General features: G+C 50.7%; 42 protein-coding genes, 1 tRNA gene, 1 CRISPR repeat array and 1 other annotated feature. Of the genes, 18 read left to right on the forward strand and 25 right to left on the reverse strand.

Features of this window, described 5'->3' with window-relative positions; genetic code table 11:
- On the reverse strand, window positions 1-1,179 hold a 1,179-nt coding region (gene carB / locus IQ268_RS24460; RefSeq protein ID WP_193884703.1), incomplete at its 3' end, for a carbamoyl-phosphate synthase large subunit.
- 531 nt (window positions 1,180-1,710) lie between these two features.
- On the opposite strand from carB, the gene IQ268_RS24465 reads away from it, so the two are divergent.
- Complete coding sequence (locus IQ268_RS24465; protein ID WP_193884705.1) at window positions 1,711-2,793, forward strand: Fe(3+) ABC transporter substrate-binding protein; 1,083 nt, start codon at window positions 1,711-1,713, stop codon at window positions 2,791-2,793.
- Between the two features lie 268 nt (window positions 2,794-3,061).
- On the forward strand, window positions 3,062-4,186 hold the full coding sequence (locus tag IQ268_RS24470) for an ABC transporter ATP-binding protein (RefSeq protein WP_193884707.1): 1,125 nt from the start codon (window positions 3,062-3,064) through the stop codon (window positions 4,184-4,186).
- Here IQ268_RS24470 and IQ268_RS24475 read toward each other — a convergent pair.
- The 4 genes from IQ268_RS24475 to rpaB all read right to left on the reverse strand — a co-directional run bounded on the left by IQ268_RS24475 (window position 4,183) and on the right by rpaB (window position 9,168).
- Entirely contained in the window at window positions 4,183-5,304 is a 1,122-nt protein-coding gene (locus IQ268_RS24475) for an AI-2E family transporter (RefSeq protein ID WP_339383537.1), read from the reverse strand. The two genes, IQ268_RS24470 and IQ268_RS24475, sit on opposite strands and share 4 nt — an antisense overlap.
- A 143-nt stretch (window positions 5,305-5,447) precedes the next feature.
- Window positions 5,448-6,794: a TldD/PmbA family protein gene (locus IQ268_RS24480; RefSeq protein WP_193884709.1), complete on the reverse strand. Its 1,347-nt coding sequence runs from the start codon at window positions 6,792-6,794 to the stop codon at window positions 5,448-5,450.
- On the reverse strand, window positions 6,791-8,230 hold the full coding sequence (locus tag IQ268_RS24485; RefSeq protein ID WP_193884718.1) for a TldD/PmbA family protein: 1,440 nt from the start codon (window positions 8,228-8,230) through the stop codon (window positions 6,791-6,793). Before IQ268_RS24485 ends, IQ268_RS24480 begins: the two co-directional genes overlap by 4 nt.
- Before the next feature lie 188 nt (window positions 8,231-8,418).
- Entirely contained in the window at window positions 8,419-9,168 is a 750-nt protein-coding gene (gene rpaB / locus IQ268_RS24490; protein ID WP_193884720.1) for a response regulator transcription factor RpaB, read from the reverse strand.
- A 345-nt stretch (window positions 9,169-9,513) separates the two neighbouring features.
- Here rpaB and IQ268_RS24495 point away from each other — a divergent pair, with 345 nt between their 5' ends.
- The 4 genes from IQ268_RS24495 (at window position 9,514) to IQ268_RS24510 (ending at window position 15,179) form a co-directional block, all read left to right on the forward strand.
- The gene (locus IQ268_RS24495; protein WP_193884722.1) at window positions 9,514-9,819 is read left to right on the forward strand and encodes a ribbon-helix-helix domain-containing protein; all 306 of its coding nucleotides are present in this window, start codon (window positions 9,514-9,516) and stop codon (window positions 9,817-9,819) included.
- Window positions 9,820-9,966: 147 nt separating this feature from the next.
- Window positions 9,967-10,905, forward strand: a complete 939-nt coding sequence (locus IQ268_RS24500; protein WP_193884724.1) for a hypothetical protein — start codon at window positions 9,967-9,969, stop codon at window positions 10,903-10,905.
- 95 nt (window positions 10,906-11,000) lie between these two features.
- Entirely contained in the window at window positions 11,001-12,782 is a 1,782-nt protein-coding gene (locus IQ268_RS24505; protein WP_193884726.1) for a site-specific DNA-methyltransferase, read from the forward strand.
- Between the two features lie 3 nt (window positions 12,783-12,785).
- Window positions 12,786-15,179 carry a DEAD/DEAH box helicase gene (locus tag IQ268_RS24510; protein WP_193884728.1) on the forward strand — a complete coding sequence of 798 codons (2,394 nt, stop codon included), beginning with the start codon at window positions 12,786-12,788 and terminating at the stop codon, window positions 15,177-15,179.
- A gap of 125 nt (window positions 15,180-15,304) precedes the next feature.
- Here the strand turns inward: IQ268_RS24510 and IQ268_RS24515 are convergent, their stop codons facing one another.
- Window positions 15,305-15,874 (reverse strand): ComF family protein, encoded by a 570-nt coding sequence (locus IQ268_RS24515; RefSeq protein ID WP_228035684.1) that lies wholly within the window; start codon window positions 15,872-15,874, stop codon window positions 15,305-15,307.
- A 428-nt stretch (window positions 15,875-16,302) separates the two neighbouring features.
- Between IQ268_RS24515 and infC the strand changes: the two genes are divergently transcribed.
- The 5 genes from infC to IQ268_RS24540 all read left to right on the forward strand — a co-directional run bounded on the left by infC (window position 16,303) and on the right by IQ268_RS24540 (window position 20,058).
- Window positions 16,303-16,830: a translation initiation factor IF-3 gene (gene infC, locus IQ268_RS24520; RefSeq protein ID WP_193884732.1), complete on the forward strand. Its 528-nt coding sequence runs from the start codon at window positions 16,303-16,305 to the stop codon at window positions 16,828-16,830.
- A 556-nt stretch (window positions 16,831-17,386) separates the two neighbouring features.
- A complete protein-coding gene (locus IQ268_RS24525; RefSeq protein ID WP_193884734.1) occupies window positions 17,387-17,809 on the forward strand; it encodes a hypothetical protein in 423 nt (140 codons plus the stop codon).
- Between the two features lie 108 nt (window positions 17,810-17,917).
- Window positions 17,918-18,436 carry a hypothetical protein gene (locus IQ268_RS24530; protein WP_193884736.1) on the forward strand — a complete coding sequence of 173 codons (519 nt, stop codon included), beginning with the start codon at window positions 17,918-17,920 and terminating at the stop codon, window positions 18,434-18,436.
- Between the two features lie 278 nt (window positions 18,437-18,714).
- Window positions 18,715-19,644, forward strand: coding sequence for a histone deacetylase (locus tag IQ268_RS24535; protein WP_193884738.1), 930 nt, complete (start codon window positions 18,715-18,717; stop codon window positions 19,642-19,644).
- Between the two features lie 102 nt (window positions 19,645-19,746).
- Window positions 19,747-20,058: a 4a-hydroxytetrahydrobiopterin dehydratase gene (locus tag IQ268_RS24540; RefSeq protein ID WP_370584698.1), complete on the forward strand. Its 312-nt coding sequence runs from the start codon at window positions 19,747-19,749 to the stop codon at window positions 20,056-20,058.
- Window positions 20,059-20,145: 87 nt separating this feature from the next.
- Here IQ268_RS24540 and rplL read toward each other — a convergent pair whose 3' ends face one another.
- The 8 genes from rplL to rplS form a co-directional block, all read right to left on the reverse strand.
- Window positions 20,146-20,538 carry a 50S ribosomal protein L7/L12 gene (gene rplL, locus IQ268_RS24545; protein ID WP_193884740.1) on the reverse strand — a complete coding sequence of 131 codons (393 nt, stop codon included), beginning with the start codon at window positions 20,536-20,538 and terminating at the stop codon, window positions 20,146-20,148.
- Window positions 20,539-20,622: 84 nt separating this feature from the next.
- Complete coding sequence (rplJ, locus tag IQ268_RS24550) at window positions 20,623-21,171, reverse strand: 50S ribosomal protein L10 (protein WP_193884742.1); 549 nt, start codon at window positions 21,169-21,171, stop codon at window positions 20,623-20,625.
- Window positions 21,172-21,227: 56 nt separating this feature from the next.
- Window positions 21,228-21,384: a sequence feature (ribosomal protein L10 leader region), on the reverse strand.
- 96 nt (window positions 21,385-21,480) lie between these two features.
- Window positions 21,481-22,197: a 50S ribosomal protein L1 gene (gene rplA / locus IQ268_RS24555; protein ID WP_193884744.1), complete on the reverse strand. Its 717-nt coding sequence runs from the start codon at window positions 22,195-22,197 to the stop codon at window positions 21,481-21,483.
- Window positions 22,198-22,379: 182 nt separating this feature from the next.
- Window positions 22,380-22,805, reverse strand: a complete 426-nt coding sequence (gene rplK / locus IQ268_RS24560; protein WP_193884746.1) for a 50S ribosomal protein L11 — start codon at window positions 22,803-22,805, stop codon at window positions 22,380-22,382.
- A 10-nt stretch (window positions 22,806-22,815) separates the two neighbouring features.
- Window positions 22,816-23,451 carry a transcription termination/antitermination protein NusG gene (gene nusG / locus IQ268_RS24565; protein ID WP_193884748.1) on the reverse strand — a complete coding sequence of 212 codons (636 nt, stop codon included), beginning with the start codon at window positions 23,449-23,451 and terminating at the stop codon, window positions 22,816-22,818.
- Window positions 23,451-23,714 carry a preprotein translocase subunit SecE gene (gene secE / locus IQ268_RS24570; protein ID WP_193884750.1) on the reverse strand — a complete coding sequence of 88 codons (264 nt, stop codon included), beginning with the start codon at window positions 23,712-23,714 and terminating at the stop codon, window positions 23,451-23,453. The genes nusG and secE overlap by 1 nt, the downstream gene beginning before the upstream one ends.
- Before the next feature lie 52 nt (window positions 23,715-23,766).
- A tRNA-Trp gene (locus tag IQ268_RS24575) sits at window positions 23,767-23,839 on the reverse strand.
- Window positions 23,840-23,941: 102 nt separating this feature from the next.
- Window positions 23,942-24,304 (reverse strand): 50S ribosomal protein L19, encoded by a 363-nt coding sequence (gene rplS / locus IQ268_RS24580; protein WP_193884752.1) that lies wholly within the window; start codon window positions 24,302-24,304, stop codon window positions 23,942-23,944.
- Window positions 24,305-24,626: 322 nt separating this feature from the next.
- On the opposite strand from rplS, the gene IQ268_RS24585 reads away from it, so the two are divergent.
- Together IQ268_RS24585 and map are read left to right on the forward strand one after the other, a co-directional pair.
- A complete protein-coding gene (locus tag IQ268_RS24585) occupies window positions 24,627-25,106 on the forward strand; it encodes a cupredoxin domain-containing protein (protein WP_193884754.1) in 480 nt (159 codons plus the stop codon).
- 111 nt (window positions 25,107-25,217) lie between these two features.
- A complete protein-coding gene (gene map, locus IQ268_RS24590) occupies window positions 25,218-26,045 on the forward strand; it encodes a type I methionyl aminopeptidase (protein ID WP_193884756.1) in 828 nt (275 codons plus the stop codon).
- Here the strand turns inward: map and purN are convergent.
- Window positions 26,042-26,725 (reverse strand): phosphoribosylglycinamide formyltransferase, encoded by a 684-nt coding sequence (gene purN / locus IQ268_RS24595; RefSeq protein WP_193884758.1) that lies wholly within the window; start codon window positions 26,723-26,725, stop codon window positions 26,042-26,044. The genes map and purN overlap by 4 nt on opposite strands.
- 115 nt (window positions 26,726-26,840) lie before the next feature.
- Between purN and IQ268_RS24600 the strand changes: the two genes are divergently transcribed.
- Both IQ268_RS24600 and IQ268_RS24605 read left to right on the forward strand, forming a co-directional pair.
- On the forward strand, window positions 26,841-27,770 hold the full coding sequence (locus tag IQ268_RS24600) for a carbohydrate ABC transporter permease (protein ID WP_193884760.1): 930 nt from the start codon (window positions 26,841-26,843) through the stop codon (window positions 27,768-27,770).
- A gap of 154 nt (window positions 27,771-27,924) precedes the next feature.
- Window positions 27,925-29,565 carry a glycosyltransferase family 39 protein gene (locus IQ268_RS24605; RefSeq protein WP_193884762.1) on the forward strand — a complete coding sequence of 547 codons (1,641 nt, stop codon included), beginning with the start codon at window positions 27,925-27,927 and terminating at the stop codon, window positions 29,563-29,565.
- Window positions 29,566-29,590: 25 nt separating this feature from the next.
- On the opposite strand, the gene IQ268_RS24610 is transcribed toward IQ268_RS24605, so the two are convergent.
- The gene (locus IQ268_RS24610; protein WP_193884764.1) at window positions 29,591-31,225 is read right to left on the reverse strand and encodes a DUF2079 domain-containing protein; all 1,635 of its coding nucleotides are present in this window, start codon (window positions 31,223-31,225) and stop codon (window positions 29,591-29,593) included.
- A gap of 160 nt (window positions 31,226-31,385) precedes the next feature.
- Window positions 31,386-33,038, reverse strand: a complete 1,653-nt coding sequence (locus IQ268_RS24615) for a sensor histidine kinase (protein WP_228035686.1) — start codon at window positions 33,036-33,038, stop codon at window positions 31,386-31,388.
- 699 nt (window positions 33,039-33,737) lie between these two features.
- Here IQ268_RS24615 and IQ268_RS24620 point away from each other — a divergent pair.
- Window positions 33,738-33,989 (forward strand): hypothetical protein, encoded by a 252-nt coding sequence (locus IQ268_RS24620; protein WP_193884768.1) that lies wholly within the window; start codon window positions 33,738-33,740, stop codon window positions 33,987-33,989.
- A 150-nt stretch (window positions 33,990-34,139) separates the two neighbouring features.
- Here IQ268_RS24620 and hypA read toward each other — a convergent pair whose 3' ends face one another.
- The 6 genes from hypA to IQ268_RS24650 all read right to left on the reverse strand — a co-directional run bounded on the left by hypA (window position 34,140) and on the right by IQ268_RS24650 (window position 44,178).
- Window positions 34,140-34,517, reverse strand: a complete 378-nt coding sequence (gene hypA, locus IQ268_RS24625; RefSeq protein WP_193884770.1) for a hydrogenase maturation nickel metallochaperone HypA — start codon at window positions 34,515-34,517, stop codon at window positions 34,140-34,142.
- Window positions 34,510-34,998, reverse strand: a complete 489-nt coding sequence (locus IQ268_RS24630; protein WP_193884772.1) for a hydrogenase maturation protease — start codon at window positions 34,996-34,998, stop codon at window positions 34,510-34,512. The genes hypA and IQ268_RS24630 overlap by 8 nt, the downstream gene beginning before the upstream one ends.
- 529 nt (window positions 34,999-35,527) lie before the next feature.
- On the reverse strand, window positions 35,528-36,790 hold the full coding sequence (locus IQ268_RS24635; protein ID WP_193884774.1) for an OFA family MFS transporter: 1,263 nt from the start codon (window positions 36,788-36,790) through the stop codon (window positions 35,528-35,530).
- A 359-nt stretch (window positions 36,791-37,149) separates the two neighbouring features.
- Window positions 37,150-38,871 (reverse strand): alkaline phosphatase family protein, encoded by a 1,722-nt coding sequence (locus IQ268_RS24640; protein WP_193884783.1) that lies wholly within the window; start codon window positions 38,869-38,871, stop codon window positions 37,150-37,152.
- A 376-nt stretch (window positions 38,872-39,247) separates the two neighbouring features.
- Window positions 39,248-39,961, reverse strand: coding sequence for a heterocyst differentiation pentapeptide repeat protein HetL (gene hetL, locus IQ268_RS24645; protein ID WP_193884801.1), 714 nt, complete (start codon window positions 39,959-39,961; stop codon window positions 39,248-39,250).
- Window positions 39,962-40,269: 308 nt separating this feature from the next.
- Complete coding sequence (locus IQ268_RS24650) at window positions 40,270-44,178, reverse strand: PAS domain S-box protein (protein WP_193884785.1); 3,909 nt, start codon at window positions 44,176-44,178, stop codon at window positions 40,270-40,272.
- 522 nt (window positions 44,179-44,700) lie between these two features.
- Between IQ268_RS24650 and IQ268_RS24655 the strand changes: the two genes are divergently transcribed.
- Together IQ268_RS24655 and IQ268_RS24660 are read left to right on the forward strand one after the other, a co-directional pair.
- Window positions 44,701-44,892: a hypothetical protein gene (locus tag IQ268_RS24655; RefSeq protein WP_193884787.1), complete on the forward strand. Its 192-nt coding sequence runs from the start codon at window positions 44,701-44,703 to the stop codon at window positions 44,890-44,892.
- Window positions 44,889-45,173, forward strand: coding sequence for a hypothetical protein (locus IQ268_RS24660; protein ID WP_193884789.1), 285 nt, complete (start codon window positions 44,889-44,891; stop codon window positions 45,171-45,173). Before IQ268_RS24655 ends, IQ268_RS24660 begins: the two co-directional genes overlap by 4 nt.
- Before the next feature lie 558 nt (window positions 45,174-45,731).
- On the opposite strand, the gene IQ268_RS24670 is transcribed toward IQ268_RS24660, so the two are convergent.
- A complete protein-coding gene (locus IQ268_RS24670; RefSeq protein WP_193884793.1) occupies window positions 45,732-46,019 on the reverse strand; it encodes a hypothetical protein in 288 nt (95 codons plus the stop codon).
- 193 nt (window positions 46,020-46,212) lie between these two features.
- Window positions 46,213-46,374, reverse strand: coding sequence for a hypothetical protein (locus IQ268_RS24675; protein ID WP_193884795.1), 162 nt, complete (start codon window positions 46,372-46,374; stop codon window positions 46,213-46,215).
- 43 nt (window positions 46,375-46,417) lie between these two features.
- Window positions 46,418-49,392: a CRISPR direct-repeat array (repeat unit 37 nt; unit sequence GTTTCAGTCCCGTTGCCGGGATTCATTGGGCTGCAAG).
- The last annotated feature ends 136 nt before the right edge of the window (window positions 49,393-49,528 follow it).

A 49,528-nucleotide genomic window follows, 5' to 3' on the forward strand; every position in this document is an offset into this window, starting at 1 on the left:
CTCCTGGAACGTGCGCCCGATCGCCATTGCTTCGCCTACCGATTTCATCTGCGTTGTAAGAACGGGCAACGCGCCCGGAAACTTCTCAAAGGCAAACCGGGGAATTTTAGTGACAACGTAGTCAATGGTGGGTTCAAAACTGGCAGGTGTCTTTTTAGTAATGTCGTTGGGAATTTCGTCCAGGGTGTACCCCACGGCTAGCTTGGCTGCCATTTTGGCGATCGGAAATCCGGTGGCTTTGGAGGCCAGAGCCGAACTGCGCGACACGCGCGGGTTCATCTCGATTACCACCAGTTGCCCCGTTACCGGATTCACCGCAAACTGGATGTTAGAGCCACCTGTCTCCACACCAATTTCTCGAATAATTTTGATCGAGGCATCGCGGAGCCGCTGGTATTCCTTATCCGTCAAGGTTTGAGCCGGAGCCACGGTAATCGAATCTCCGGTGTGAATACCCATAGGGTCGAGGTTTTCGATCGAGCAGATAATGACGACGTTGTCGGCCAGGTCGCGCATCACCTCCAGCTCATATTCTTTCCAGCCCAATAGGGATTGCTCAATCAAAATTTGCGACACCGGGCTGGCATCTAGACCCGATTGGGAAATTTCTTCAAACTCTTCCTGGTTGTAGGCAATGCCGCCGCCCGATCCGCCCATCGTAAAGGCCGGACGAATAATTAACGGATAGCTACCAATTTCCTCGGCGATCGTTTTGGCTTCAGACATCGTTTGCGCCAACCCAGAAGGGCAAACCTCTACGCCAATCTTTTGCATCGCTTCTTTGAACAGCTTGCGGTCTTCTGCCTTTTCGATCGCAGGCAGCTTGGCTCCAATTAGCTCAACGCCATATTTGTCCAGTACACCGTTCTTGGCAAGCGCCACGGCTATATTAAGCGCGGTTTGCCCACCCATCGTTGGCAACAGCGCATCAGGGCGCTCCTTCGCAATCACCTTCTCTACAATCTCCGGCGTTAGCGGCTCAATGTAGGTGCGATCGGCTGTTTCTGGATCGGTCATGATGGTGGCTGGGTTCGAGTTGACTAGCACTACCTCATAGCCTTCATCCCGCAGCGCTTTACAGGCTTGGGTGCCAGAATAGTCAAACTCGCAGGCTTGTCCAATGATGATTGGACCAGAGCCAACCAGCAGAATTTTGTGGAGATCATTGCGGCGTGGCATAGGGGTTCAGTGCGGTAGGCAAGGTTCGTAAATCGAGAACCATTTTAGAAGCTTTCATCCTGATCGTGATGTATCATTACTGCTCAGTTTTCCAAGGTTTGATGACGTAGCCCCAGGAAACGCAGTCTGTACAAGGGTTAGCCGCTATCTAACATCTTTAGATTTACTGGATTTGCGGCTGGAATGGGTTACCTCGTGCGCGGCTATTCCTGTAGTTGTCCTCTTTGTCTGCTATATTGCTCGATCGCTGAGGAGTTCCCAGGATAATCTTGCTGGTGCATTTGGAACTGCGGCTGCAACCCAACGATAGGCACCTGCTCACTTGTTGAGGAAATTTGCTATCAGCCAACGCCTATTGACAGGGGAAACCCAGTCCTATATTGTCAAATCTCAGGGTCGATCAATTAAGAATTATTTGCAATTAACTGGCGCTTGTCAAAACTGAGTCCAGTTGCCGCAAGCGGTTAGTTATGTTGCTTCAAAACACTTTCTGCTTCGCAACGACAATATTTAAGGAGACGGAGTAAGGCAATGAAATTTACACGACGAGGATTGGCTGCCACCATTGCAGGATTGGCAATGCTAGCAACAGCAGGATGTGCTAGCCCAACCTCTACCAGTCAAGCGGATGGCGAAACGTCTGATGAAACGGCCAGTGGGGATGCCGTTGTCAATGTGTACTCGTCTCGGCACTACGATACAGACGATTCGCTATATCAAGGCTTCACTGAAGAAACTGGGATTCAAGTCAACCTGATCGAGGGGAAAGAAGACGAGCTTTTAGAGCGAATTAAAAGCGAGGGAGCCAACAGCCCTGCGGATCTCTTAATCACCGTGGATGCGGGTCGGCTATGGCGAGCTGAACAAGAAGGGGTGTTTCAGCCTGTTTCCTCAGATGTGCTGAATAGCTCAATTCCAGAGAGTTTGCGCGATCCAGACGGGTTGTGGTTTGGCTTAACGAAACGGGCGCGGGTGCTCGTCTACAACAAAGAGCAGGTTGAGCCATCTGAACTGTCTACCTATGAAGCATTGGCTGAGCCTGAATGGAAAGGACGGGTCTGCATTCGCAGTTCTAGCAATGTTTACAACCAGTCTCTTTTAGGCTCCATTATTGCAACCGATGGCCCTCAGGCGGCAGAAACCTGGGCCAAAGGCTTGGTATCCAACCTGGCGCGTGAGCCAGAAGGTGGCGATACGGATCAAATTAAAGCCGTTGCCGCCGGCCAGTGTGATGTTGCGGTCGTTAACCACTATTATTGGGCGAGGCTTGATACGTCTTCGGATGCTGCCGATCAGCAGATTGCGGAGCAGGTTGGTGTCTTCTTTCCTAACCAGGCCGATCGCGGCACCCATGTCAATATCAGCGGAGCCGGAGTTGTGGTTAATGCCCCCCACCGGGAAAACGCGATCGCCTTTCTGGAATATCTGGTCAGCCCGGATGCTCAGGAAATCTTCGCTAAGGGCAGCTTAGAGTTTCCCGTGGTTGAGGGTGTGGATGTTGATCCGGTGATTGAATCGCTGGGAGACTTTAAAGCGGATACGTTAAACGTGTCAGAGTATGGGCAAAACAACCCGGAAGCGGTGCAAATTGCCGATCGCGCTGGCTGGAAATAGAGCCTTACCTACAGATTGCTGAACCATGAGTTTTAGAGATTGCATCGGAATTCCATCTGAAGCCAATCTCTAAAACTCATTCTTTGTAAATGCAAACGAACTTCAAGAAGTCCCGGCCTTCCTTAGCCCACCTGTTGACGATTAGTTTCAATAAGCGCTTCTATAGGGAGTGGGCATCTTCCTAACGCGCTCATTCATGGCGGCAGGGGAACATGTCCACCCATATGGGGCAGATTACGGATTCCTTATACTGTTGATACCTGTTTTGATGGCTCACCCTCCTATCCTGCATGTAGAGCGTGTTACCAAGCAGTTTCCTAGAACTGATTTTCCGGCGGTTGCCGATGTGACGTTGACACTGGCTCAGGGCGAACTGTTGGGTCTATTGGGGCCGTCGGGGTGTGGAAAGACAACCCTTTTGCGGCTCATTGCTGGATTTGAACCGCTTCAGTCTGGTCAGGTGGCACTGGCAGGGCAGATTGTGGCTGCATCTGGGGTTTGGGTTGCTCCGGAACGGCGCTCTATTGGCATGGTGTTTCAAGATTTTGCCCTGTTTCCCCATCTGACGGTAGCAGAGAACATTGCCTTTGGACTGAAGCAAAGCAATCGCAAACAACAAGCTCAGGCGCAGGCCAGAATTGCTGAGGCGATCGCCCTGGTAGGCTTGCAGGGGTTTGAAAAGCGCTACCCGCACGAATTGTCGGGTGGGCAGCAGCAGCGGGTGGCACTGGCGCGAGCGTTAGCCCCCCGTCCGGCTCTGGTGCTGCTAGATGAGCCGTTGAGCAATTTGGATGTACAGGTGCGGCTCTATTTGCGCCAGGAAATTCGAGATATTTTGAAAGCGACGGGAACCTCTGGCGTGTTTGTAACGCACGACCAGGAAGAGGCTTTGGCGATCGCAGACCAGGTTGCAGTGATGCGGCGAGGCCATGTGGAGCAGTTGGGTACACCCGAAGACATTTACCGAGAACCTGTCTCTCAGTTTGTCGCTGAATTTGTCACTCAGGCCAATTTTCTACCAACCCAGCGGCAGGGAGAGTTCTGGCAGACAGAAGTGGGACGGTTTGCCGCAGACGATCGCCCCTTGCCCGGCTCATCTGAGGAGTTACAGCCTCAGTCGCGCACGGGGGTGCTGATGATTCGGCAAGAGGATCTGACAATTGAACCCGATGAGCAGGGAGACATTATTGTGCGCGATCGCCAGTTTCTAGGCCGAGAATATTGCTACTGTTTACGCACCGTTTCGGGTCTGGAATTGCACGCTCGCACTTCACTAGTAACCGCCATTCCAGTTGGGGCGCGTGTTCGCCTGTCCGCAGCGGGCGCAGACTTGCGCTTTTTTCCAGGAATTCACGAGCCATCCAGAATCCCAATGTCTTCGGCAGCTTCTTAGGGAACAGGGCTGGGGGGGCTATTGGGCGTATTCTGGGTGCTGGTTACAATCATTCGCTGCTTTTCTGCGGTCAGTTTGGGGTGAAGGTACAGATTTTCGATTAGAACGGCAGCTCCAGCTACCCAGGGCGGCACAATCAGGGCACCGATGATGCCCAACACCTGGGTACCCCCCAGCACCGCCAGCAGTTGGTAAAGCGGATGAACCCCAACGGACGACCCAACCAGCAGCGGGTCGAGGACGTAGGTTTCCAGGTTTTGAATAACGATAAACAGCAGCAGTACCCATAGTGTGATCCACCATCCCTGGGAGATAGCGACCACCAAAGCGGGTACCGCTCCTAAAATAGGGCCAATAAACGGAATTAGATTTGTGACTCCGGCGATCGCGCCCAGTCCCAGGGCAAAGTTCGACAACCCCAAAACGCTAAGGCTCGCCGTAATGGCAATGCCCAAAATTGCAGAAACCAGAAACCGTCCTCGAATATAGCTACCAATCCGAATACTGATGGGTTGTACCTGCGCCGCCAGACGGTCATCCCACGGTTGGGGTAGGAGGTGAATCAGCCCACCGATCAGGGTTTGGCTGTCGGCCAGCATATAGCCAGAGATAAACAACGACAACACCAGACTGAAAACACCGCCCACAATGCCTGTAGTAAGGCTATAGGAACGCACCAATAGCTGCTGACTGGAGCGGATAGCCCAACTCGTGAATCCTTGAAAGTTAAGAAACTGTTCCACCTGATCGACCAGCTCTGGACGGGTGGCATTGAGCCGCAGCACCCAGTCGTCTATAAACAGCGTCAGGTTTTTGACAAAAACCGGGAGTTGCCGCAGCAGTTGCTCAATCTGGGAGAAAACAGCAGGGCCGATCAGAACGCTTGCCCCAGCGATACCCCCCAGCAGGGATAAATAGACCAGGACGACAGATAACCAGCGAGGCACACGCCACCGCTCTGCCCAATCGACTACTGGGGCGATCGCCGCCGCCAGGACAACCGAAATCATGAGCAGCACAACCAGGCTCCTCAACTGCCAGAGAATGACCAGCAGCGGAATGGCAAGCATAATTACCAGGAGCGTTGACAGCGAAATTGAGACGCGCTGCTCAGGCACTATTTTCAAATAACCGTCTCCAGACAACTATCCTCTTCATTCTGCCAAGATTTGACTGGCGAGTGGCGTAATCTAGCAGACCCCTACGAGATGCACGGCTGGTTTGGAGCCGCACAGCCAGACTGCTTCTGTTGTACTGTCTGCTAAAGCGTGTAGGTAAAGTCTGCCACGATCGCCCCTGGCATCCACATACCGCCCAAGTTTCGTTGGGAATAGGTGCCCACTTCAGGGATGAATTCTTGAAAGTCCGTTAGCAGCAGCAGGTTATCGCCAAAGCAGCGATAAATGGTTTCGTCGAAGCGCAGGTTCTCAATCGGCGCGACGATCTCGCCATTCTCCACCCAAAAGCAGGCATAACGGGTCATGCCGGTGACTCGACCCGTAGGGCGATCGCTCCAGTTCAAATAGTGCAGATTCGACAAATACAAACCCGTATCGAGCGCGTTGAGAATCTCCGCCGCCGCAAGCGTGCCAGGAGAGAGATCGGGCGATCGCAACGACTCGCTGCTGTTCGCACCATTTGCCGTTTTGCTATATTCTTTGGCGGTACGGGAACTCACCAACGTATTGACTAGCTTTCTGTCTGCAATGAGCGGCAATTTTAGCGGTGCGACCTCACCCAGTTCGTTAAAACGCGGCACCAGCCCCCGGCCAAAATTTTCCGTCAAGCTGAAGTGGGGGGAAAGCAACTTTTCGCCCCGTTGCAACAGACCCAACGCGCTGCTGCCCTGTTGCAACGCCGCTTCGCTGACTCCACCCCAGGAAAACATACTGACGAGTTCAGCGATCGCGGCGGGTGCCAGATAAGTGCGGTACTGCCCTTTGGGGATGAATTTGGGCGAGGTTGCCAGACGCTCTAGCTGCAACTTCGAGTCTGCCAGTTTTGCCCCATAGGCCGACTGATCCCAGTGGCTTCCGGCAAAGGTGCCCTTTACCGCCTGTCCATCGGTTGCAAACAAGGAATAATCGAGGGCAAAGGTTTCGGTGGCAAACCAATGCCGTTGTCCGGCAGAGTCGGCATAGGCTCGAATTGAGGCTCCTCCGCCATAAATTCCGGTAAAATCCAGCCCGCTCACATCGGTCAACACGGCAGCCGCAACCGCCTCAGGTGCCAGCAGTTGCCCGGAATAGACATCTCGACTGCTGGCGTTTCCGGTGGGCAATACCAGGTACGGATCGCTCGGTAGTTGGGGCACTTCTTGCCGCAGATCGGCCAGAGCGGCTTGAGCTTCTGGCCAGTCTATCTCCCAGTTGCCCACAAACGGAAACTCACGAAAACTGCTGCGCTGGTTGTGCATCAACGTGAGTTGAACCTGACCATCGGTAATGTCTCCGGTTTGGCGAACTCTGGCCGTGTTAAATCGCACAAACTGGCTGTGTTCACCGGACAGTTCGATGGTTAACTGCTCGTCTGCCTTCAGTTCCGCTAAAAGGGCGGTTGTCAGTTGGTTGAACGTGGCTTCTTGCTTGGCAAGCTCCTCTGGTTTCATGCGCCTCCCCCAAATACTTCTACATTTTCAAAGGCGCACACCGGAGAACCATGCCCCACCCGAATCGCCTGATTGGGTTCTCCTTTGCCGCAATAGGGCGTGCCGTAAATTTCCCAGGTGGAGCGATCGCCCACCTTAACCAACCGATGCCAAAACTCTGGCGTGGTGCCGCGATAGTTGGGGTTCCGGAGCGTTTTAGTCACCTGACCATTTTCAATGAGTTTGGCGTACTCGCAGCCAAACTGAAATTTGTAGCGGCGATCGTCAATCGACCAGGAACGATTGGCTTCCATATACACGCCATGCTCAACATCGCCGATCATGTCTTGCCAGGAATCGGTTCCAGGCTCCAGGTTCAGGTTGGCCATGCGATCGATTGGTGGACGGTTCCAGGAACTAGCGCGGGCACAAGCGACCCCATCTACGCCCATCCGAGCCTGACTTTCCAAACTGCCCAAGCCGCGTTGCAGCACGCCCTCTTGAATGAGATATTCCCGTGTTGCCGGGGTGCCAATGTCGTCAAAGCGGTAGCTGGCAAATTCACCCTCCACGGTTGGGTCAAAGGTAATATTCATCAGTTTGGAGCCGTAGGAAAGCTGCCCAAAGTCAGACGGTTTCACAAAACTGCCGCCCGCATAGTTGCGCTCGTCTCCCAGGATGCGATCGAGTTCCAGGGGATGCCCCACACTTTCATGAATTTGCAGCATCATCTGATCGGGTGCCAGCAGCAAGGTGGTAGCGGTGGTCGGGCATTCTTCGGCGGTCAGTAGCTCGATCGCCTGTTCACCCACTTGTCTGGCACGGTTCCATAGATTTGCATCGGGAAACAGTTCCCACCCACCCTGATAGGAATGAGCCAGGTATCCGTTGTTGCTTCGCTGTTGAACGATCGCCCCATCTTGAGCCGTTGCGCCAAAGTGGGTTTCGAGCAGCAAAAAGCGTTGATAGACTTCAGAACCATTACTGCTAACAAACCAGGAGTCTGTTTCGTTGGCGATCGCCATTGCGTTCGTCTGCACGATGCGGTCGGAAACATTCAGCGTGTCGCACAGCCGCACAAGTACCTGGTTAATATCTCCGGGGGTCAGCGCATCAAAGGGCTTTAAAAAAGGAGAACAGTATTCTCCAACCACCTTTGGTCGCTGTGCTGTTGTCAACGGATAGATGGCCCACTGGCTGGCGGCCAATGCCTGTTGATAGGCCAATGCTGCCGCTGCCTTGATCGATGCTGCCTGAAATGAGTTGGTAGCACTGTAGCCAATTTGACCGTTGACCAACACTTCTACCATGACACCAGCGCTCGTCGATTTGCCGTTGCGTTGGGGGAGGCCATCGCGAACTCGGCGAATATCAACTGCTTCTTTAACCGCCCGCAGTCCAACCCAGTCGGCGGGGAGGTCTAGGGACTCAAGCACCTGTGAGAGTTCAGAAATCATGAATACAGAGGTATAAAGTCAGGAGGAGCGTAACGCCCATCCTTTCAGTCTACCTAAGTGCTTCTATCTTGTTGGTTCAAAACGATCGCTCTACTGTCGAGAAGCGAAGCCCACTACAATCCGCGTGGTGAGACCCAGACAGGTGAAACCGAGCGTGTTTGAGACGCTGGGTGACACTGAAGCAGCCTTTACGCTCCGATCGCATGGGACAGATCGGACAGTCGCCGAAAAAAGTAGCCCACACCGCGATCGGTATGAATGTATTCGGGACTCTTTGGATCGCGTTCTAGCTTCGATCGCAGCCGAGAAATGTGCACGTCAACCACTCGGAGGTCGCCACCATTACGAGGGCTGTATCCCCAAATTTCTTCCAGTGCTTCTGTTCTGGAGATCGATTCTCCCGAGCGATTCACCAGCAGTTTGAGCAAATCAAACTCCATTCCGGTCAGGCGAACGCGCGTATCGTTGAGATACACCTGCCGTTTTGGCAGGTCGATTCGCAGTGTGCCAATGGTAAGCGCCTGCTCCTCAGTCAGGTTTTCAGCCAGTTCGGTAGGGTGCGATCGCCCCACTCGTCTTAAAATGGCCTCAATTCTGGCTTCTAGCTCCTTAGGCGAAAACGGTTTGGGAATATAATCGTCGGCACCCATTTTCAGCCCGGTGACGCGATCGGCAATGTCGCCTAGAGCCGTCAGCATAATAATGGGCACCTCAGAGGTTTCCCGTACCTTCTGGCAAACACCATAGCCGTCTAATTTAGGCAGCATGACATCTAACACCACCAGATCTGGAGCTTCTGCCGTAAAAATCTGCAAAGCCTCCAATCCATCCGCCGCAGACACCACCTGATAGCCCACCATTGAGAGTCGAGTCGTGAGGATGCGACGGATCACGGCTTCATCATCGACAATCAAAATCTTCTTTCCGCTATTCACCAACTGCCTAGTACTCCCTACTGAGTGTTCAACAATGCGTTGGCAATCTGGCCAAAAAATCCTTCCAATCCTGGATGTTGCATGACATCTAATCGCTTGACCCCAGCATTGACCGGGGCGGGACACTAGCGTTCCTGATAACAAATGATAACAAATGTTTTCACTCTGCAACGAAACCCACAGGCTTTTTTACGCGCTAGTTCATGAATCGCCCCACCTGACAGCATAGAGCGATCGTGACACCTATATGAGCAGCGACTTCAGCAAACTATAAAACTGCGTCACAATTCTCAAAAAGCCACTCCAACTTGGTATTATCGACGCTCAAGCCTCATTCAATTGAATGACATGGCAAATCCATTCATTGGTGTCAGGATTCCCCGTGAGTTGGCAGAGGCGCTAGATGCCCGCATTAAGCAAACGGGGCAGTCCAAGTCAGACTTTGTGATTGAAGCACTCAGGCTATCTCTGGGTGTAGTGCCGTGTCAGGCGAGGTTAAGCGACGTAGAGCGTCGTCTGTCGGCGTTAGAAGAAACAACTCAAGCTGTTAGCAAGGCATTAACTAATCTGCAAGGGTCTGCTGCCCATCATGCCGACCGCACCCACACGGAAGCGATGCGGGATGCGAGCGACCATTCCCTAGAAAATGGGTGAAATAGTGCAAGTGGCCGCATTCGCTTCCTAATGTTCCAGGAAAGCATCCTTTTGGGGTAGGGTGAGCGATCGCCCCTCAGGGATTTCACGGTTTACTGATGCCGAGTTCTGCGGGCACCCTGGACGTTTACAAGCGCCCAATAGACGATGGCATTTCTAACACAGCGCTGCGATTGGCTGAACCTGGCGCTCTTTCGCCGCGAGTTCTGGGTGTCTGGATTAGCCCAAACGGCAGAAAAATATCAAACCCAGGGAGCGATCACGCTGCGGTTTGTCGGTCATTTTCCGGGTCATATGCAACCCCCTCAAACCCTTGCTGTACCCGATAGACGACTCTGGTTGCCGTCTCACTACGATTTGCTGATGGGGTTTCTTGCCGTTGAGTTGCCCAACCAGTGGGCTGTGAACCAGTTTGTTCCCAGTGAACCCCTCCAACAGTTATCCCTTCGCGTACAACAACGATTTGAGGTGCCAGTGGCGATCGTTGCCTTTGCCGCAGAGCCTCCGCCCGCTGTAGAAAACCCGTTTTTTGTGATTGATGCGGCTCTTAATTTCTCTGGTCTGGTCGCTCCCCAACACTATGCCCAACAGATTAACCAGAGCCGCAATCCGTTGGCCTGGGATGAACCGCTCGTTAAACCCATCAACCAATCGATCAACGATACCTTCCAACGATGGACCAGAACCTATCTTTCTGGACAGTTTTCTATCAATGATATTGATGCTTTAAAGACAATTAACACACCGTCTGGTCAAGAGATTTTAGTATTGTGTGAGCTGAAACGAAGCCAGATTGACTTTAAAAGATGGACACCTTATCTCAATGATGTTCCTAACTTTATGCTGACCAAAGCCTGCGCCAGAAAGTGTTTTAGCGCGATCGATATTGTGATTCACTATCACGCCAAAACAACCGATCAAGTAGCTGTTCATTTTATTACCAATGTAACAAAACAAGGCATTAGTGGGTTTCGCAAAATCATTGCGGCGAACGATGAAACGGCGATCGTTGCTGCGATCGAAGCTCATATCACCAGTATCATGGACGATGCCTACACGTCCACTAGAGTATTACAGCAACCTTAGTGGGGCGGTGAAAGAGCAGTGTAGGATTAATCTCCCTGTTACCCGCCGCGAATCTCTGTTAAATCCATTGTGTATAGCGTGGAAGCCGTTGACTCATGCCATCTCTGCAATTCAAGGGAAAACAGTTTGTCCAAAATCATCATCTGACACTGAACTATCACCCGCTGATTCCCTGTTCAGCCGCGAGCGTTACCCCGGAAATTAGCTTAGACGATAATCTGATTATTCATGGTGATAACTTAATTGCTCTAAAAGCATTGTTACCAACCTATGCCGATCGCATCAAATTAATTTACATTGACCCACCTTATAACACAGGTAACGAAGGGTGGATGTATAACGACAACGTTAACTCGCCCATGATGCAGGAGTGGCTGAAGGCCAACAAACCAATTGATGATCAGGACTTGACGCGGCATGATAAATGGCTGTGTATGATGATGCCTCGGCTAAAGCTTTTACGAGAGCTATTGCGCGACGATGGCGTAATGTTCATCTCTATTGATGATCATGAGGTGCATCATTTGCGGATGTTAATGAATGAAATTTTTGGAGACGGCAATTTCATTGCTCAATTAGTGTGGGAAAAAGGCAGAAAAAACGATGCAAAGCTTTTTTCGATCGCCCATGACTATATTGTGGTGTATGCGAAGTCACTGGCAACCTTGCGATCGCTCCACACCATTTGGCGAGAACCCAAACCTGGAGCCAACGAGATTTGGACAGAGTATTGCCAATTGCGGCAACAGTATGGTGATGACGATCGCGCCATTGCACAAGCCCTGCAACGCTGGTATCGCACCTTAGACAAACAGCATCCCGCCAAGAAGCTGAGTCGCTACAAGCATGTGGATCAGCATGGCCCCTGGCGCGATCGCGATATCTCATGGCCGACCCCTGGAGGCCCTTGCTATGAGGTCATTCATCCCCACACAAAGCAACCGTGCGCGGTTCCAGCCAACGGCTGGCGCTTTGCCACGCCAGAAGCAATGCAACGGCAGATCGACATGAAGTTAGTAGAGTTTCGCGCCGATCACACTCAACCGCCGTTTCGCAAGGCTCACCTTCGTCCAGTTTCCGCTGCGCTGCATGAGGATGTGGCGAGCCGTTCGGATGGCGATCGCGCCGAAGAGGATACAGGAGTTGGAATGCAGGTGATGCCTAGCGTTATTTATTCCCAGGCTCAAGTCGCCGTCAAACGTTTGCGGCAAATGATGGGAGGGCACGCCTTCGATAATCCTAAGGATCACGAGGTATTAGCTCGCCTGATTCGCTATTGCACATCCGACGGTGACATTGTTTTAGACTCCTTTGCGGGGTCTGGTACAACGGCTCATGCGGTATTGCAGGTGAATAACGAGGATGGTAAAAACCGAAAATTTATATTAATTGAATCTGAAGACTATGCAGAATTCGTCACCGCCGCCAGGGTGAAACGAGTGATTCAAGGACTGGCCGCAACTTCAAAGCAAAGCCGTATGTCAGGATTAGGAGGCAGTTTTTCCTTCTTTAAGTTGGGTCAACCCATTGAATTAAACACCGTCTTGTCGGGTGAACAACTGCCATCCTATGAAGAGCTAGCTCGATACGTGTTTTATACCGCAACAGGACAACCGTTTGACTCAGCTCAGCTTGGCTCGGCACCCTATTACATCGGCAACACTAAACAACACGATCTTTACTTGCTGTATCAACCTGATTTGCAGTGGCTAAAAACAACGGGGTTGACATTAGAAATAGCGCAACAGTTGAGCGTTCATTCCTCTCGGCACTGCCTTGTTTTTGCGCCGATGAATTTTCTGAATGAGTCACAGTTACATCACTATAAAATTACAGTGTGTCAACTGCCGTTTGAACTTTATCAGTTTAGAGGCTAGTGCATGAGACTTAAGGCTTATCAGATCAGATGTTTACAGGCCATTCAGAACTATTTAATTCAACTGTCCCAAGCCAGGTTAGAGTGCGATCGCTCTCCCAATCATGCCGCCGCTCAGTCTAATTTCCCGGAACATGCGTGGTTTCAATTGCCTCACGTTGCTGCCAACTTGCCGTATGCTCGGCAGTACGTTTCGCGCAGAAATGGCCTGGGTGACCCTTTACCTAACTTCTGCCTTAAAATCCCAACGGGCGGTGGAAAAACTGTATTAGCCACTCATACCATTGGTTTAATTAATACCTTTTATCGCAAGCAGCAACATGGGTTAGTCGTATGGGTTGTACCTACCGCACAGATTTATCGCCAAACGCTCAACGCTTTAAGAAATCGGGAACATCCCTATCGTCAGGTTCTAGATCTAAACAGTGCTGGCAGAACGTTAGTGTTGCAAAGGGGCGATCGCTTCACGCCTGATGATATTAGCAACAACCTCGTTATTTTAATAATAATGCTGCCTGCGGCAAACCGCCAGTGCAAAGAAACGCTGAAAATCTTTCAAGATTCCAGCCAGTTCGACTGCTTTTTTCCACCTGATTTTGAACTGCCTCACCATCAACAACTGTTACAACAATTTCCTAATTTAGACTGTTTTGATAGTAGCTGTGCTTTCTTGCCACAAGTTAAGACTTCGCTGGGAAATACGTTGAGAATTCTCAGGCCAGTCATGATTTTAGATGAAGGCCACAAAGCGTATAGCCAGAGCGCTCAAGAAACTCTGCTCAATTTAAATCCATCTATTTTAGTTGAACTATCAGCTACGCCCCCAGGCAACAGCAATGTTCTGATATCAGTATCAGGACTGGAACTGAAGCAAGAAGAGATGATTAAGCTAGCGATCCATTTAGTGCATCCGGCGAGTTCTGATTGGAAAGATGTTTTGAGAGCGGCGGTTCAGCACCGAATTCTGCTTCAGCAAAAAGCGTTACAGTACCAAACCAAAACGGGCAGCTATATTCGTCCTATTTGTTTAATTCAGGTAGAACGAACTGGAAAGTCGCTGGAACAGGATAGTCGTTACATTCATGCGGAAGATGCCAGGGCATTTTTAATCGATGAATACGGAGTGTACCCTCACCAGATCGCGGTTAAATCAAGCGAAAGAGATGACATTGAAAACCTTGACCTATTCGACCCAACCTGCCAGATTTGCTACATCATTACAAAGCAGGCGTTGCAAGAAGGATGGGATTGTTCCTTTGCCTACGTGCTGGCTGTTTTAACCAATTCAACATCAACCAGGGCAACGACTCAATTGATTGGTAGAATTTTACGCCAGCCCTATGGTTGCAAAACAGGTATGCCAGAACTGGATGAAAGCTACGTCTTTTGCTATCGACAAAATACGCAGGCGATCGCTCATCAAATCAAAACAGAACTGGAAACCGAAGGGTTAGCTGACTGTAGCAACGATGCGATCCAAATCCATACGAATGAGGACTCTTATTTCATTCGCTCTAGCTCATCGGTGCAACAACTCACGGAAACCGTTTACTGCCCCTATTTTTTGATTCAAACCGCAGACGGTTGGCACCCATTGAATGCTGATCTGGATCTGGTTTGCCGTCTGGATTGGGATACCTGCTATTTCACTGACAAAAAGCACAAGACCTTGAATCAAGAAGCAATGGCGGTTCTTGACCAGACCCCATACCCTGACCACCAGACCAAGAATTCTGCGGCTGCCATCGTTGATTATGGCTTTATCGTCCGCCAATTGTTAGACATCATTCCTAACCCCTGGGTGGCGTATTCGGTCGTTAAAGATGCATTGTCCGCTTTATCATCAACCCAGACGTATACTGCCGAAATCAACCCATCCTATCCAGTCGCTACGATCGAAAAACTGCGGCATGTTTTGAAAAACGAACGCGATCGCGCCCTCCAGGCTATGTTCAAAGATCGACTGGATAAGCATCAAGTTGAATTTGGATTAGTAGCGGTTTCGCAAACCGACCATCGAGCGCAACCAGGTTCTGCCAAAGCCGTGTATTTTCCTGAGCAATATCAACTGCTCAACTGGTATCGAGATATCATGCACGCACCCTTTTGCATTCAAGGCCGGGAGCATGGCAACCCTTGCTCTGAAGCCGTTGCTACTTATCCCCCTAATCCGTCCTGTAAAAACGAATGGGTTTATGTGCTGGATTGGGCTGATCGAGAACTGCCGCTACAGACATTGCGATCGCCACACTGCAACGGCATCCACAAGCATGGGTCAACCAAACACATGAAGTGGTCTGAGCTAGCGCAATCCTTTCCCAACCAGAGAATAGTGTTTAGCCCGGTCTTTGACAACGCCTTAAAACATCAGCTTGACAAAATAGTGTTGCCGTCCTAGCACCCTACACCCCAGCGGGTAGAACCCACAGCAACCAGAACAATGGCCTCCTAGCACCCTACACCCCAAGCGGGTAGAACCCACAGCAACCAGAACAATGGCCACCGTCCAGCCAACGTTCTCGACTATGATTTTGCTACCGCTACCATGCCACAAACGGCTACTCGATGCCGACGCAGAGCTGCAACGGCTGCGTTGGCGGTTGCCCCAGTCGTGTAGATATCGTCTAACAGCAACACAGCACTCTGTGGCCGTCCGTCTCGCAAGCTCTCATTGACCTCAAATGCATTGGCTAAATTCTGCGATCGCTCCGTGGCAGAAAGGCGAAATTGAGCCTCCGTTTCCCGAACTCGTACCAACCCGTGCCGTTGCAGGGGCACTTTTGCCACATCACAAAATGCCTCTGCCAGCAATTCCGCCTGGTTGAACCCTCGCTGTCGTTTCTTTGCCTCATGCATGGGAATGGGAACAACAGTGATCGGTTTTACAGCAACCAGTGGAGATTCAAGCCATGCTTGAGCTAGCCAGTGTCCCAGTGGGCGGGCAAGCTGTGGAGAGTTGTTGTATTTCAGAGCAGCGAGCGATCGCTTCAATGCTCCTTCATATCCTCCCCAGGCCAGTAGGGGTAAGGAACCCCGCTCAGACGGTTGAAAATGGTGAAGCTGACAGCGTTGAACCTGGCGTTGACAGTCCAAGCAGAAAGCGTTCGCCGTAGATCGCTGGCACAACGGGCAGTTGGATTCTAGAAATAAATTGAGTAAACGGGCGAAAGAGCGAGTCCAGGCGGGCATAACGTAACAAATTTTGATTTTGAGGGTTGAGTTCTGTTTGAGAAATCTGGAATGAAGTTAAACTCGTTTGAGGATTAAATTTATGAGGGTGATGGGTAATAAAAGCTGAGCCTCGCTGTGGCAGCGTTTAACTCCCTTGGGGTCGCTCGCTCGATACGCTCGATAGTAGACAGACCGTTCATATATCTGGCTAAAATGGCTGTAACAAATCTATAGTTCCGCCCGATTCCGGTGGATCTAACATGTTTGTTATCTCTTTTTATTGTCCATCCTAGTAAAATCTGCTCGTAGTACTTTAACTGAGCTGTTAACAACCACCGAAACCACTGCTCATGGCTCTGATCAAACAAAACCGAGATTTGCCCACCATTAACGAAAGGATTAGATTTCCGAAGATTAGGGTGATCGACACTGACGGAGGACAGCTAGGAATCATGGCTCCTCGCGATGCCCTTAGAGTTGCAGAGGAAAAAGAGTTAGATTTAGTCCTCGTCAGCGATAAGGCCGATCCGCCCGTTTGCCGGATTATGGACTACGGTAAGTTCAAGTTTGAACAAGAGAAGAAAGCGCGAGAAGCCCGGAAGAAGCAGCATACTTCTGATGTGAAAGAAGTGAAAATGCGCTATAAAATTGAAGATCACGATTACCAGGTTCGGGTTAACCAGGCTGAGAGGTTTCTCAAGTCGGGGGATAAGGTTAAGGCAACAGTAATGTTTCGAGGGCGAGAGATTCAGCATACGGATCTTGCTGAAACATTGCTGATGAAGATGGCCAAAGACTTGCAAGAGGTTGCTGAATTGCAGCAAACTCCGAAGCGAGAGGGACGCAACATGATGATGATGCTTTCTCCTAAAAAATAATGTCTTAAGCCGTCACAGCAGACTGTGACCTGAGTTCAGACTCTCTAACTCTAGAGCGAGATATCTCTCGTCCTGGAGTTTTTTTATGCTCAACAGTTTTTGAGGCGGCGATCGCTCTCCATCGTCACTGTCTAGCGAACTAGACCTAAATCAGACACGCCACACCATGCTATTGGTCAACTCAGTCAACAAAGATATTAATTTTTATCTCTTTTTTGCTCAGGTTGCTCTCCGTTGAAAGGCAGCGATCGTTTCACAACAGCACCCATAAATGCTGCTGTTACATCGCTCTGTAAACGGACTAAGCAAGCTCCGGTACCGGGTTGGAGCTGAACGAAAGCTGAATCAAATAGGACTACTGCGTAGCCTTACAACGTTTCTGAATACAAAAATGTGTCTCTAAATACAACCTTTGAAGGAGGTTTAACAGGGGCAAACTTCATACCGTGTGATTCACAGGTAGTTAGTCTTAGAGACGTAAGTTTCAACCTATTTCTATCGTATGAACACAGGGCATTTCAAATGATGCCCATTGAAATGTTTTAGGAGGTTTTAAGTGAGGATACTTCAGTCTTTTCGCACCGCATTGGTTGCTTTATCTCTAGTTCTGGTTCTGGTTACAACCTCAGCCTGTAGCGGCGTAGATCAGGCAACTCAATCTGTGACAACGCCAACCACATCCTACAGCCAGCTTGAGCGGGGCAATACAACATCTGGTCAAAGCTTTGGTAATTGGGTCGTCCAAACGGCTCACGGCTTAATTCAAGACGCTTATGTGCGCGATAGCGACAAGCTGGGGGTTGTCATTTCTCCTCAGGTTCGCCCCAATGAAGTTCGAGCCTTGGCAAAATCTTTAGTACAAGGGTTTCAAAAGAACTTCCCCAATCATGATCTAACTGTTTTGATGTATGCCCCAGACAAAGAGTTGATTTTAACAGCAAAATACGATAACTCAACCCAACGCATTCAATATCAATAGGAACAGACGAGCCAGTTCGCTGGACACTCATTTGCTTCTCATTGAGTTGAAACACGATTATTACCCAATGCCTGATTACACCAGGCTGATTAATACAGGAGTTTTGAAATGCCTAGTAGCAACGAGTATAAACGTCAAATCATGAACGATTTGGCAGGGGGTGACACGGATTCTTTAGACAATTCATCCGGTACGCCCACCAACGAATACGAAAACTTTGATGATTTTGCCCAGCGATCGTCCCGTGAAGAGCGACGCAGTTTGTTTGGTCGTGCCTTTCATCCCGATCGCATTCCGTCTAACCAGATGGAGCCAGAATTGCAGAAGGCAATCTCACAAATTAAACCCAATGAGCGAGATGACGTTGCCCGCGATTTCTTTAAGCACCTTAAGAGCCGGGGTTTGAGCGATCGCGACTTAGAAAAGCAGTTGGGCTTATCTACCCATCATGCCAGCCGGATGAGTGCAGACGATGTCTCTAAGTTGACGGCTTTCGCGTATCATAATCACCCTGATATTTTTCAGGATGTTTTAGCCGACCAGCCTGCAATGCTCAAGTTTCTCAGCAATCCTATGGTGGGAGCAGCATTAGGAGCCGTTGCCGCTAAATGGCTGGGTCGTCGCTAGTCCTGTGTAGCTGTGCTTCTAGTTCCTATCATTGAACTCTGAAGCTGCAAACGGAGGTTACGTTGTTGATCGGATCTCTGAATCTGTAGATAGCAAACGTAGCTAGACTGTCAAAAAGGTTGCTTGCGGTACGAGACTGTCTCAATCTCTGCCCTGGCAGCCTTTTTGTCTGTCTCTTGGCTCGGTTTGGTTCGTTCCATTCGCTCTGAAGCTACTAGACTTCGCCATCAGCAGATTAGAGTAGAAGTAGAGACACAATTGCCAATGCGATCGAAGCTATGCTGCCTATTATTTATTCGGACGAGTTTTTGCAGCACGATACAGGCTTATATCATCCTGAAACGTCAGGCCGTTTGACCGCAATTACAGCGGGGTTAAAGGCGGCTCCGTGGGCCAATCGGCTGGAGTGGCGATCGCCTACCCCCGTTGCCGCTCAGGGTACCCGGCTAACCAATGCCCTGCACGCCATTCATCCGGCTGGCTATGTGGAGGCCATACACCAGATCGCGCAGAACGGCGGCGGACATATCGATCCCGATACGGTCGTCTCTCCGCACAGTTATGATGTCGCCCTGCTGGCAGTGAGTGCCTGGTTGGATGGTATTGATCGGGTATTGGCAACAGACCTACCAGCCTTTGTAATTGCTCGACCACCGGGGCACCATGCGTTAGCCAATCGCGGCATGGGATTCTGTATTTTCTCCAATGCGGCGATCGCCGCCCACTATGCCTTGCAGCAAGCAGCGGTTAACCGAGTGGCAATTTTAGATTGGGATGTCCATCATGGGAACGGCACCCAGGCGATCGTTGAGAATAACCCCCAAATTGCCTACTGTTCCCTACATGAGTTTCCACACTATCCTGGTACAGGGCGTGCGGATGAGCGAGGAGCGTATAACAATGTTCTCAACCTGCCGCTGGCTTCAGGGAGCGCTATCCAGGACTACCAACCGTTGTTTGAGCAGAAAGTAATGCCGTTCTTGAACCGCTTTCAGCCCGATGTGTTGATTGTGAGTGCAGGTTATGATGCAGCATATGCCGATCCGCTAGCGAATATGGCTTTGCAGCCTCAAGACTATGGCATGTTGACGGACTACTGTTTGCAAATCACTCCTCGTACTCTATTTGGCCTGGAAGGGGGATACGATTTCAAAGCCCTCGCCGAGTCGGTTGCCTCTACCATTGAGCACTGCTTGATGACCTTCTAAGAGAAAACAATGCGACATCAATTGCTTCCGCTAGGGTTTGGTTTGCTGATCGCCCTCTCGTGGTTAAGCCAGACAGACATGGCAACCGCCGAGATTGGAACGATCGCCCAACGGCTTACACCGTCAGCTATTTCTGGACAAATTCAGCAACTGCCCGGTTGGACAACCGATGGACAACGGCTGAGCCGAACCTATGAATTTACAAACTTTGTTGAGGCGATCGCCTTTGTCAATCGGTTAGTGGAACCCGCCGAAGCCGCAGGGCATCACCCCGATATTGCGATCGCCTACAACAAAGTGACCGTTAGCCTTACCACTCATGATGCGGGTGGGCTAACTCAAGGCGATTTTGATCTGGCACGCACCATTTCTCAACTCAGTGAACCGATGGGAGCCAGCCATTCGGGCTATTAAGCGTGATGAACCTGGCTTCGTGATTTCAACAAAAAAAGGGCGCAATTGCGCCCTTCTTTCTGTGTCACTTAAATTAAGCCACAGCTATTACTTAACCGAAACCTTCGCGCCAGCTTCCTCTAGTTGCTTCTTAGCATCTTCGGCAGCTTCCTTGGCGATCGCTTCCTTAACGGGCTTAGGCGCAGACTCCACCAAATCCTTGGCTTCCTTCAAACCCAAACCAGTGAGGGAACGCACAATTTTGAGGATAGCGATTTTCTTGTCAGCCGGGACATCTTCCAGGATGACGTCAAATTCGGTCTGTTCTTCCACTTCTTCCGCAGCAGCAGGAGCCGCACCGGGAGCCATCTGCATCATGCCCATGGCAGGAGCAGCAGCCGTTACGCCAAACGCTTCTTCAATTTGCTTAACCAGTTCAGACGCTTCCAACAGGGTCAGCGTCTTCAACTTTTCCAAAATTTCATCAGTTGCAGCAGACATAGAATTACTCCGTAGTGAGTGTTAAACGTTGAGGGTTACAGGCGATGGCCTTGAAATCTCGCAGTCCATCGCGCATGGTTGAACTTAGGCCGCATCTTGCTGATCTGAATCTTTATCTTTATCAGCAACCGCTTGCAAACTCCGAGCCAGGGAGGATGGCACTTCTTTGATACCCACAGCGACCTTGGTCGTCACTGCATTGATAGCACCTGCAATCTGAGCAATAAGCTGCTCTTTCGACGGGAGGTTGGCGATCGCCTTGACATCGGCTTCGCTGAGCGCTCGTCCGTCCATCACCCCGCCACGGATTTCGGTCTTCTTGCTGGCCTTCTGGAAATCTTGATAAGCCTTGAGTGCGCCGCTCAAGTCATCCTTGATTAGTAAAAAGGCCGACGACTCTTTGCAAAACTCTGTCATTGGTTGCCAGGTTTCACTGCCATCTACCGCAATCCGCATCAGCGTATTTTTGGTAACTTTGCAAGTTGCCCCAGTCGGACGCAACCGATTTCGCAAATCAGTGATCTCAGCAACAGATAGTCCCTTGTAGTCGATCACTACAGCCAGAAGTGACCCATCTAACTGTTCCTTCAGATCGGCAACGATCTGCTTTTTCCCTTCTAGCGTTCTTCCCATTCGTATCTCACCTCCTTATATCGGGCGTGAACTACCAAACCTGAAAGCCTCACCGCAACCCCAATCAAAAACCCCGGGCAAAAGCCGGGGTTAGGAAGGCGTTCCATCTTGCTCTACCCGAATTGCAAGTCTGGGGTAAAACAGGGGAAGCAAACCTCGGCAGGACATTAAGCATCATGCTCCTGCTGTCTCCGGCGTTGCGTATTTAGTTAGGCAATAGTGTGAGTGCTTGCTACTCCTCTAAGCGTTGCAAAACCAGTGGGCGTTTGAAAACAAGAGACGAGTGTATCATTGTCTCCCGGTCTTCTATTATGCAACCTCAGACATCTTCAAGTCGCGTAATGAGTTGACATCAACTTGAATAGAGGGGCCCATCGTTGAAGACACATAAATCGTACGCCAGTAACGCCCTTTTGCGCCAGAGGGACGGTTGCGATCGATCGTTTCTTGCAGCGTTTTCAGGTTGATCAGCAAATCCTCAGGCGAGAACGAGGCTTTGCCAAACAGCACGTGAACAATTCCTGTGCGATCGGCACGAAATTCTAACTTACCGGCCTTAAACTCTTGAATCGCCTGAGCAACATCAAAGGTAACTGTACCGCCCTTAGGAGACGGCATCAACCCACGGGGCCCCAGCAGACGACCCAACTTAGCAACCTGAGGCATTACGTCAGGAGTCGCAATCAGCACGTCAAAATCCAACATGCCCTTTTGAATGTCGTCAATTAGCTCTTCTGAACCCGACAGGTCGGCTCCTGCATTGGTTGCTTCGGTGACCTTCTCACCTCTGGCAATCACAGCCACCCGAACGGCCTGACCTGTTCCTTTCGGTAAAGCGACTGTTGTACGCAATTGCTGATCGGTGTACTTGGGATCAATACCCAACCGAATATGAGCTTCCGCAGACTCCGGAAACTTGGCGGTTGCAGTTTCCTTCAGCAGATTCAATGCTTCTATCGGCTCATAGACGCGGTCTTCAACCTTCTTTTGCAGTTCTTGTAACCGACGCGATACTTTTTTAGCCATGATGTCACTCCTGGGGTATTAGCGAGACAGTTCTCTCCCCCGAATAAGGTTTAAATACGGTGCTGTGTGCGTTGCAACTACTGTTGCCAAGGCTACTGGTGCCAAAATGCAATTGCTGCGAATGCCGTTGCTGAGAATAGTATTACTCAACTGCACATTCAGGTACTAAAAAGAGGTAGCCATTAACTGGCAACACTAACGCCCATATTGCGAGCGGTACCTTCAACAATTTTCATCGCCGCTTCAATGTCGTTTGCATTGAGGTCAGGCATTTTAGTTTGAGCGATCTCCCGTAGCTGGTCGCGCGTAATCGAACCCACCTTCTTCTTGTTAGGTTCGCCTGATCCTTTATCAACTCCGGCTGCCTTGCGAATCAACACGGATGCCGGAGGCGTTTTGAGAACAAATGTAAAGCTGCGGTCTTCAAAAACAGAAATTTCGACTGGAATAACCAGGCCAGCCTGGTCTGCTGTTCTGGCATTGTATTCCTTGCAAAACATCATGATGTTGACCCCGTGCTGACCCAGCGCAGGCCCAATCGGAGGAGCAGGGTTCGCCTTCCCTGCATTAATCGCTAACTTGATAACTGCAACAACTTTTTTCGCCATTATTGATGAACTAGCTCTGCTTTTGAACCTGATTAAATTCCAATTCTACAGGCGTGTCTCGCCCAAAAATTGAGAGCAGTGCCTTGAGCTTGCTCCGCTCAGGGCTAACCTCAATGACTTCACCCTCAAAATCTTTGAAGGGACCAGACAGCACTACGATCTTATCTCCTGCTGCCATGTCGATTTTGACAACCGGTTTTTGCTCTTGCGCCTGCTTGAAGATCCGTTCTACTTCAGAAGAGCCAAGAGGCATGGGTTTGACGTGCCCTCGCCCCCGTCCGTAGCGGCGCTTTTGCTCAGCGCCAACAAAGTTAATGACATTGGGCGTGTTTTTAACCACCGACCAAGTTTCGTCATCCATGACCATACGCACTAGCACATAGCCTGGAAAAACTTTTTCACTACCTTCTTTCGGCTTACTGCCCTTTTGCGGCTTCAGCACTGGCGTTTGCGGAATCTCAATCTGAAGCACGCGACCCGCCACATCGAGCGTTTTGATGCGCTGCTCCAAATTAAGCTTTACCCGATTTTCACAGCCAGAAGCGACCTGGACAGCATACCAACGGGCAGCTCGGATGGCAGTACCACCGCCTTCCTCCTCTTCCAGTTGCATTAAGTTGTCTGAGTCGTCTGATGCAAAAGTCATCAAAATACCTGCCTAGCAGCCCAACCAAAGAAATTGTCAACCAAATAAATCAACGTAGCAGAAAGAGTCACCATCAAGATAACCGCCACAGATTCGCTGATAAGCTGCTGACGACTGGGCCAAACTACCTTATCTAGCTCTTCTTTGGTTCCTTGCAGGAAAGTAGAAACATTGAAGCCAGACTCTTCTGATTTTTGCTCTGCTTTCTGCTCAGGTTTTTGCGCTTTCTGTACGTCCGATGCTTCTTTTTCCTTCTTTGCCACGGTTCCTCATTGCCTCGCCGCAGAGCTTTAACCCGTTCTCGAAATGAGACAGCGCGCCCTGGAGGACTCGAACCCCCGACATCAGGTTTTGGAGACCTGCGTTCTACCAACTGAACTAAGAGCGCACAAGGTTAGCATCGCTAAATGCCTTCCCTAGTTTAGCAGTTCGTCTACTGTTCTTGTATAAGTTCCCAAATCCAGCAGCGACTCGCCATTTCAGAGGGTGTTTATAAAGGGCGATCGAACCGTTGCTTCAGGCGTGTTGCCTTACCAATCCGATCGCGCAGGTAGTACAACTTAGCTCGACGGGCTTTCCCTCGCCGCAAAACTTTGATGCTGGCGACCCGGGGCGAGTGAAGCAAGAACACCCGTTCCACTCCAACGCCTTGAAAAATTCGACGAACCGTGATGGTTTCGTTAATTCCGCCGTTTCGCATTGCGATGATAGTGCCCTCATAGGGCTGTACCCGCTCTTTGCCACCTTCTTGAATCACAATGCCGACCCGTACCGTATCACCCACAAAAATGGTCGGCAGGTCTGTTTTTAACTGCTCCAACTCAATGGAGTTAATGATTTCTTGAGCGTTCATCTTGCCGTGCCGTCTCTTAAATTCAAAAAAACTCGCAATTCCTGATTGTAACCCGACGATCGCTCTAGAGTCTAGAGAAAAACATCCGAATTTGACGCTGACGGGCATCGAACCGCCCCTTTGATTGCGGCATCTTCAACCTATTTCGAGAAGATTCGTAACAGATTGAACCTGGGTGAGGCGATCGCGCCAAAGCGGGTCAGCCAAACCCTTACACTTAACAGATAGATTCAACCGATTCAAGTTCAAGTAGCGTCTTTGCAGACACGCCGCTCACGGTACGATGCGGCGATATCAGTCATGGCTGGAGGAGGATTTGGCAATGGCAATATTCACCCGGTTGTTACGCATTAGTTTGTGTATTGCCCTGGGACTAGTGGCGTGGTTAGGAACCTTTTTTTCTGCCCATTCCGCTACGGCTGATAGAACGCCAGTCAAGCAAACTCCAATTGAGGTTCGCGTCCATATGGGAAACTCGGCAGACGACCTGATGTTTTTTCCCAACCAGTTGGAATTTGAAGCCGGCAGACGCTACAAACTGATTTTGGATAACCTCAGCCCCGAAAAGCACTACTTTACCGCTAAAGATTTTGCCGACAACATTTGGACACAGAAGGTAGAAGCAGGCCAGGTTGAGGTGAAGGGAGCCATTCACGAATTAGAGCTGAAGCCAACGGCTGAGGCAGAGTGGTTTTTTGTAGCACTTAAACCGGGCACCTATGAACTGCATTGCTCTATACCAGGCCATGCTGAGGCTGGGATGCAGGGCACGATCGCGATTAATAGCTTTCCGGGCGCTTGAGCCTGTCGTTCTCTCTGTGTCTTTAATCTCTTGCATCAAAAACTAAGCTACCTTGAATTTAATAGGTGGTTTAAGCACACCCTAATCTTTCCGTTGCCAGGATCGTTAAACATGAATTTTTTGACTAACCTGTTGCCCCAACCTGCCTCAACTCCTCGGATTAAGAAACAACGTCGAGGAGCGGAGTTGAAGTCATCCCATGAGATCGTCATCATGCGGCAAGCTGCAAAAATAGTGGCAACGGTGTTGAAGGAAATTTCGGAGCTGGTCGAGCCGGGAATGACCACGGCTGATTTAGATGCCCATGCCGAAAAGCGGATTCGTGAAATGGGTGCTACTCCCAGTTTTAAGGGCTATCACGGGTTTCCGGCTTCTATCTGCGCCAGCGTCAATAACGAAGTTGTTCACGGCATTCCGCGACAGAAGAAGGTGATCCGCCGGGGTGACGTTTTGAAGGTCGATACCGGTGCGTATTACGAAGGGTTTCATGGAGACTCGTGCATTACGATCGCCGTGGGTCAGGTGACACCAGAGGCGGCAACGCTGATCCGTGTGGCTGAAGAAACGCTCTACAAAGGAATTGAGCAAGTCAAAGCGGGCAATCACTTGCTGGACATTGCTGGAGCTGTGCAAGACCACGCAGAAGCCAATGGATTCAAAATCGTGGAAGACTTTACGGGGCACGGTGTTGGCCGTAATTTGCACGAAGAGCCATCGGTCTTCAACTTTCGGACTCACGAAATGCCGAACGTGAAGCTAAAAGCAGGGATGACCCTGGCGATCGAGCCAATTATCAATGCTGGGTCAAAGCACACCCGCACGCTGTCCGATCGCTGGACGGTGGTTACGGTCGATCGATCGCTCTCGGCACAATTTGAACATACGGTGCTGGTGACGGAAGACGGTTACGAAATCTTGACCGATCGCACTCTGGTTTAGGTTGGGGGGTGCTGTTGCGCCTGGGTGGCGGCGATCGCGATTGCCATAGGGTAAAGGCGATGTTCCTGGGCTTGAACGCGTTGATGCAACGTTTCGGGTGTATCACCTGGCAAAATTGGCACGGCTGCCTGGGCAATGATTGGCCCGCTATCGACTTCCAGTTCAACATAGTGAACCGTACAGCCTGTAATTTTGACCCCGGCGGCCAGAGCTTGTTCAATGGCACGAATCCCCGGAAAGCTGGGTAACAAACTGGGATGGATATTAACGATTCGCCGGGGGAAGGCGTTGATTAAAACAGTGGTGACGCGCCGCATCCAGCCTGCCATAACCACCCAATCTACTCCATGCTGCTGCAACGTTTTAACAATTTCTGCATCCAGTGCGTCTCGGCTAGAAAAGTCGCGGTGGTTCAACAGAACGGCGGGAATGTGCTGCTCTGCCGCCCTGACGGCGGCTCTGGCTTCCGGGTTGTTGTAGATTAATACCGAAAGGTGAGCATTGAGCTGACGAGAGGCAATGGCTTGGGCGATCGCTGCAAAATTGCTGCCGCTGCCGGATGCCATTACCCCCAGCCTCAACGGAGCAGAGGCCCAATCCTGCTCAAACGCTGTCGGTGGCGGTGAAATCAGGTTAGAACAGGATTCAGTATGATCAGCCGAGAAGAAATTGGCAGCCATCAGTTCAATTACAACGCAACTATGAACCCTACCATGTCATCCGGCGTTATTTTTTGAAAGTAGACTAGACTCTACACGGGTTTCTGCACACGTTAGCGATGTTGACTGCTTACCCATGACCACCCAGTCGTCCTCAACTCCGCCCGTCTCGCTGGCTAACCCTCAACCTCCACACGCTCTGGCTGGTTCTCAACGAGAAACGGTAGTGGCCTGGTTGTTTCTGGCTCCAGCTCTGATTGTTTTAGGTATTTTTGTCCTGTATCCGATCGCCTATCTGTTTTACCTGAGCTTTACAGCAGGGAACTTCACTCGCGCAGGCACGCACTGGATTGGGTTAAGAAACTATTGGCGGTTGGTCGTCACTCCAGATTTTTGGCAGGTGTTGGGGAACACCGCTTATTTTACGATCGCCACTGTTGTTCCCAGTTTGGTGATTCCGCTGGGATTAGCGGTAGGGCTAAACCGTGCCTTTGCCATCCGAGGGGCACTCCGCACCGCCTATTTCATCCCCTCCATTACATCATTGGTAGCGGTGGGGTTAGGGTTCCGCTGGCTGTTTCAAACCGACGGCCCGGTGAATGCACTACTCAAAACGGTTGGAATCGAGCCAATTCCCTGGTTAGGCAGTACCGTTTGGGCGATGCCCGTGCTGATTCTGTTGAGCATTTGGAAACAACTCGGCTTTAATATGGTCGTTTTTCTAGCAGGGTTGCAAGCAATTCCCGTGAGCCGATATGAAGCAGCCGAACTGGATGGGGCAGGGTCATGGCAGCAATTCTGGCATGTTACGCTACCGGGATTGCGACCGACGTTGGTTTTTGCCACCGTTACAACCGCCATCTTTACACTGCGGAGTTTTGAGCAGCCCTACGTTATGACCGGGGGAGGCCCGCTTAATTCAACTAACCTGCTGGTGTTTTACATCTACAACCAGGCGTTTGCCCTGTTTGATTTTGGTTATGCAGCGGCTGCCGCTACGGTTTTGTTAGCCGTAACGTTGATATTGGTTTACGTGCAGTTGCAGATTTCGCGCGAGGAGAATTAAAACTGGAAGTTGGGTGTCTGTGCAAAGGAACAGAGCCTTCACCTGTACTGGGGCTACCCCAACTATCGTGCGAAGTGCCGACCTACCGAAACGGCTGAACGAGAGCATCTAGAGGACGAAGTCCGGCGTTAACGTTAAACAAGCAACCTGAGTTATGAGTTATAGAACATTACTTGTGGATGAGTCAGAGGAGTGGTTGCACCGCAGCTACAACAAGACCGATTGGTTTTGGAGCATTGGGCTGGTCGTTGCGGCGATCGTCCTCTTTACCATCAACCTCGGTGGACTCCCCCTGCGCGATTGGGATGAGGGTCTTGTGGCTCAGGTTGCTCGGGAGATCTGGCAATCTCCACCCGACTCGTTGAACTGGCTGTTTCCTAGCTTGTGGGGCGAACCGTATAGCAACAAACCTCCCCTGATGCATGGGCTAATTGCTGCCGCTTTTAGCGTCATTGGTGTGAATGAATGGGCAGCACGGCTTCCCGGCGCGCTGTTAACGGCGTTATCGGTACCATTGCTGTATGGCATCGGGCGCGAAATCTTCCACCATCGATCGCCTGCTGTCTTTTCGGCGTTCGTGTATTTAACCTTTCTGCCCGTTGTGCGCCAGGGGCGGCTAGCCATGCTGGACGGTGCCATTTTGAGCTTCATGCTGTTGATGCTGTGGTGCGTGCTGCTAGCCAGACGAGACAGACGCTTTGCGGTTGGGATTGGGATTGGGCTGGGGTTGATCTGCCTCACCAAGGGCGTGATGGTGGCGGTGTTGATGGGGGCGATCGCCATTCTGTTTCTGCTGTGGGACACGCCACGGCTCTTGACATTGCCTTACCTCTGGTTGGGGATCGTCATTGGTGGCGCACCGGCTGTTCTCTGGTATGTGGCGCAGTGGCTTCACTATGGCCCCACATTTCTCAACAGCAATTTGGTGAATCAGTCCTTGCGTCGAGTATGGGCACCCGTTGAAAACAACGGTGGCTACCCCTGGTTCTACCTGCTAGAAGTCATTAAGTACAGCGCACCGTGGTTGCTGTTTCTGCCGCTTGGCTTTCGCTTAACCTGGTTCAACCGCAACCTGAGTTGGGCAAAGCTCGTTCTGGTCTGGAGTGGCGTATATTTCCTGTCTATTTCGGTGATGGTGACGAAACTGCCGTGGTATGTGTTGCCGCTCTATCCGGCGTTGGCTCTGGTGACTGGGGCACAGCTTGCCATGATGTGGAAGCGTGGCCTGCCCGTGGGGGCAAAGTACGATCCGTATTCTGCCTATTCTCCAGTTTGGTTTGGTGCGTTCGTTTTACTGGCCGCAGCCGGGTGGATTGGGATGCTCTACTTTGGTATGTGGAGCGATACGCCCGAACCCGACTTGCAGGTGGTTCTCGCTTCGGTTGGGCTGACGATGACCGCCGCAGCGGTGCTGGTGGTGCGTCAAAATCCGCAGTTTATTGCTGTTCTGCTGTGGGGAATGTATATTTCCCTGCTGCTGTTGATGGTTTCTGAACATTGGATCTGGGAACTGGCCGAGTCGTATCCAGTGAGGCCAGTGGCGGCGATCGTTCAGCAGCATACTCCTCCTGGCACCAAAATCTATACGTCTTATGAGTACAGCCGCCCATCGCTCAACTTTTACAGCGATCGCCAGGTGATCGCTCTCTCGCGCAGGCAGCTTCAACAGCGCTGGCAGAAAGATTTGCAGCCCTATTTCTTGTTAGATGAAGCGGCTACGGCTGCACTGGCTTTAGATTCTTCTAAAGTTTTAGAAACGGTTCAGGGCTGGACACTCTTAACAAAAGACGGCTGAGACGTTTCAACCGTTAGACGTTGAGTTATTCATTGGGCGATCGCTCGATGGCTACCTTCAAATCCTGCCGATAGGTTGACCAGGCGGCGGCGGCTTCCGGGTTAGAGTCTGCCCCTCGCCGCAGCAGCAGCACGCCATCCTGCATCTCCATCAACCCATAGCGACGGTTCAGCAACCGCTCGATCGCTGGCACAAAACTTCTAAGGCGGCGGCGATCGTCGTCAAACGCCACCTGGTATTGCTCCAGTTGCCACAGGTCGGCAATGACATACTGCATCTGTACCACCTGCCCCGCATCGTTTTCTAGCCGTAGCTGCGGAAAGATCAGCAGTTCGCGACGGTTCGAGAGATGGGGCTGAATGTACACAGTGGCTGAAACGCTGGCATCGGGTGGAATTTGTGCCATCAGCGATCGAATAGCCTGGGCATGTTGCCATTGGCGGCTCGGCGACACATAGACCCAGGGTTGAAACGAATCCGGAATCAAGGCCGAAAGCGATCGGTTTGGATTCGCCGCAATGGTCAGAATCAGGGAAAGGGTGAGGCAGGCCAGCCAAAATTGACGAAAGCGCGATCGCAACTGCTTGGGATGCTGATCCCACCACAAAATTGCGCCATAAAATAGTCCCGGAATCCAGGTCAGGGCATAGCGCAAGTTAATGGATAGGGCATCTGGATCTTGCCGCAGGAACGTTTGCAGTAGCGGAAAGCTCGTCATCGTCCAGGCACTGGGCGACAGGGCTGGAATGAAGGCCAGCGGTAGCCACTGCGCGAGCAGGTAGCGAACCTTGCCATCCAGCGGGGTCACTAACTGGAGAAGAAACTGCCACGGCCTGCTGAGAATGCCTCCAATGATATCAAGGGTCGATGCTTCGTTACGGTCTACAAACTGCCCAAACTGCTCAATCATGAAGCGTCGGGCAATATCATCTGAAAACAAAGGCATGACCAGGTTTGTAACCACCAGCATGTAGGTCAGGCTGAGCGCGCACACCCCTAACCCCACCCGCTGAGCGCGGCGGCTGAAGATAAAGTAAATGCCAATGCCAAACAGCACGACCCCCGCATCTTCTCGAATTAGCAAGGTTAAGCCAAACAGTATCCAGAACAGCCACCACTGACGTTTTTCGAATGCCAGCAAAGCTCCAAACACAAAGAGTGGCAGTTGCGAAAAGTCGCGAAAGTCCGCCAGAGTTGGGCTGATGATGGCGATCGCGCCATAGTAGCTGGCGGCAATCCACAATGACAGCCGGGGAGGATGATAATGCCGAGCCAAGGCATACAGTACCAGCCCAGCCGCCGCAATCAGCGTCGTTTGCAGTACCGACAACCCAGCCGGAGAACTATACAGCGCATAAAACGGAACCCAGAGCAGCAGAGCCGGTGTGAAGTGTTGCCCTAGTCGGTAGTAATTTACCGTGGGTGGCTCACCATCATTAACGACCGCACTCGATAGAGCTGAAGACAGCGAACTTTGAAAAAACTGACCACCGTGTAAGCCGTTCCAAAACAGTTGGTCAAAAATGCCCTGGTTAAAGGCCGCATAGGAGGGATAAAAGTTGTAATAGCGCAGCAGCACAAAGAGATTAACCAACAGCCAGAAGACGGCGGCCACCCCAATCACAATCCTTAGCTCTGGCTCTTTCTTCCAAATCCACATGGCGATTGCTCATTCCCTGCACGCATATTGCCAGTGATAACCCTCTCACGTCTAGAGCCAATCCTCAAGAGCGGAAAGTGCAGATGACTTCAGTCCGCCTGCTCAGCCGTTCTATGCCGCAATCTCTCTATGCCGCAATCTTTACTATTGCCAACGGAGGTTAAATGGCGGACACAGGTTGGCAAATTGGAATTTCAATCATAAATTTGGTACCTTCTCCTGGGGTAGAATCGCACCGCATCTGACCGTGGTGCTTTTCAGTCACAATTTGGTAGCTAATTGATAAGCCTAAGCCTGTACCTTTGCCGATCGGTTTAGTGGTGAAGAAGGGATCAAACATGCACGCTTTGACCGTGTCTGGTATCCCGCAACCGTTGTCTGCGATCGTAATTTGCACTCGATTATCTGCTAACACTTGAGTCGTAATCCAGATCTGAGCAGACGACTGATCGGTTGTCTGGTGCTGAGTCGAGTCTTCTAGCACGTCGATCGCGTTGGCTAGCAAATTCATAAATACCTGATTGAGCTGTCCAGGATAACACTCAACCAGCGGCAACTGACCATAGTTCTTAACGACTTCAATGCCTGGGCACTCTGGTTTTGCCTTGAGGCGATGTTGCAAAATCAGCAGCGTATTATCGAGTCCTTCGTGCAAGTCAACCGCTTTAAACTCAGATTCATCCAGGCGGGAGAAGTTGCGGAGAGACAAAACAATTTGCCGAATCCGCTCTGTGCCAACTTTCATTGACTGAAGCAGCTTCGTTAGGTCTTCAAGCAGAAAGTCGAGTTCCACATTGTCCAGGGTTGCCTGGAGGGTTTGAGGCGGATCGGGATAGTGAGTTTGATAAGCCTGCACCACCTCCAACAAGTTCTGCGTGTAGCTATTAATATGAGTGATGTTGCCGTGAATAAAGTTGACCGGGTTGTTAATTTCGTGAGCCACTCCAGCGACCAATTGCCCCAGGCTCGACATTTTTTCGGTTTGCACCAGTTGCAGTTGCGTTCTCTGAAGCTGATCCAGGGCGTGCTGAAGTTCCTCTGAGCGTTGCTCTTTTTCATTGAGCAGCACTTTGACCCGTTGAATGAGATGATTCAGCGCCGTTGCCAGCGTGCCCGTTTCATCACCTGTTGTGACCGGAGCTTGCAGATCAAAGTTAGAAGCTTGCGTGACCTGCTGCGCCACGTCTGTGACTGCTTGAAGCGGTTTGGCAATGCTGCTCGAAATCTGTAAGCCCACTAGCAAAGCCAGAACAAGACAGCCCAAACTGGTGAGGCCAATGACGATGATGGTGGGTCGGGCTTGGGCGATCGCTTGATCGTAGATGGATGACCACTCCAGAATGACTGCGCCATCAACCTCCTGCTGATCGGTGATTAATGGAACGACGAGAAGCTTAATGCCCTGAGGATAATCGGCGCTCTGCTCCAGAAAGAGTCTGGTTTGGCCATCGGCCATCGTCTGCTGAATCTCGTTGTTCTGATCGTGATCAAAAATAGTGCCTACATTCTCAGGAACGGTATCCGCCAGGATCTGCTTTTGTCGATCGACTACAACAATGTCGCGCCGTTGCAACTCATGCAGCAAATTCGTGAAGTTTTGCAGGTAATTTGATTCTTCCCCAGTTTGGGAACCATGATCGTAATTCACGTCGTGAGTAATTGAAGTGGCAATGACCTGAGCAACATGTTCTGCTTCTTCGATCGCCAGGGTTTCAGCAATTTTCTGACTTTGAGCGATCGCAACTGCACCAACGGCTCCTGTTAACAGAGAAATACCGATAAAGCTGCCAACGAGTTTGTGAGAAATTTTCATAGCGATCGCGACTTGGCCAGGGTGTATTGATGCGGCTTTCTGCACGAAGGTCGAACAGTACCGCATCAAGATAAGGTTAGTGTTCCCAAATTCTCCTGGAGAGATTTACCTGATGTCTCCGCAAAGCGGCAGAACTGAGAGGCCGTTTGAGAGGGTGTCTGAGAATGGCTCAACATTCTAAATTAGCCCCCTAAATCCCCCAAAAATGGGGGACTTTGAAACAGAATTGATTCGGAAGTCCCCGTTCGGCTGAGCGCTCACGTCGAAGCCAAAAATAGGGGATTTAGGGGGCGGTTCGAGTTGGAGCTTAGCACTTTTAAGACATCCTCTGAAATGGTTTCAATCTCTCCTACTTTCCCTCTCCTATATCTCTCTTATAAAGACACAGGATTCGGCGACCATTTCCTGAGAGAATCACTGGCTTTAATCACTGGAAGGACGCGATCTGCAACGTTCAGCAGGTTCATCGCCTCCCTGAGAGGAGGTTTCATCTGAGCGGATGCTTTAAAAGTGCATGGAGAAATGAGCTATCACTCATAAATTGATGTTGTTTTGCAACGGAGAGTGACAAAAGTGCAATGTTCTTAACATCTTCATAAGTTCCTCAAAACTCTGAGCTACTGTGAAGGCAAATCAGTTCAACTTTGAATCATAAACTCAACATTTTGCAAACAATTCTTAACAGATTAAGGTTGAAAAATGATTATGGTAAATTGCCCTTGCTGTTCCAATCCACTGATTCGTCAAATCCACGCTCATCAAACGGTCTGGTTTTGTCGCCATTGCTGGCAAGAAATGCCTGTGCTGGATGCTGACATGGCGACGCATCACTGTTCCTTTCAACACAGCAGCGTATCTACGGTAGAGTCACAAGGTGCATATCGGAAAATAGGCACTGAAATCGTCCGACTGGACGACTCTGGGAAGCTGTTTGCTGCTAAGGACTTATGAATTACAGCAGTTCTCAATCGAGTCAGCCACAGTCTCGCCAGGATGGGTGTGGGGTTCGGTGTGTGGTGAATGCGAATGAAAATGGCTGTAAATGATCTGCAAAATGAAGGCTTCAGTGGAACATAGCAAAGATATGTTCCACTGGGGTAATTACACCTTGTCGTGGTTGGTTGGCTCATCAATGGTTAAGAGACATTCCAGAAATGCCAGTTCAAACTCCTTGCCTTGCCGGATTTCTGTAATGATTTGACGGCATTGGGGACACTCGTAGCGCTGGGCAGCAGGTTGAAACTCCAGGTCGCAGCGGGAGCAGTAACAAACAGTAGGGACATAATCGATCTGGAGATGAGCCTCTTCCGCGATCGTCCCCTGTTTGGCTGCGGCAAACGCACGCTCCAGAGACTCCGGCACGACTCCCGACGCTTCACCAACCCGCATCTGCACGAATCGGATATGTTGGGCACCTTCTTCCTTAGCACGTGCGACAGCAGTATCTAGAATGCTTTGTATCATTCCAACTTCATGCATAGGTTTGGCCTGGTTGGTGAATCAATTGTTCAATTTCCTGAAGAACGGTTTCAACGCACTGTTCGGCAACAGGCGAGTGAACCTCTCCTGGTTCAACGTTGCCGCCCGGTACCATCACCCACCATGACTGAGGATGATAGCCATAAACAGTTTGCGTCTTTGCCAGTAGCACTTGCGGTTCACACCCGTGGCCTGTTGCGATCGCAGAGTTGTCCAGCCCAATTGGACGAACCTGTATTTCCTGTGCTGCTGAGGTAGAAGCATCCACAAAGATAGCCAGATCGGCCATTGATAGCGGCTCAGCCAGATCAGGAGTGAGGTGATGAACCGCGATCGCCTTCATGTTCGGCATTCCCCAGGCCGCTACTTCTGTAACAACCTGTTGCCCCACTGCATCATGACTATGCAAAGGGCTACCGTAAGCAACAACCAAGATCGCCCGACGCAGACTTTTAAGGGTGGCGGCTAGATGGCAGCTCATATGTCCTCACGTTTGTTGATGCTCTACCCCACTTTAGAGGAACACTTTGAGAAACTTGTGAGGAAACAGTCGCTAAACGTGGACTGACTGAAGGTGTGAGGCTTCAGTAAGGTAGTTCTGCAAAAGTATCTGTTCAGAATGATGTCGAATCTCATTGCTGTAGAAAACTGAATCCCACCCTTCAAAATAACCTGTCTATGAATCCTTGAAATGTCTTGTCTCTGTTAGTCCCCTGATTCACTGACCAATCTTTGTAAGCCAGGTTTAGCAAACCATAATCGGCTTGTAGTTAGCGTCTTGCTAGAACCTGTCCCTACCATAGGATGAGAGCCGAGTGACTGACCAAACTCCTGAAATGCTGATTCTTCGCATGCGTCAGCTTCGGCTACGCTCAGGCTACGGTACAGGTAAGGGCGTAGTCGAAATTGACGCTCAATCCACGCTCCCAAGATCGGTCAGCAACCAGGGATGGGGGTCTAGAACTTTTGTCAGTCAATGGCCGTGCACCACTTTTGTAGAAGACGTGGATTCAGCATGAGGATTGATCGCGCTTCAGCATCGTGCTGGCAACGACGATACCGATAATAGCCAGCAGTGCCATTGGATAAAATGCATAAGTATAGGTGCCAAACCAGTCTCGAATTTGTCCGATAGCCAGCGTTCCCAACAGGGCACCTACTCCATAGGCAGTAAACACAATGCCGTAGTTTTGGGCGTACTGGTCAGGGTTGAAGAATCGGAGGGTGGTGGTTGGAGCTATTGCCAACCAACCTCCCAAACAAAACCAAAACAGACAAAAGGCTATCAAATAAGTCGTTACCTGTCCTGCTTGAGCATTCACCATCAGCAGACAAGCAATCAAAATCAGAGTGTACGATGCGATCGCCACGTAATGAGGTTGAAAGCGATCGCTCAACCAGCCAAACAACGGACGACTAATTCCATTGAATAAAGCAAAAAGGGAAACGCTACTGGCCGCCAACCCTGGTTCAATATTGATAATTTCCTCACCGACGGAACTCGAAATGCCAATGGCGCTTAATCCAACCAGGCTTCCAATCGTGTAACAAATCCATAGTCCATAGAATGATCGGCTTTTCAATGGAGTCATGGAGCAGGTCAACGTTACTTTAGATGTAGATTGAGTAGATAACTTCCCCGAGGGGTACCAATTCCTTGGAGGTAACTTCAGAGTGGTTGCGATCCCAAGAATGATCAGAATAAAGGCAATTCCCAAGATCCGTAAGGTGGGTCGGACGGTGTAAGCATCAATTAAATGATTCACTAAGGGAGCGGTGATGAGGGGAGATAACCCAAATCCAATAATCGTTAATCCTACCGCCAGTCCTTTTTTATCGGGAAACCATCGGGCAACTACCGCCATTGGTACACCGTAAGTTATACCAACTCCGGTTCCGGCAATGACTCCGTAGGTGAGGGTCATCATACCAATATGGGTCGCAAAGCTAGAGAGAATATAGCCGATGCCAACAATAATTCCACCAATCGCAGCCATTGGTCGGGTGCCAATCCGAGAAATATAAAACCCAGCGATCGGCATGAGTGCCGCATAGAAGACAAGGGCAACCGTATAGGGCAAAAGGCTTTCCGTTGCTCCGACATTGAATTCGCCTTCCAGGGGTGTTCTAAAGATACTCCAGGAGTAGACGGTTCCCAAACATAGTAAGATACTCATTCCCAGAGGAATCAGCAACCATCTTCCCTGGGTGGCTGGTCGTCCAAATACGGTCAGATCTGAATTAGAGTGGGAATCATCATGGGTAATGTTCATAGTCTACAAGCGCAGTAATTCTAGTCTTAACCGAGTATTGAATGTCACTGACTTCATCAGACGTTTCCGTTTTGCTGCCGTTTAGGGTCAACCAGTCCCTGGCTCATGTACGGAGGCATCTGATGCGATCGCCGCTGCCAATCAACATCCGTCAACGTAGCTTTCACATCGCGAAGATCAACACCATGACAATCAACTCTTGCAAGTAAGCATCACTGTTAATGATCAGGATGATGCTTCAACCAGGTATAGGAGAAAAATGTGGGGAACTTGTGAGGAAAGAGAAAAGGCGATCGCTCTCCAGAACTGAAGCGATCGCCTTTGTGTTGAAGCTCATCCCCATTGAGAGGTTCTGAATCTTAGGATGCAGGGGTTGATACGTTGATCATTGGTTTACCTTCCAAATGATCTGGAATGGGCGCACCCATCAAGCTCAGGAGGGTCGGCGCTAAGTCGAGCGAATGACCTTCCGGTAAGGTTGATCCGGCATCAATATCGGCTCCTTTAACAACCAGGAATCCTTCTGCGCGGTGACTGCCCGATCGGTGATGTGGAACAGGGCCGATGCGGCCAATATCAGGACTTTCGACGGCATCCGAGGCTGTTTCCTCCTGCCAGATAACTACAATGTCGGCATCTGGTAGCTTGCTCGGCTCACAGTTCGGCAAATCGCGTCGAGGACGAATAATTTGTTTAACCATTGGAATGCCTGTACGGGCATCCTTAAGCTGATATAGCTTTTCGCAAATATCATCACACACGGTATCATAATCTGCCGGATCGACGATGCCCTGTGGCTCTCGTCCCTTGAGGTTGATGCGAATATACCCCTCTGAATAACTGGGTAGCGCAAAGGCTTTCATGGTTGGCCAGAATGGTTTATACCAAACTGCTGGCTGAAAGTAGAAGGAATGAGAGGTTTCAACCAAATCAAATGGAGAAATTAGATCCGGTTGGGGACGGCGACCCAACAGTGGAGCAATCAAATTAAACAGCTTCAGTTTGAGGTTGCGTCTTAGGAATGCCGCGATCGGATTTGGCTCATACTTCAGGCTCCAGAGGGCACCCAACCAGCACCGTTTTACCCGCCCGCTGGTAATGGGTTCTCCAAGCGGTTCTCCTGTGTTGCCACGCGCCATGGCATATTTGCCAGGGAAATTATAGCGATAGAGAAACTCTGGCAGGAAGAACATACTGGGTAAATCCATTGTGTTTGAACCCATCCCGTGGGCAGCAAACACAACAATTTCAGCGTCTTTAGGAGCTTTAGCAATGATCTGCCCGATCGCTTTATCGGTTGCCTCAAAGATAGCAAGCAACATATCCTCGGCCTGGGTGTGCATAACCGAGTAAAGCGGATGATCGGGCTGGCTCATATGCCACATGTAATGTCCTGCGCCATGAATTTCACCAAAAATGGTTAGAAATAAGTTCCATTGCTCTCGTTCTAGCAAATCCTGGCAAATGGCGGCACGTCGCGCAATTCCGGTTTCCAGATCGTGTTGCAATTGCTTTAATGCAGGCACATCCAGAACATTAGCATTATCATCTCGCAGTGTTGGATGCTGACCGTACTGTTCTACAATTTCATCAAATAAAGCAGAGGGGCGAGAATGGCTTAGAGATTGAGGTGAATGTGCCCCCCATGCCAGAACCTGAATGCCATTGACCTGATCGGACAAACGAGCCTGTGGCATATCGAAGACGGCTACCCGGTAATCATTTCCCAGCGCATAAAACGGTGGATATTCTTCAAAGCGATATGCCTGACTATCTTCTACGCTGTAGTCGTTGGCGCGGAATCTTAATTGTGTCCAAAAGCCTGTTTTTTGCGGAGAACAACCCGTTAAAAACGTAGTCCAGGGGGTTTCTGCCCGGTAGTAATCAAAGCTTTTCAAGCGAGCATAGGCTCCCTCATCCCGTAGGCGGCGCAGGTTTTTAAGGTGGCCTTGCGCCATCCAGGTTTCTATTAACCGAGGATCTGCTGCGTCTAACCCGATGGCAATAACGGGTCTCTTCTTTGTAATCGTATGAGCAGATTGAGTTCCTGCACGGGGATGATCAATTAAATGATGACTCATAAGAACACCTGCAATAGAGAATGAGTTGTAGGAATGGCACCCGTTAAACCAGGTTGATGTGTTGGCTTGATCGGTGCTTTCATTCTTGTAAAACTATATTTCTATTGAGTGATCTAATCTAGTCGCTTTATCAACTTATGATGTGTGCTTAACCTGAATGAAGGGTTGATGAAGTTGACTGATATAGGTTGTAGAATTACTGAAAATTATTCGATAGGTGGTTTGCTTCATAGCTCAATGGCGATGAATTGAATTTCAATGGACAGGACTTTGATCTGGAATCGGCCTGCTCTTGTTTTCGCAGCAATGAAGCGGCTCAATGAGACGTGAAGCCATGAGACGTGGAGCAATGAAACGTGAGTGTGGCGATCGCCCGTTATTCATGCACTGAGCCATCCGGCATTGTTGCGCCCCGTAAATCTGCGCCCATCAACACGGCACCAGTTAAATCGGCATTGCTCAAATTTGCCTTGCGTAAAATGGCTCCAGTGAGATCGGCATAACTTAAATCAGCCCTTTGTAAGCTAGCTTCACTCAAATCGGTGGGTTTCATGCCCTGTTGCAGCGATCGATTTAAATGGGCACGGCACAGCTTTGCCCCGTCCAGATTTGCCCGATACAACATGGCTCCACTCAAATTGGCATAACACAGGGTTGCATCGCTCAAAATGGCATGACCCAGATCTGTAACGTGATCGGATGTGGGACGCAAATCCGCTTCAAACAGATTGGCACGCAGTAATTTAGCGTGAACCAGGGTTGCTCCTCCCAGGATGGCCTTGCTTAAGTTTGAGCGGGTCAAGTTAGCACCGCTCAGATTGGCACCACTCAAATCGGCCTCGCGGAGAATGGCTCGGTACAAATCCGCTTTACTTAACTCTGTACCCCACAGGATTGCCTCGCTGAGGTCTGCCTTGCGAAAGCTGGACTGGCTAAAGTTCGTTTTACCCAATCGGGCTTGCCGCAAATCGGCTTGATCAAAGTTAACATCTTGCATCTGAGCATGATGTAAATCGACCTCGCGCAGGTTGATCCGCTGGAAGCTTCGTTCTCCTTTTATATACTGCTTTAACAGGTCTTTAATGTTAATCTCGGTTGCGGTTGAGTGTTGCAACTGGAGGCGTTTTTCATGTAAAGAGATTATCTCAGCCATCATGGTTCAAGATGAATATTCTTCAACCTACTTATAGAAGAACAATTTGGGGAACTTGTGAGGAAACGGCATGACGGCGGATGGCGAGACTTCGCGCCTCCTGCCGCCTCAAGTTGCGCTTATCTTCCCCTTGATCCGAATTAACCCCAGCGCTTCCATTGCAAGACGGCAATGGCTACTCGACAGAGACTAGAGAACCTGAAGACCGAATGCCAGTTGCACACGGCTGAGTTAATGAGGTTGAGTTAGTGAGGCTGAGTGAGTGTTATCACGGTTTGCACTAACTGTTCTGGCTCCAGTGGCTTTGTTACATGCCGCTGGTACCCACTGCTGATTGCTCGCTGGTAGTCGTCGTCTCTGGCATAGGCCGTGAGGGCGATCGCTGGAACCTGCCCCCCCTGCTCGGGAGGTAACGCCCGAACCTGTTGCATCAGGGTATAGCCGTCCATGTTGGGCATCCCAATATCACTAACCAACACATCTGGTTGAAAGGATGTCAAATTTGCCAGCACCTCGGAGGCAGAAGCCACCGCTAAAACCTCTGCTCCATATTGGATCAGCAATATCGTTATTAGCTCACGAGCATCGGGGTCATCATCAACAGTGAGGACTCGAATTCCGGTGAGATCGAGGTTTTGTGGTGGCAACTCCTCTCTCGGTTGGAGTGCTGGTTCTGTGTTGAGCAGCGGCAAGTAGACCGTGAAAGTGGCTCCCAGCCCTTCTCCAGCACTATCCGCCGTGACAGTGCCGCCATGCGCCTCTACCAACTGACGGACGATCGCCAATCCTAACCCCAGTCCGCCGTGCTTGCGGGTAATGGAGGCATCTTCCTGGCGAAATGACTCGAAGATGTAAGGCAAAAAGTCTGGGTGGATACCTCTACCAGTATCCCTGACCGTCAGTTCTGCTAAATGGCCGACCCGGTTTAGATGGATCTCTACTTGTCCACCATTGGGCGTGAATTTGATGGCATTGGACAACATGTTCCAGACCACTTGCTGGAGGCGGGTAGCATCGCCAGACACTTGCCCAATATGGGGTAATACAGGATGAAGCGAGATGGATTTAGCCAGGGCGGCTGTGCTTACGGTTTCAATCGCGGCTTCAATGACCGAGGCCAAATTAACGGGGCTAACGGTTAGGCTCATCTTGCCGCGCAAAATTTTGGCAATGTCCAGCAGGTCATCAATTAATTGCGTCTGCAGTTTAGCATTGCGCTCGATGATGGCGAGGGCGTGAGCCGTTTTGGTTTCGTCAAATTTACACACTTGCAATAACTTTGTCCAACCCAGGATGGGGTTCAATGGCGATCGCAATTCGTGGGAAAGCACCGTCAAAAATTCATCTTTCATGCGGTTGGCGCGTTCGGCGGCGGCTCTGGCGGCTTGTTCTTCCGCCAGCAGTTTCTCTCGTTCTTGCTCTACCAGTTTGCGATCGGTAATGTTGTTAAACAGCACGGCCACTCTGTGGCTTTCGGGCTGCCCCACCCGAAAGGCGTAAACGTCGTACCAGCGCTGCAAGGCGGCGGCGTAGTTCTCGAAGCGGCGAGATACTCCCGTTTGCGCGATGTTGCCGTAAATTTCAAACCAATAGTCTTCGTGGTTTGGCACCAACTCACGGATGCGTTTGCCCTGCGCGTTGGTGAGTCCTGTTTGCCTCTCGAATGCGGGATTGGTTTCCCAAAAGCGGTAATCGGTTGCCTGGGGCGCACTGCCAGAGATACCCGACTGACTGTGTTGCTCGAACAGCACTTCAATGACGCAAAAGCCTTCATCAATGGACTCGAATAGGGTGCGATAGCGCTCCTCTGATTGGCGTAGGGCTGCTTCGGCCTGTTTGCGATCGCTCAGATCGAGAACAAACACCACTGTGTTTTCTCTGGCCTGACCCACCAGGCTATAGCCGATGAGAACCGGAACCCGGCTACCATCTTTGCGGATATATTCTTTCTCGTAGGGCGTACAAGCCCCGTTCCGGCGTGCCTCTGCAATGCCCTGTTCATCACGGGGTAAGTACTCTGGTGGTGTAATGTCAATCCAGCGGAGATTGCCCAACTGCAAGTCTGCTCGCGTATAGCCAACGATTCTTAATAGCTCATCATTGGCTTCATGCATGTTTCCGTGGATGTCGCCATAGAGAATGCCCACAACATTAGCATCGACAAAGGCTTGTAGCCGCACTTCATTGGCGGCGAGGGCTTCCTCGGCCTGTTTGCGATCGCTGATGTCAATGACAGAGCCGATATATCCTTTAAACTCTCCGTCTTCCCCAAACCAGGGATTGGCGGCATCGATCGCCCACCGATAGTCACCGTTGTGGCAACGCAAGCGATAGTCTAACTGAAAGGCTTCTTGGCGCTCGTTGGCGCTGAAGAAAACACGTCTAGAAGCTTCATAATCGTCTGGATGTACGGCATCAAGCCAGCCAAACCCCAACCCGGTTTCCTCGGTTTGCCCGGTCAGTTCATACCATCTCCGGTTGAGATAGGTGCAATGGCCTGTGGAGTCTGTCACCCAGATCATGGTGGGAGCATGGTCTGCCATGTCGCGGAACCGGGCTTCGCTGGTTCGCAGGTCTGCTTCTACCTGCTTGCGCTCGGAGATATCCATATCAATTCCCGCCATAGAGACTGGATTGCCGCTGGCATCGTAGAATACTCGCCCCAGACCCAATGCCCACCGCACCGTTCCATCTGGCTTTAAAAAGCGGAACTCGATGTTGTATTCTTCTCCTTCGTTGATAGCGCGATGAATGGCTTGTTCTACCGAGGGCAAATCGTCTGGATGCATCATGGCTCGAACGGTGGCGTACTGCCCATCAAAACTGCCAGCCGCCATGCCAAACAAGGTTTCTAGATTGGTAGACCAGTGAATTTGCCCCGTTTGAATGTTCCAATCCCAGCTTCCGATCTTGGCGGCCTTCATTGCCAGCTCAAGCCGATCCTGGCTTTGTTGTAGCGCGATTTCAACTTGCTTCTGGTGATCAATATCGGTAATGGTGCCAATCCAGCCGATGATCTGACCCTGGCTGTTGCGCGTGGGGATGGCACGACTGATAAACCAGCGGTACTCGCCATCCCAGCGGCGAATCCGGTATTCAATTTCAAAGGATTCGCTCCTGGCGATCGCCTGTCTCCATTGCTCCAGGGTGCGATCGCGCTCTTGGGGGTGAACTGCACTCACGCCTGCCAGACCAAACGACTCTGCCTGATTTAAGCCTGTGTACTTGTACCAGCCTTGATTCCAGGAATCGACTTCCCCTGTGGCATTGGCTGTCCAAACGAATTGGGGCATGGCTTCGGTCAGATCGTGTTGGCGTTGTTGGCTGACTTGCAGGGCGGCTACGGTCTGGTTTAGTTTCAGCTCTATTTGTCTGCGATCGGTTACATCGCGCCAGGAGGCGACAAAGCCATCGTTTAGTTTGGTGGCGCGAATGTCGAATGCGCGAATCAGGCGGCGATCGCCATAGGTGTCGTCAAAAATCAGCGAGTCTTTGGTTAACGGTTCTCCGGTTTCAACCACCTGGCAGTATTCGGCAAACAGGCCCGATTCTCGATGGGCGGGCAAAATCTCGCACAATCCTCGCCCGATCTGCATGGCTTTGGGCATCTGGTTGGTTTCGCAGGCGGCGGTGTTGAGATAATCGATGCGAAAGTCTACAATTTGCCCCGTTTCATCCCGTATGGATGAAAAACTGCCGAAGCAGTCCAGCATGTTTTCGATGGATATTTGAAACTGCTCTTGGCTGTGTTGCAGTTTGCGGCGCAGTTCTGCGTTTTCGATGGCGTTCCGCATGGCCAGACGCAAATCATCGGGGGTGAGCTGATCTTTGACTAAGTAGTCTGCTGCTCCATTCTTGAACGCCTGCACTGCGATCGTGGTGTCTCCGCTGTCAATGACGATGATTGGTGGGCAGCGATCGCCCATCTGTTCTTTTAGTTGGCGCAGAAAGTCGAGGCTACGGGCATAGGGATGACAAAATTCTAAAAGAATCCCGTCAAGCTGCTGTAATTGGGAGGAGGTCAGGCTTTGGGTGTGATGTTGCTTCGCTATGATCTGGTACGATACGAGCCTATCTTGCTGTAGTTGATGCTGATAATGGTTGTCTTGCTCATCGGAGTCAGCAACTACAAGAACAGTCCGGCGAGTTGACATGCTTAAAGATCCATTTGCAATTTTGGGAAGGATCTGTCGAACCCGCAGAATCGAACAATCCCTCAAGGAATAGACACACGATCGTTGAAGGGGTCGGTATCGATTATAGGATCATATCAGTTTTATTGCTAAGCCTCAGTGTTGTGCAAAGGCGGGTGTAGCATTCGGTTGATAGGGTTTGGCATAGACCCGGACGGATTGCCTGTAGCGGCTTCCCGCAGGGTATGTTATGCCCCTACGTAGTGTTGGGCTACTCATGTAGAGGATGTTCTTACAGCAGTTCTCAATCGAGTCAGCCACAGTCTCGCCAGGATGGGTGTGGGATGTAGGGGTTGAAGTGTGGTGAATGCAAATGAAAATGGCTGTAAAAGGGCTAATCGTAACTCAATCTGCCCCCTTTTCTGGCTTGTCGCAGGTGCTAAGCCCCCAATTCTGGCAGGGCTAATTCGTTGTGGTTAGCGATAGTTCAAATGCCTTGAGGTGTCGTTTTAGAGAGATAAAACAGGTTAGAGAAGGGTTGAAATGGGGTCTTTGTCACGCGAAGCGCCCCCTAAATCCCCCATTCTGGGGGACTTTGAAATAGACGGTTCGGAAGTCCCCCAATGTGGGGGATTAGGGGGCGGATGCAGCAAGTTTGCCACGGTTCAAGCCGTCTTCTGGAGTAGTGTACGGAACTATCCTGGGGTTGACGTTGCTCTGCAAAGTGCTAGTTGAAACTCAAACTGCCCTCTAAATCCCCGATTCTGGGGGACTTTGAAACAGATGGTTGGGAAGTCCGCCAATGTGGGGGATTAGGGGTTGAAATGGGGTCTTTGTCACGCGAAGCGCCCCCTAAATCCCCCATTCTGGGGGACTTTGAAATAGACGGCTCGGAAGTCCGCCAATGTGGGGGATTAGGGGGCGAATGCAGCAGGTTTGCCACGGTTCAAGCTGTCTTCTGGAATAGTGTACGGAACTATCCTGGGGTTGACGTTTCTCTGCAAAGTGCCAGTTGAAACTCAAACTGCCCCCTAAATCCCCGATTCTGGGGGACTTTGAAATAGACGGCTGAGAAGTCCGCCAATGTGGGGGATTAGGGGTTGAAATGGGGTCTTTGTCACGCGAAGCGCCCCCTAAATCCCCGATTCTGGGAGACTTTGAAATAGACGGCTGGGAAGTCTGCCAATTTGGGGGATTAGGGGGCGGATGCAGCAGGTTTGCCACGGTTCAAACTGTCTTCTGGAATAGTGTATGGAACTATCCTGGGTTGACGTTGCTCTGCAAAGTGCTAGTTGAAACTCAAACTGCCCCCTAAATCCCCCATTCTGGGGGACTTTGAAACAGATGGCTGGGAAGTCCGCCAATGTGGGGGATTAGGGGGCGGATGCAGAACGTTTGATACTTTTAAGACATCCCCTAGAGACGTTAAACCAACCTGTAAGGGCGTAGCGTTGGGCAGGTAGTTGGAGTAGACCCGGACGGATGCCCGTAGCTTACTTCCCGCAGGGTATGCCACGCCCCTACCAGGCGGCTACAAACCTGATAGTTCAACCATTTTCGTGATGGGGAAGGGGTTACATCATGATCCGGCTGAGAACGCACATTACTTTATCGGGACAGTTGGGTACTGGAATGGGTTTGCTCCATGCTCCGGCTTCGGCAAGGCCGAGGGTGTGTTGGCGCAAGATGTGGGCTTTGACGTTGTCTTTGGTGCCAATGACCAGTGTGGTGAGGATGCGCGGATCGGGATTGATCTGTTGCATGGGGGTGCAGTTGTCGTCAGTCATAGCAGTTTCACTCCACTGAGGAAATGGGTTGATGGGATACCCAAAACCAAAGCCACCCTGCTGCTTTTTTGCCATAGCAAAGTCAGGGTGGCTAGTGGAGTGATAAACTGCCCTCTAGCCCTCCGAACTGGTGATGCAGTTTGAGGGTTAGTCGCCTGGGGCTGGTGCGAACAGTCTCAGGTGACGCTTTGATTGCGGATATTTTTTGTTACTGAGAAACAACCGTACTGGAGAATTAGACTTTTTGCAAGTCTGTCTTGATACAGGTTTACACGATGGGCGATCGACGGTTGCAGGGGGATGGCGATCGCCCTTCAGGGAATAGTACGCAATAGGCTGCAATTGTTGGTTTAAGCGATCGGCAGACGGCAGAAGCAATTACTTTGGTTTTTACCTGATTTTGCTGCTCTTTCAAGTTAGCATTGCCCAATTTGGTCTACTGGCGATGTAAGGAGATGGGCGGGTGGCGATCGGTTTCAGTCCCGTTGCCGGGATTCATTGGGCTGCAAGTACCAATGGTCAAAAAAACTTGATACCAATCTAAAGTTTCAGTCCCGTTGCCGGGATTCATTGGGCTGCAAGACCGTTCAACAAGCTCCAGTATTCATCCAGACCGAGTTTCAGTCCCGTTGCCGGGATTCATTGGGCTGCAAGGGCCATTGGCCGATCAATGAATCCATCTGATAAATGGTTTCAGTCCCGTTGCCGGGATTCATTGGGCTGCAAGCAGTCGCAATTGCATTGCGCCCGCTGCTGTGAGCCGTATGCCTAGTTTCAGTCCCGTTGCCGGGATTCATTGGGCTGCAAGTCGGGGAGCGAAACCAGGGAAATAATTGGGGTTGCTAGTTTCAGTCCCGTTGCCGGGATTCATTGGGCTGCAAGCGCGCCTTGAGCGTCGATCGCCCTAAGCAATGGCGAGTTTCAGTCCCGTTGCCGGGATTCATTGGGCTGCAAGCCAAGATCTAGCGAGGCAACAAGCCGAATATTTATAGTTTCAGTCCCGTTGCCGGGATTCATTGGGCTGCAAGAGCACGATCGATCGCTTCTACCGCTTCTACAGAAGCGTTTCAGTCCCGTTGCCGGGATTCATTGGGCTGCAAGCAACCTCACCGGATCACCCTCTACCATGATTGGTTGTTTCAGTCCCGTTGCCGGGATTCATTGGGCTGCAAGGGTTGCAGCCTGATAGGTTTAAGGTTTTGACGCAAGGTTTCAGTCCCGTTGCCGGGATTCATTGGGCTGCAAGCAAAGTGTTTGGCGTAGGTATACATCAGCGATGTCTGTTTCAGTCCCGTTGCCGGGATTCATTGGGCTGCAAGCGCTGACGGTTGCGCGTTCCCATTCGATATAGGCTCGTTTCAGTCCCGTTGCCGGGATTCATTGGGCTGCAAGTATTCGACAGAACGCTGCTCCTACCCCAGCTACAGCAGGTTTCAGTCCCGTTGCCGGGATTCATTGGGCTGCAAGCCCTACCATCTAAGTCTTCGGTTGAAACAATTTGGAGTTTCAGTCCCGTTGCCGGGATTCATTGGGCTGCAAGAATAAGCGCTTAAGATGATTACAGACGGACAGAAAAGTTTCAGTCCCGTTGCCGGGATTCATTGGGCTGCAAGCTTCTGGATCTGGGTCAGGCATTGCCATGTTGATATTGTTTCAGTCCCGTTGCCGGGATTCATTGGGCTGCAAGGCCACAGCTTGGCGGATAACTGGCTGTATATAGTCGTGTTTCAGTCCCGTTGCCGGGATTCATTGGGCTGCAAGCGGGATGTCTTTGGGATGGACGAGAGCAGACACATGTTTCAGTCCCGTTGCCGGGATTCATTGGGCTGCAAGGCCTCGGGTTCGGTCGCCCTTGGCAGTAGTTCGGAATTTGTTTCAGTCCCGTTGCCGGGATTCATTGGGCTGCAAGCCCCGATCGCTAGACTTGCTTGCGAGGCATAGAAGCGAGTTTCAGTCCCGTTGCCGGGATTCATTGGGCTGCAAGGTGGAACAGCGTCGATATCGCTGGAGACATGACTGAAGTTTCAGTCCCGTTGCCGGGATTCATTGGGCTGCAAGGATTATTGGATCGCTCTCCTTGAGTTCTTATCGGACTTGTTTCAGTCCCGTTGCCGGGATTCATTGGGCTGCAAGTTATTGTGAAAATCGCTGTAAGGGTTGGGGATGGAGTTTCAGTCCCGTTGCCGGGATTCATTGGGCTGCAAGCTTCCTGGTAAAGAACAGACTTCTTGCTGTTTAGCCGGTTTCAGTCCCGTTGCCGGGATTCATTGGGCTGCAAGCAAAGACTGGCAAGTTGTTGTGCAGGTCGATCTGAAAAGTTTCAGTCCCGTTGCCGGGATTCATTGGGCTGCAAGATAACAACCTGTAACAGGTTTAGAGTCAGTGGAAAGTTTCAGTCCCGTTGCCGGGATTCATTGGGCTGCAAGCTTTGTCTTCTCCGATACCCATAACCCACCTTTCCGTTTCAGTCCCGTTGCCGGGATTCATTGGGCTGCAAGCCCCCGACTGAGAAGCAGCTTCAGATGCATATTTTGAGTTTCAGTCCCGTTGCCGGGATTCATTGGGCTGCAAGCCCCGACTGAGAAGCAGCTTCAGATGCATATTTTGAGTTTCAGTCCCGTTGCCGGGATTCATTGGGCTGCAAGTGGTGATGTCATTTGGGGGTGTAATGCTGAGGGAGTGTTTCAGTCCCGTTGCCGGGATTCATTGGGCTGCAAGGTAAGGCGATCGGGTCTTAAAAAAGGTTTTCGTGTCGGTTTCAGTCCCGTTGCCGGGATTCATTGGGCTGCAAGGCAGATAACGCGAGAAACCCGACCAGAGACAGAATGTTTCAGTCCCGTTGCCGGGATTCATTGGGCTGCAAGCAAACGGCGTTTTAAGAATTGAGTGATGATGTGGGGAAGTTTCAGTCCCGTTGCCGGGATTCATTGGGCTGCAAGAATCATGGCAAATGAGGTTTGAACCTGACGAGCAGTTTCAGTCCCGTTGCCGGGATTCATTGGGCTGCAAGTATCGTTGTTCCGGTCGCTGTAGTCGTGATTATTTTGTTTCAGTCCCGTTGCCGGGATTCATTGGGCTGCAAGCTCTTGTAGTGCGTCCTGGTGGCGAAATCCGTTACGTTTCAGTCCCGTTGCCGGGATTCATTGGGCTGCAAGGCGAGAGTGCGCCAATCATCATAGGGTTCGCTCTACGTTTCAGTCCCGTTGCCGGGATTCATTGGGCTGCAAGCTAGCTTCTACCGATAGCAGGGTCTTGTCTTTCTGTGTTTCAGTCCCGTTGCCGGGATTCATTGGGCTGCAAGCTGGGGCTTGGGCTAGTACGTCAACCTCGTTTGTGTGTTTCAGTCCCGTTGCCGGGATTCATTGGGCTGCAAGATGTATGGGTACGAATTCCTATAATCCGTTCCAAAGTGTTTCAGTCCCGTTGCCGGGATTCATTGGGCTGCAAGCCTCGGCTAAGGGGTCGTTAAGAAATAACTTCACACTTTCTAGGTAAAATATTGCTTAACTTTGAGCATAGAATTACCAGAGCCGTGTCTGAACAACCAGTGCATCAATGCCAATGTCCGATTTGCCAAGCAACCG

This window comes from Oculatella sp. LEGE 06141 (genome assembly GCF_015207605.1).
Classification (GTDB): domain Bacteria; phylum Cyanobacteriota; class Cyanobacteriia; order Elainellales; family Elainellaceae; genus Oculatella.

Bases quoted from the DNA above. Each gene is read 5' to 3' on its own strand.
- IQ268_RS24585 (WP_193884754.1), top strand. From the start codon at position 24,627: ATGGCAATATTCACCCGGTTGTTACGCATTAGTTTGTGTATTGCCCTG.
- IQ268_RS24500 (WP_193884724.1), top strand. From the start codon at position 9,967: ATGGCATTTCTAACACAGCGCTGCGATTGGCTGAACCTGGCGCTCTTT.
- IQ268_RS24620 (WP_193884768.1), top strand. From the start codon at position 33,738: ATGATTATGGTAAATTGCCCTTGCTGTTCCAATCCACTGATTCGTCAA.
- rplK (WP_193884746.1), bottom strand. From the start codon at position 22,805: ATGGCGAAAAAAGTTGTTGCAGTTATCAAGTTAGCGATTAATGCAGGG.
- IQ268_RS24530 (WP_193884736.1), top strand. From the start codon at position 17,918: ATGCCTAGTAGCAACGAGTATAAACGTCAAATCATGAACGATTTGGCA.
- IQ268_RS24650 (WP_193884785.1), bottom strand. From the start codon at position 44,178: ATGTCAACTCGCCGGACTGTTCTTGTAGTTGCTGACTCCGATGAGCAA.
- IQ268_RS24655 (WP_193884787.1), top strand. From the start codon at position 44,701: ATGGGGTCTTTGTCACGCGAAGCGCCCCCTAAATCCCCCATTCTGGGG.
- IQ268_RS24635 (WP_193884774.1), bottom strand. From the start codon at position 36,790: ATGAACATTACCCATGATGATTCCCACTCTAATTCAGATCTGACCGTA.
- IQ268_RS24630 (WP_193884772.1), bottom strand. From the start codon at position 34,998: ATGAGCTGCCATCTAGCCGCCACCCTTAAAAGTCTGCGTCGGGCGATC.
- IQ268_RS24465 (WP_193884705.1), top strand. From the start codon at position 1,711: ATGAAATTTACACGACGAGGATTGGCTGCCACCATTGCAGGATTGGCA.
- IQ268_RS24640 (WP_193884783.1), bottom strand. From the start codon at position 38,871: ATGAGTCATCATTTAATTGATCATCCCCGTGCAGGAACTCAATCTGCT.
- map (WP_193884756.1), top strand. From the start codon at position 25,218: ATGAATTTTTTGACTAACCTGTTGCCCCAACCTGCCTCAACTCCTCGG.
- rplJ (WP_193884742.1), bottom strand. From the start codon at position 21,171: ATGGGAAGAACGCTAGAAGGGAAAAAGCAGATCGTTGCCGATCTGAAG.
- IQ268_RS24615 (WP_228035686.1), bottom strand. From the start codon at position 33,038: ATGAAAATTTCTCACAAACTCGTTGGCAGCTTTATCGGTATTTCTCTG.
- IQ268_RS24480 (WP_193884709.1), bottom strand. From the start codon at position 6,794: ATGAAACCAGAGGAGCTTGCCAAGCAAGAAGCCACGTTCAACCAACTG.
- IQ268_RS24535 (WP_193884738.1), top strand. From the start codon at position 18,715: ATGCTGCCTATTATTTATTCGGACGAGTTTTTGCAGCACGATACAGGC.
- IQ268_RS24600 (WP_193884760.1), top strand. From the start codon at position 26,841: ATGACCACCCAGTCGTCCTCAACTCCGCCCGTCTCGCTGGCTAACCCT.
- IQ268_RS24495 (WP_193884722.1), top strand. From the start codon at position 9,514: ATGGCAAATCCATTCATTGGTGTCAGGATTCCCCGTGAGTTGGCAGAG.
- IQ268_RS24610 (WP_193884764.1), bottom strand. From the start codon at position 31,225: ATGTGGATTTGGAAGAAAGAGCCAGAGCTAAGGATTGTGATTGGGGTG.
- IQ268_RS24485 (WP_193884718.1), bottom strand. From the start codon at position 8,230: ATGATTTCTGAACTCTCACAGGTGCTTGAGTCCCTAGACCTCCCCGCC.
- rplL (WP_193884740.1), bottom strand. From the start codon at position 20,538: ATGTCTGCTGCAACTGATGAAATTTTGGAAAAGTTGAAGACGCTGACC.
- purN (WP_193884758.1), bottom strand. From the start codon at position 26,725: ATGGCTGCCAATTTCTTCTCGGCTGATCATACTGAATCCTGTTCTAAC.
- infC (WP_193884732.1), top strand. From the start codon at position 16,303: ATGGCTCTGATCAAACAAAACCGAGATTTGCCCACCATTAACGAAAGG.
- nusG (WP_193884748.1), bottom strand. From the start codon at position 23,451: ATGACTTTTGCATCAGACGACTCAGACAACTTAATGCAACTGGAAGAG.
- IQ268_RS24505 (WP_193884726.1), top strand. From the start codon at position 11,001: ATGCCATCTCTGCAATTCAAGGGAAAACAGTTTGTCCAAAATCATCAT.
- hypA (WP_193884770.1), bottom strand. From the start codon at position 34,517: ATGCATGAAGTTGGAATGATACAAAGCATTCTAGATACTGCTGTCGCA.
- rplA (WP_193884744.1), bottom strand. From the start codon at position 22,197: ATGGCTAAAAAAGTATCGCGTCGGTTACAAGAACTGCAAAAGAAGGTT.
- IQ268_RS24470 (WP_193884707.1), top strand. From the start codon at position 3,062: ATGGCTCACCCTCCTATCCTGCATGTAGAGCGTGTTACCAAGCAGTTT.
- IQ268_RS24670 (WP_193884793.1), bottom strand. From the start codon at position 46,019: ATGGCAAAAAAGCAGCAGGGTGGCTTTGGTTTTGGGTATCCCATCAAC.
- rplS (WP_193884752.1), bottom strand. From the start codon at position 24,304: ATGAACGCTCAAGAAATCATTAACTCCATTGAGTTGGAGCAGTTAAAA.
- IQ268_RS24605 (WP_193884762.1), top strand. From the start codon at position 27,925: ATGAGTTATAGAACATTACTTGTGGATGAGTCAGAGGAGTGGTTGCAC.
- IQ268_RS24510 (WP_193884728.1), top strand. From the start codon at position 12,786: ATGAGACTTAAGGCTTATCAGATCAGATGTTTACAGGCCATTCAGAAC.